The organism is Bradyrhizobium sp. Leaf396 (assembly GCF_001424605.1).
Taxonomy (GTDB): domain Bacteria; phylum Pseudomonadota; class Alphaproteobacteria; order Rhizobiales; family Xanthobacteraceae; genus Bradyrhizobium; species Bradyrhizobium japonicum_C.
Genome location: NZ_LMQJ01000024.1, coordinates 1 through 56,820 on the forward strand (window position 1 = coordinate 1; position 56,820 = coordinate 56,820).

A 56,820-nucleotide genomic window follows, 5' to 3' on the forward strand; every position below is an offset into this window, starting at 1 on the left:
AACGCCGATGTTGCCGCCACAGCCAAGATGTCTTTCCAACCGTCGTAGTCAAGCACTGGTCTTTCCAACCGTCGTAGTCAAGCACTGACGTCACTTGCGGTGGGGCGTGATCGGGATCGTCGTCCTCTACGCCATCTGGATCCTGCATCTGCTGCTATTTCGGGGTGACGGCTTTGCCGAATGGATCGGGCTCCTGGTCGTGGTGCAGAACATCTTCACTTCACTGTTCAACTCGCATCTGTTCGACTTCCACGAGGGCTGGATGTACGTCATCGGCGTCGGCGTCGCAGGGGGCATGGTGATCCGGGCACAACAGGCCGAGGCGAAGGTGGGGGAAGTCGGTTCCTGAGCGGTCGCGCTTCTGGCAAGTTTTGTCCGGATGGGCTATCAGCGCGGTCAGGTTGCATCTAACTGGGTTTTCATCGGTCGTCGGATGACGCGTCTTTCGCATCTCACCTTGCGCAATTTCCTGATCGCGCTCCACGACCTGCTGGCGACCACGGCGGCGCTTTTTGCCGCCATCTATTTGCGATTCGAGGGGGGCGACGGCTTCTTCGACCGCTTGCCGCTGCTGTTCCAGATCCTGCCCTATTTTCTCGCCTTCGGCGTCGTCGTGTTCTTCGTCTTCAATCTGACCACGACGAAATGGCGCTTCATCTCGCTGCCTGACGCGCTGAACATCATCCGCGTCGCGACCGTGCTGACGGTCGCCCTGCTCGTGCTCGACTATATCTTCGTCGCTCCCAACGTCCGCGGCGCCTTCTTCCTCGGCAAGGTGACGATCGTCCTCTACTGGTTTCTCGAGATTTTCTTTCTCAGTGCGCTGCGCATGGCCTATCGATACTTCCGCTATACGCGGGTGCGCCGTCATGCGCGCAGCGACGAAGCCGCCCCGACGCTGCTGATCGGCCGCGCCGCGGATGCCGAGGTGCTGCTGCGCGGCATCGAGAGCGGGGCGATCAAGCGCATCTGGCCGGTTGGCGTGCTATCGCCGTCGAGCTCCGATCGCGGCCAGTTTATCCGCAACGTGCCAGTCCTGGGCGGCGTCGACGACGTCGAGGACGTCATCGCCGACTTCGCCAAGCGCAACAAGCCGATCGCGCGGCTCGTCATGACGCCGTCGGCATTCGAGCCGGACGCGCATCCGGAATCGATCCTGATGCGGGCGCGCAAATTGGGTGTGATCGTCAATCGGATGCCCTCGCTCGAGAGCGGCGACACGCCGCGGCTTACGGCGGTCGCCGTCGAGGACCTCCTGCTGCGGCCTAGCGAGAAGATCGATTATGCGCGCCTGGAAGCGCTCATCAACGGCAAGGCGGTAATTGTCACCGGCGGCGGCGGCTCGATCGGTTCGGAGATCTGCGAGCGCGTCGTGGCGTTCGGCGCCGCGCGGCTCCTGATCGTGGAGAACTCGGAGCCGGCGCTCTACGCGATCACGGAATCGCTTGCCGCGCGGGAGGCGGCTGCCGAGGTCGAAGGGCGGATCGCCGACATTCGCGACCGCGAGCGCATCATGCGCCTGATGGCGGAGTTCAAGCCGGACATCGTGTTCCACGCCGCGGCGCTCAAGCACGTCCCGATCCTCGAACGCGACTGGAGCGAAGGCGTCAAGACCAACATCTTCGGCTCGATCAACGTGGCGGATGCCGCCGTTGCGGCCGGTGCCGAGGCGATGGTGATGATCTCGACCGACAAGGCGATCGAGCCGGTGTCGATGCTCGGCCTGACCAAGCGCTTTGCAGAGATGTACTGTCAGGCGCTGGATCACGACCTCGCAGCCGGAGTGCGCGGGGCCAAGCCGCCGATGCGGTTGATCTCGGTCCGGTTCGGCAACGTGCTGGCCTCGAACGGCTCGGTGGTGCCGAAGTTCAAGGCCCAGATCGAGGCCGGCGGACCGGTGACCGTGACCCATCCCGACATGGTCCGCTACTTCATGACCATCCGCGAGGCCTGCGATCTCGTCATCACCGCGGCCACGCATGCGCTCGGAACGCAGCGTCCCGACGTCTCGGTCTACGTCCTCAACATGGGACAGCCGGTGAAGATCGTCGATCTCGCCGAGCGCATGATCCGTCTGTCCGGACTGCAACCCGGCTACGACATCGAGATCGTGTTCACCGGCATGCGGGCGGGCGAACGGCTGCACGAGATCCTGTTCGCCTCGGAAGAGCCGACCCGGGAAATCGGCGTTGCCGGAATCATGGCCGCCCAGCCGAACGAACCGCCGATGCAGACGCTGCGCAAGTGGATCGCGGCGCTGGAGCAGGCGATCGCGCGCGACGATCGCGCCACCATCAGAACCATCCTGAAGGATGCGGTGCCCGAATTCGGGTCAACCGCGGCAGGAAAGGTGCTTTCCGCCTGGAGATCGATGCAGACGCTGCGCAAGTGGATCGCGCGATGCAGACGCTGCGCAAGTGGATCGCGGCGCTGGAGCAGGCGATCGCGCGCGACGATCGCGCCACCATCAGAACCATCCTGAAGGATGCGGTGCCCGAATTCGGGTCAACCGCGGCCTGACCATGCAACCCCGAGGCAAGATCGTCGTCGCGAGCCAGCATTACCCGCCTGACCCGAGCACCACAGCGGCGATCATGGCCGAGATCGCCTGCCGCCTGTCGGCGGAGCACGAGGTCGTCGTTCTCTCGGGCTCGCCGGGTGCATTGCCGGCCGCGCAGACCGGCCCCGGCAAGCCGCGCGTCGTCGCGATCAGGAACCGGATGGCGGGCAAGGCGGCGCTGGTGCGGCGCGGCGCTTCCGAGCTCCTGTTCGCGGGCCGCACGTTCTTCGCATTGGTGCGGGAATTGAGGCGAGGGGACGTGGTGCTCACGGTCACTGCGCCGTTCATGCTGCCCTATGCGGTGGCGGCGGCAGCAAGGGTCAAGGGCGCGCGCTCGGCGTTGATCATGCACGACCTCTTTCCCGACGTGCTGGTGATGGCGGGTCTGTTGAAACCAGGCTCGGTCGTCACGCGGACGATGCGCGCCGCCAACAGCCTGATGTTCCGCGCGCTCAACGCCGTCATCACCATAGGGCGAGATGCGGAGCGGCCGCTGCTCAGCTATTCCGGGATGAGGCGCAGCAAGATTCGTTTCATCCCGAACTGGGCGACGCTCGCGCCCGCGCCGCGGCCCGTCAGCGCGGACAATCCATTCCGCAAGTCGATTCCGGCGCGCTTCATCGTGGGGCTATCGGGCAATCTCGGCTTCACCCATGATCCGGACGTCGTGTTCGAGGCGGCGCGGCTCCTGCAGGAGGAGGCGGACATTCACTTCCTGCTGTCCGGCTGGGGCATCGGTTTCGAGCGGCTGAAGCAGTTGCAGGCGACGGCGAACCTCTCCAATGTCTCCTTCGTCGGGCGTGTCGAGGATTCCGAGCTCGAAGCGTTTCTCGCTTCCGCCGATGTCTGGATCATTCCGTACCGGAAGGACGTGGCGGGAGTGTCCGTGCCGAGCCGGTTCTACAATCTGCTGGCGGTGGGGCGCCCCGTGGTGCTGGTGTCCGAGCCGGAGGCCGAGGCCGCCTTGACGGTCGCGGAGAGCAGGCTCGGCTGGGTCGTGCCGCCAGGCCGTGCCGATCGGCTCGCCGAAGCGATCCGCGCCGCGTTCCGTTCCGACGACGCCACCATCGCGGTGCGCGCGGTGAAGGCGGCATCGCGTTTCGACAAGACGACGGCGATGAACGCCTATGCCGAGCTGATCGGCGAATTGTTGCGCAACCCGAACCTTTCGGAGCAGGGATGAACGAGCGTCAACCGGTCGTGCTGGTGACGGGAGCGAGCGGCTTCGTCGGTCGTCATCTCGTGCCGGCGCTGGCTCATGCCGGATGGTCGGTCCGCCGTGCGGTCCGGAGCCCGGAAGGCGCCGGCGACGAGGTCGTGATCAAATCGATCGGCCCCGAGACCGACTGGCAGGCCGCGCTGGAAGGCGTCGAGGCCGTCATCCATCTCGCCGCGCGCGTGCATCACAAGCACGAGGAGCACGCGGTCCAGCTGTACCGCAACGTCAACATCGCCGGAACGCTGCATCTGGCGCGCTCGGCGGCGACGGCCGGCGTGCGCCAGTTCATCTTCATCAGCACCGCTCTCGTTCACGGCCGCAGCAATGAGGGCCGTGCGCCGTTCAGCGAGAACGAGGTTCTGACGCCGCGCGGCCTCTACGGCATGTCCAAGGCCGCGGCCGAGGCTGGCCTGAGGACGCTGGCGCGCGACACCGATATGAAGATCACTGTGCTCAGGCCGCCGCTGGTCTATGGCACCGGAGCCAAGGGCAATTTCGCCCTGCTGACCCGTGCGATAAGCGCGGGGCTGCTGCTGCCCTTTGCGGCGATCAACAACCAGCGCGCCTTTCTGGCCGTGCAGAACCTGTCGTCGTTTATCCTGCACCGGCTCAGCCATCCCGATCCAGCGAGCAACTTCGAGATATTCCTGGTGGCCGATACCGAACAGGTCTCGACGCCCGAATTCATCAGGCGCCTGGCTACAGCGTCCGGAAAGAACGCGCGTCTGTTCGGCATGTCGCCGCGCCTGCTGTCGACGCTGCTCAATGTGATGGGTCGGCAGGACACGCAGGACAGCCTGATTGGCTCGCTCGAGCTCAACATCTCCAAGGCGCTGGCGACCGGCTGGCAGCCACAGATCTCCATCGACGAGGGGCTGCGGCACGCGCTTTCGGATCAGGACGCCTGAGCCCGCGAGAACCGCTGCAGCACGAGGGCGACCGCGCCCGCGCCTCCGAACAAGGCAACGATCGTGATCGTGATCGAGCCGGCGCGAACCGTGATGATGGCAAGGATTGCCAGAACGAGGTTGAGCGCGAATGTCTCCCCGACCACCCGCTCGACCGTGAACCCGTTGTCGATTGCACGCTGATAGAAGTGTGTGCGGTGTGCCGACCAGAACGGTTCGTGCCTGATGATGCGGCGAAACAGCGTAATGGTGGAGTCTGCGAGGTAATAGGCCGGCAATAGCAGCGCCGGGGCCGGCTGCCCCCGGAAGGCCAGCTCCAGCAGGCACCAGCCGAGCAAAAGGCCGATCGGCAGACTGCCGACGTCGCCCAGGAAGACCTTTGCAACGGGACGGTTGAACGGCGCAAAGCCCAGCATGGCGCCGCATAGCGCGGTGGCGATCAGCACCGCCGGCCAAGAGAGATCCCCGAGCACTCCCAGCAGCAGCAGCGCAGCGGTGACCGGCACGACTTCCGCCACCGTCATCAGGTCGAGCCCGTCCATGAAGTTGACGAGATTCACGAACCAGACGCCGGCCAGGACGATGAGGCCGCGCTCCAGCCCGAGCGGCAGAGCCGGCACGATGCGCGCGCTCTCGGGCGTTGTGAACACCACTGCGCCGACGCAGGCTGCCTGCAGCACCAGCCGCACGAGCACGGGCAGCGATACGATGTCGTCGGCAAAGCCGACCAGCGCGATCACGATGGTCGCAGCGACCAGCGCCGGCGGGATCGCGACATTGGCCGAGGCGCTCCAGATCCAGGCGACGAGGAGAGTCGCGGCAATCACCGCGATGCCAGCGCCCTGCGGGGTCGGGATGCGATGCGAGGACCGCGCATTTGGCCGTGCCAGCGCGTAGCGCTGGAGCAGGGGGCGGCTGATCCAGGTGACGAGCGCCGAGATCAGTGCGGCGATCGCGGCGGCAAGCAGCAGTGGGGCGCCGGCGAGCGCATCGGCTGCGGAGCTCACTCCGGCACTCCGATAGGGGCAGATCCTTGCGCGGCTTTCTCCGCGCTGAGGATCCAGACCAGGCCGCCGACAGCGCCGACCATGAAGAACACGGCACCGAACAGCAGCGAGACGTTGACGCCCTCGTTGGCGGAAAGTCCCGCGAAGCCGAACGCCAGGCTCATCGTGGCTTCACGCACGCCCCAGCCGGCGATCGAGATCGGCATCATGGTGATCAGCATCACCGGCGGCACCAGCAAAAAGACGTCGCTGAAGCGGACCGGGGCCGCAATCGACTGCACGACACACCAGGCGATCACGACGGCCAGCACGTGGACGAGGACCGACAGGATCGCGATGATCGGCCCGCGGGTGCGGCTGAAGATCACGCGATTGGCGATGACGGCGCAGGCGTGAATGTGATGCGTGGCCCACCAGGTCTTCAGCCAACGCCATTTCAGCGCGCCGAAAATCAGGAAGCCGACGCCGCCCGCGAGCGCCAGGAGGTCGATCAGCAGCAGTGCCGAGCGCCCGTGCGGATCGGTGATGAGAGTGTAGCTCCAGGGCAGGCTTGCGACGATCAGGATCGCGAGCGCGATCAGGCCGATGGCGCGGTCGACGAAGATCGAGTAGGTCGCCGCACGCCAGCCGGCCCCTGCGCGTGCGACCAGCCACAGCCGGACCGCATCGCCGCCGATTGCCGACGGCAGGGTCTGGTTGAAAAACGAGCCGATCACGTTGTAACGCATCGCGCGGCCGAGCTCGAGCGGCGCTCCGCAGGCGGCGCTGATCTCGCGCCAGCGCAGCACGCCGACGAAGATCTGCAGGAACGTGATCGCGATCGCCACGCCGATCCAGAACAGGCTGGTGATGGTGAAGCGCGAAAACAGTTCGGATAGATCGACCTTGCGCAGCGCCAGATACAGCAGCGCCACGGAAATCACGATTTTGGCCGTCGACAGCAGGATTCGGCGCATCTCGCCCGCATGAGGGTTTGCGAAGAATTGAGGCAACCCGACGCGAGGCGCCGAATTCGGCCGCTTTGGTATGGTCTTGGCGCCGATCTTGCAATAGCCGTCGTGTAAGGACGCCATGAGGCCGCTTATGGATGCGGCCAGCCTATTGCGACCCTGTCAAAGTGGCGGCTAAACAGGGGCCGCTAGCGATCCCAGGGAACAGGATGACGGATCAGGCAATTTTGGTCACCGGCGCGGCCGGTTTCATCGGCTTCCACGTCGCCCGCCAGCTCCTCGGCGAGGGCCGGCCTGTCGTCGGGCTTGACAATCTCAACAGCTATTATGATCCGGCGCTGAAGAAGGCGCGCCTCGAGCTGCTCAAGGGCGACTCCCGCTTCTCTTTCGTCCAGGCCGATCTCGCCGACCGCGAGACGATGGCGACCCTGTTTGCGCAACATCGTTTTGCCAAAGTCGTGCATCTGGCGGCGCAGGCCGGCGTGCGCTACTCGATCGAGCAACCGCAGGCTTACGCCGATTCCAATCTCGTCGGCTTTCTCAATGTGCTTGAGGGCTGCCGCAACAACGGCTGTCGTCATCTCGTCTACGCCTCGTCATCCTCCGTTTACGGCGCCAACACAAAACTGCCATTTGCGGTCGCGGACCGCACCGATCATCCCGTGAGCCTCTATGCGGCAACCAAGAAGGCGAACGAGGTGATGGCGCAGTCCTACAGCCATCTCTATCGCCTGCCGGTCACCGGGCTGCGCTTCTTCACCATTTACGGCCCGTGGGGCCGGCCCGACATGGCGATGTTTCTTTTCGTTAACGCCATCATGGCGGGCAAGCCGATCCGGCTGTTTAACCATGGCAAGATGCGCCGCGATTTCACCTATATCGACGATGCGACGCGTGTCGTATCGAAGCTGATCGATCTCGTCCCCGCGAATGATGCGGCTGCCGCAAATGCGCCGTCAAAGCTCTACAATGTCGGCAATCACCGCCCGGAGGAACTGATGCATGTCATCGGTCTTCTGGAGCGGGAGCTGGGCCGGACGGCGATCAAAGAATTGCTGCCGATGCAGCCGGGAGATGTGCTGGAAACGTTCGCGGATGTCGAGGATTTGATGCGCGATACCGGCTTTGCACCGTCAACGCCGATCGAGCATGGGGTCCATAATTTCGTCACCTGGTATCGGGACTACTTCAAGGTTTGAGATCACGATGGACAAACGCATAATCCCCCTGATCATGTGCGGCGGTGCCGGCACTCGGCTGTGGCCCGCCTCGCGCGAGGTGCGCCCGAAGCAATTCCTGCCGCTGTTCGGCACGCGCTCGACGTTCCAGGACACACTGCTGCGCGTGTCCGATCCGCAGCTGTTCGATCGTCCTATTGTCATCACCAATGCGTCCTATCGCTTCATGGTGCTGGAGCAACTCGCCGAGATCGGCATCGAGGCGGACGTGATCCTCGAGCCGATGCGGCGCGATTCCGGCCCCGCGATCGCCGCCGGCGCGGTGTTCGCGCAGAACCGCGCCAGTGAAGCGATCGTGCTCGCGCTCGCCGCTGACCACGTGGTGCAGGACAATGCCGCCTTCGTCGCGGCCTGCCGCGAGGGACTTGCGGCGGCGAATGCCGGGCGCATCGTCACCTTCGGCGTCAAGCCGGAGCGGCCGGCGACCGAATATGGCTACATCAATCCGGGGGAGGTGATCTCGGGCGAGGTGCATGCCGTTGCGCGCTTCGTCGAGAAGCCGGATGCGGTGAAGGCATCCGACTACGTCAATTCGGGTTATCTCTGGAACAGCGGCAACTTCATGTTCCCGGCCGCCCTGCTGCTCGATGAATATCGCAAGGTCGATGCTGCGAGCGTCGAGGCCATCACCAACGCCGTCAACCATGCCGGCCGCGATCTCGGCTTCGTGACGCTGGAGCCCGAGGCATTCGCCGCGGCAAAGGCGATCTCGATCGATTATGCGGTGATGGAGAAGACCTCGCGCGCAGCCGTGGTGCCGGTGTCCTGCGGCTGGTCCGACGTCGGCTCCTGGCACGCGGTGTGGGAGCTGTCGGAGAAGGACGCGCTGGGCAATGCTGCGCATGGCACCGCCGTGTTCGAGGACTCCCGCAACTGCAACGTCACGACGGATTCCGCGCTGGTCGCGCTCGAGGGCGTGGACGATCTCGTCGTGGTCGCGACCGCCGATGCGATCCTGGTCTCGCGCCAGAAGGATGCCAATGGTCTGAAGCGCCTGGTGACGAAGCTGAAGGCGGTCGCACCCAAGGTCACCGAGGAGCATCTCAAGGTGCACCGGCCCTGGGGCAGCTACCAGTCCGTGGACAATGGCGAGCGTCACCAGGTCAAGCGCATCGTGGTGAAGCCGGGCGGACGGCTGTCGCTGCAGAAGCATCACCATCGCGCCGAGCACTGGATCGTGGTGCGCGGTACCGCCCAGGTCACGGTCAACGAGACCGTGAAGACCGTGCACGAGAACGAGTCCATCTATATTCCGATGGGCGCCGTCCACCGGATGGAGAACCCCGGCAAGATCCAGCTGGAATTGATCGAGGTCCAGACCGGCTCTTATCTCGGGGAAGACGACATCATCCGGATTGAAGACGACTACCAAAGGTCGTAACCAGCAAACTCCGACTCATGCGACCCGGGCCGGAAGGGCGGTATCCCTTTCGGCTTAAGGCCCGGGGAACGTGTAACTTTTTGAATCAAATCGTGTCCGGGCCGCCAGCGCGCCATTCGCCACATATGTGACGCCCGTGCTAGAAGCGCGCCGGGGATTTGGGTTGAATCGGGGTTTGCTCAGATGAGTTCCAGGGGATCTGCACCGGTAAAGGCCGCCTTGCGCGTCGGCGTCATTGGTGCCGGCGTGATGGGCAGCAACCACGCGCGCGTGCTCAGCGGGCTTCCCGGCGTCACACTCGTCGGTGTCGTCGACCCCTCGCCGGCGCATCGTGCGCGGGCCATGGAACTTGCCAATTGCGAGAGCTTCGAGACGCTCGACCAGCTCGTCGCCGAAGGCGTCGATGCCGTCACCATCGCAGCGCCCACCCATCTGCATCACGAGGTCGCGCTCGCCTGCATCGCCAAGAACATCCATGTCCTGGTCGAGAAGCCGATCGCTTCGACGGTGGACGAGGGGCACGAGATCGTCGCTGCCGCGCAAAAAGCCGGTGTCACGCTGATGATCGGGCACGTCGAGCGCTTCAATCCGGCGGTCGCTGCCGTCAAGCAGGCGATCGCGGGCGAGGATATCCTCTCCATCGCGATCACGCGGGTCGGCCCGTTCCCGCCGCGCATGTCCAATGTCGGCGTCGTCATCGACCTTGCCGTGCACGACATCGATCTGATCCGCTGGTTCACCGAATCCGACATCGTCGAGGTGCAGCCGCAATTGTCGAGCGCGGTGGCCGAGCGCGAGGATATCGCGCTGTTGCAGTTCCGCACCGCCAACGGCGTGCTGGCCCACATCAACACCAACTGGCTGACGCCGTTCAAGGCGCGCAGCGTCACGGTCGCGACCCGCGGCAAATACGTGATGGGCGATCTCTTGACGCGCCAGGTCACCGAGTGCTTCGGCTTCAAGCCCGATGGCAGCTACTCGATGCGGCATCTGCCTGTCGGCCACGACGAGCCGCTGCGTGCCGAGCTGATCGCGTTCCTGAAGGCGGTGCGCCATGGCGAGACGCCGGCTGTGACGGGCGATGAAGGCGTTGCCAGCCTCGCGATCGCCACCCAGTGCCTGGAGACGCCCTCGCGTCCCGCAGCCACGTCGCCGGCTCGCAAGGCTGCTCGCCGCGTCGCCGGCTGATTCCTTCCATGTCGTCCGCTCAAACGTCACAAGGTGCCATGAACCAGCATCTGCGTTCCGAACCTATTCCCTTCATCGACGTCGCCTCGCAGCGGCGCCGGCTCGGCGCCTCGCTCGATGCAGCGGTGAAGCGCGTGATGGACCATTGCCAGTTCGTCAACGGGCCTGAGGTCTTCGAGCTGGAGAAGCAGCTGGCGGCGTATTGCGGCGCCAAGCACGTCATCGCCTGCGCCAGCGGCACCGACGCAATCCTGATGGTGATGATGGCGAAGAATTTCGGCCCCGGCGATGCCGTGCTGTGTCCGTCCTTCACCTTCATCGCGACAGCATCGCCGGTGGCGCGGACCGGCGCGACGCCTGTCTATGTCGACGTCGACGAGGCGACCTTCAACATGAGCCCGGAGTCGCTGAAGCGCGGCATCACGACAGCCCGCAAGGCGGGCCTGAAGCCCGTCGCGGTGATTCCGGTCGACCTGTTCGGCCAGCCGGCCGATCATGATGCCATCGCGGAGATCGCCAAGGCCGAGGGCCTGTTCGTGCTCGACGACGCGGCGCAAGGCTTCGGCGCGAGCTACAAGGGCCGCAAGCTCGGCACGTTCGGGCATGCCACTGCCACCAGCTTCTTCCCCGCAAAACCGCTCGGCTGCTTCGGCGATGGCGGCGCGATCTTCACCGATGAGGACGAACTCGCCGCCACCTTGCGCAGCATCCGCGTGCACGGGCAGGGCGTCGACAAATACGACAACGTGCGTCTCGGCCTGACCGGCCGGCTCGACACCATGCAGGCCGCGATCCTGATCGAGAAGCTGAAGATCTTCGATGACGAGATCGCCGCCCGCAACGAGGTCGCGGAGCGCTACGCGCGCGGGCTGTCCAATGTCGTCACTGTCCCGCGCCTCGCGCCCGGCAACACCTCGGTCTGGGCGCAGTACACCATCCGCCTGCCCAAAGGCACCGACCGCGACGGCTTCGCGGCCGCGCTGAAGGCCCAGGGCGTGCCGACCGCGATCTATTACGGCAAGTCGATGCATCAGCAGACCGCCTACAAGCACTATCCGGTCGCCGAGGGCGGCTTGCCGGGTTGCGAGAGCCTGTCGCAGGACGTCATCAGCCTGCCGATGCACGCCTATCTGACCGAAGCCGACCAGGAGCGGGTGATCGCCGCCGTCCGCGGCGCGCTCGCGGGGTGATTTGCCTCTCGCCTCTCCCGAAGGGAGAGGTCGGATCGCATCGAAGATGCGATCCGGGTGAGGGGTTACAAACTCACTGAATGCCGCAGCCCCTCACCCGGATTGCCGCGCAATCCGACCTCTCCCCGTCGGGGAGAGGTGGACACCGAGCAAGCCGCTTTTTTGATCTCAAGGTCTTTCAAAGCCTTATCGGCGGCCCGATAAGCCTCTAGAAGAGTCCGCATGCTCGGACGCATCTTTACGGTCGGTGGTTACACGCTGCTCTCGCGGCTGACGGGGTTTGTCCGCGACATCATGCTCGCGGCAATCCTCGGCGCCGGGCCGGTGGCCGACGCCTTTTTCGTGGCGCTGCGGCTGCCCAATCATTTCCGTGCGATCTTCGCCGAGGGTGCCTTCAACGCCGCCTGGGTGCCGGCCTATGCCCACGTCCATGGCGAGAAGGGGGAGGCGGCAGCAAGCCTGTTCGCCGACCGCATCTTCACGCTGCTCCTGGCCTCGCAGGTGGTGCTGTTGGTCGTTGCCTGGCTGTTCATGCCACAGGCCATGAGCATCCTGGCGCCCGGCTTTTCCGAGGACGCCGCGCAGCGCAAGCTCGCGATCGAGCTCACCCGGATCACCTTTCCCTATTTACTGCTGATCACGCTGGTGACGCTCTACGGCGGCATGCTCAACGTCATGCAGCGCTTTGCCAGCGCCGCGGCTGCCTCGATCTTCCTCAATGTCGCGATGATGATGACGCTGGCGCTGGCCGCCTGGTTTCCGACCGCGGGCCATGCGGCGGCCTGGGGCGTGCTCATCTCCGGCTTCCTGCAATATTTCCTGCTCGCCGGCGATCTCGCCCGCCATGGCGGCCTGCCGCGCTTTGCGCCCTTGAGGCTCGACGAAGACATCCGCGACTTCTTCAAGGCGCTGGGACCGGCGACGCTGGGCTCGATGGGCACCCAGGTCGCGCTGTTCGCCGACACCATCATCGCGACCTTCCTGCCCGCCGGCGCGCTGTCCGCGCTCTATTATGCCGACCGGCTCAACCAGCTCCCGATCGGCGTGATCGGCATCGCCATCGGCACGGTGCTTTTGCCGGAGATGTCGCGACGGATCACGGCGAACGACGATGACGGCGCGATGAAGGCGCAGCGCCGCGCCTTCGATTTCACGCTGCTCTTCTCGATCCCGTTCGTCGCGGCCTTCCTCACCGTGCCCGACGAGATCATGCGCGCGCTGTTCGCCCGCGGCGCCTTCTCGCAAGCCGATGCGGTCGCGGCCGGCGGCACGCTCGCGGCCTATGCCATTGGCCTGATCCCGTTCGTGCTGATCCGCAGCGCTGTCGCGACCTTCTATGCCCGCAAGGATACCGCAACGCCGGTCCGGGCGTCGCTGACCGGCATCGCCGTCAATGTCGCACTGAAGGTCGCCTTGATGGGATCGCTCGCGCAGATCGGCCTTGCGCTCGCCACCGCCGTCGGGGTCTGGACCAATCTCTTGCTGGTGCTCTTCTTCGCAGTGCGGCGAGGTTTCCTCGTGCTGGATCGCGGCTGGCTGCTGTCGCTCGGAAAATTCCTGCTGACCGGATTAGTCCTGGCTGCCGCGTTCTGGTTGATCGCGCATTTTAGCGGTCCGTTATTGGGCTCGATACACTTCCGCGATGAGCTGACGCTGGTTGTGCTCGCCGTCGGCGGCGCCATCATTTACGCGATTGCGGTCCTCGCGCTGTTCGGCCGCAATTGGGTGATCTCGCTGGTCCGTGGCTAGTTTTTGTTGCCAACCCGTTTGCCTTGCCAGTTTTTCCACGGCAATATGGCCCACAAAACAACCATGAGAACGGGAACAGAAAATGGCGGCTCCCATCAAGTTCGGCGTTGGCCAAAGCGTGCTGCGCAAGGAGGATGACGCGCTCATCCGCGGCAAGGGCCGCTACACCGATGATTTTGCGCCGCAGGCCGCGCTTCGCTGCCTGGTGCTGCGCTCGCCGCATGCGCATGCCACATACACCATCGATGCGAGCCGCGCACGCAGCTTGCCGGGCGTCGCGCTGATCCTGACCGCCGAGGACGTCAAGGATCTCGGCAACCTGCCGTGCCTGTTCAATCTCGAGACCGATCCGTTCACCGGCCCGCCTTACCCGATCCTGGCCAAGGACGAGGTGCGCCATGTCGGCGATGCCGTCGCCTTCGTGGTCGCCGAGACCATCGACCAGGCCCGTGACGCCATCGAGGCGATCGACGTCAAATGGTCGCCGCTGCCGGCAGTGACCGGCGTCGTCAACGCGGTGAAGAAGGGCGCGCCGCAGGTCTGGCCGGACAAGCCGGGCAACGTGCTGTTCGACGTCTCGATCGGCGACAAGGCGGCGACGGAAGCTGCCTTCGCCAAGGCGCATGCGGTGGCCGAGATCTCGATCGTCAATCCGCGCGTCGTCGCAAGCTTCCTGGAGACGCGCGCGGCGGTGTGCGAATACGACGCCAAGCGTGACCATCTGACGCTGACGGTCGGCAGCCAGGGCAGCCATCGGCTGCGCGACATCCTCTGCCAGAACGTGCTCAACATCCCCACCGACAAGATGCGGGTGATCTGCCCCGACGTGGGCGGCGGTTTTGGCACGAAACTGTTTCCGTACCGGGAATACGCCCTGATGGCGGTCGCGGCGCGGCAGCTGAAGAAGGCGGTGAAGTGGGCGGCCGATCGCACCGAGCATTTCATGGGCGATGCGCAGGGCCGCGACAACGTCACCACAGCCAAGATGGCGCTGGCCGAGGACGGCAAGTTCCTGGCGATGGACTGCGACCTGATGGGCGACATGGGCGCGTATCTGTCGACCTTCGGGCCCTACATCCCGCATGGGGGCGCCGGCATGCTGCCGGGGCTTTACGACATTCAGGCATTCCACTGCCGGGTGCGCACTATCTTCACCAACAGCGTGCCGGTCGATGCCTATCGCGGCGCGGGCCGGCCGGAGGCCGCCTACGTGATCGAACGTCTGGTTGATGCCTGCGCGCGAAAGCTCGACATGACGCCGGACGCGATCCGCCGCAAGAACTTCATCCAGCCGAAGGCTCTGCCGTACAAGACCGCGACCGGCAAGGTCTACGATTCCGGCGATTTCGCCGCGCATCTGAAGCGCGCGATGGAGATCGCCGAGTGGAAGGAGTTTCCCAAGCGCGCGAAACTCGCCAAGAAGCATGGCCTGATCCGCGGCATCGGCCTTGCGAGCTATGTCGAGGTGTGTGGCACCATGGGCGAGGAGACCGCGAATGTGCGGCTCGATCCCAATGGCGACGTCACCGTGCTGATCGGCACGCAGTCGAGCGGGCAGGGTCACCAGACCGCCTATGCGCAGATCGTCGCCGAGCAGTTCGGCGTTGCGCCCGAGCGCGTCCATATCCACCAGGGCGACACCGACGAGATCGCGACCGGTCTCGGGACCGGCGGCTCCGCTTCGATCCCCTCGGGCGGCGTCAGCGTCGAACGCGCCACGCGCGAACTCGGTTCGAGGCTGAAGGAGATTGCGGCGCAGGCGCTGGAAGCGAGCGCCGGCGACCTCGAAATCTCCGAAGGCGTGATCCGCATCGCCGGTACCGACCGCTCAATCTCCTTCGCCGATCTCGCCAAGCGGCCCGGCGTGGATCCGTCGAAGCTCAACGGCAGCGCGACGTTCGCCAGCGCCGACGGCACCTATCCCAACGGCACCCATGTCGCGGAAGTCGAGATCGATCCGGCCACCGGCATCATCAAGATCGTCAACTATGTGATCGTCGACGACTTCGGCAAGACGCTCAATCCGCTGCTTCTGGCCGGACAGGTGCATGGCGGCGCCATGCAGGGCATCGGTCAGGCGCTGATGGAGCAGGTGGTGTATGGCGCCACAGACGGCCAGCTCATCACCGCAACCTTCATGGACTACGCGCTGCCGCGCGCGGCGGACGGGCCGGCTTTCGTGTTCGAGACCAACAACATCCCCTGCAAGACCAATCCGATGGGCGTGAAGGGGGCAGGCGAAGCCGGGGCGATCGGCTCCTGTCCGGCCGTCGTCAACGCCATCATCGATGCGCTGTGGCGCGAATACAAGATCGACCACATCGACATGCCGGCCACTCCGGAGCGGGTGTGGATCGCAATCCACGAGCACCATCGCCGTCACAGCCTGTGATCCCCAATCAAACGCGGAAAGTTCGGGACACCATATTCGACAGCGATCCAATGCGTGACGATCCGCCGCCGCGCTTTGGATGGAATGAAATCTGCCGGGCGGTGTTAGTCCATTGAGGGGTCGGCACGATCCTGCATCAGGAGAAGGGATGTTTCGAATGAAGCGAGTGTTGGTCGTTGGGGGCGCGCTGTTGCTCGGCATGGGCGCCGTTTGGGCGCAACAGGACTCCGTCAAGGAGGTCCAAAGCCTGATGAAGGGCAACGGCAAGAACGCCGGGGCGATGTCGGCGATGGTCAAGGGCGAGAAGCCCTACGACCAGGCCACCGTGGACAGCGCGCTCGCGCAGTTCGAGGATACCGCCAAGAAGCTGCCGAACCTGTTTCCGGCCAGCGCCAAGGGCGTGAAGCTCGATGGCGATTACTCGACCTCGCCCAAGGTCTGGGAGGACAGGGCCGGCTTCGATGCGAAAATCGCGAGTTTTGCCAAGGTCGTCGGCGAAGCCAAGACCAAGATCAAGGACCTCGATTCGCTCAAGGCAACGATGCCTGCCATCGGCAGGGAATGCGGCGGCTGCCACGAGACCTACCGCATCAAGAACGGCTGAGGCGGGAAGCTTTGTAGCCCGGATGGAGCGCAAGCGAAATCCGGGGGGCCATCCGAGTTGATAGTTCGTCCCGGATTGCGCTCCGCTCCATCCGGGCTACTGGGATCAGCCGGCTATCGGAATCGAGAAGGGCGGTTGCGAAAGCAGCCGCTCTTTTTCCGTCTGCAAGGTCTGACGGACCGCCGTCCGAGCAGTTATCTTCGCAGCAACGGCCGTGGCGTTGATGCGAGTCGGCACGCCTCCTTCCCGACTGCCTCGTGACGTCAGGAGTTCCAACCCGCGGCGATCACCTCCATCAGGACAAGCGAGACAGGCCATGGCGAAACCGTTCCCCTCGAAGACCCACATCGGCAACCATATGCTGCATCCTGAGACCTTGATGCTGACCTATGGCTATGATCCGCAATTGTCGGAAGGCGCCATCAAGCCGCCGGTATTCCTGACCTCCACCTTCGTGTTCAAGACGGCCGAGGATGGCCAGGATTTCTTCGACTACGTCGCGGGCCGCCGCGAGCCGCCCGAAGGCATGGGCGCGGGCCTCGTCTATTCGCGCTTCAATCATCCAAACAGCGAAATCGTCGAGGACAGGCTCGCGATCTACGAGCGGACCGAGAGTTGTGCGCTGTTCTCCTCCGGCATGGCGGCCATCGCAACCACGATCCTGGCGTTCGTTCGCCCCGGCGACGTCATCCTGCACTCGCAGCCGCTCTATGGCGGAACGGAAACCCTGTTGACGAACACGCTTGCGCGCCTGTCGATCGGCGCCGTCGGTTTTGCCGACGGTATCGACGAGGCGGCAGTCAAGCAGGCGTCGGAGGACGCCATGGGCAAGGGGCGGGTTTCTATGATCCTGATCGAGACGCCCGCCAATCCCACCAACGGCCTCGTGGACATCGCAATGATCCGCCGCGTCGCCGACGCGATCGGAAAGGCGCAGGGACACACACCGATCATCGCCTGCGACAATACGCTGCTCGGACCGGTGTTTCAGCGGCCGATCGAGCACGGCGCAGATCTCTCACTGTACTCGTTGACCAAATATGTCGGCGGTCATTCCGACCTGATCGCGGGTGCAGCGCTCGGCTCGAAGGCGATCATGAAGGGCGTCAAGGCGCTGCGGGGCGCGATCGGCACGCAGCTCGATCCGCATTCCTGCTGGATGATCAACCGCTCGCTCGAGACGCTGAGCCTGCGGATGGAGAAGGCCAACGTCAATGCACGCCTCGTGGCGGACTTCCTGCGCGAGCACCCGAAGGTGGCAAAGGTCCATTACCTCGGTCATCACGAGGAGGGTTCGCCGGCCGGACGTGTATTCACGAGACAATGCCTGGGGGCGGGATCCACCTTCTCCTTCGACATCGCCGGCGGCAAGGAAGCGGCAGTCAAATTCCTCAATGCGTTGCAGATCCTCAAACTGGCGGTGAGCCTTGGCGGAACCGAATCGCTGGCGAGCCTGCCTGCGACTATGACCCATTCCGGCGTTCCCGCCGACATCCGCCGCAAAATCGGCGTTCTGGATTCCACGATCCGGCTGTCGATCGGCATCGAGAACGCATCGGACCTGATCGCAGATCTCACACAGGCGCTGAACGCCGCTTGAGCGCAATCGAACGCGCTCAGAGGGCGGTGTCGTTCGTGACATTCTCCGCGCCGAACCCGTTCGGACCGCCTTCCAAGAGACCGTATTTCAGTCTATTCCCGTTCCCGGCCAGGGCGAGCTGAGTTCTTCGCGCTGGAGCCACGACGAGATCGGAATAAGTGCGCCCGCAACGAGTGAACGAGCCGCATGTTGCAACGAACAATTCTGGTGGTGCTCCTCGCTGCGATTGCCGCTGCCGGCGTCTATTGGTGGCTCAGCGCGCCGGTGGTTGCGGCCGCGAGCGCCACGCCCTCGCGCACGCCTGATCTCGCCAATGGCGAGGTGATGTTCAACGCCGGTGGCTGCGCGTCCTGCCACGCCGTTCCCAATCAGCCCGACCGTCTGAGGCTCGGCGGGGGCGTTGCGATCAAGTCGCCGTTCGGAACGTTCCACGCGCCGAACATCTCGCCGGATCCGAACGACGGCATCGGCAAATGGACGGAGGCGGATTTCGTCAACGCGGTGATGTATGGCGTCTCGCCGTCCGGGCAGCACTACTTTCCATCGTTTCCCTACACGTCCTATCAGCACGCCAGGCGCGAGGACGTGCTGGATCTCTTTGCCTATCTGAAAACGCTGCCGGCGGTTGCGGGCAAGGTGCGCGACCACGACCTCGGCTTTCCCTTTCACATCCGCCGCAATGTCGGGATCTGGAAACGCCTGTTCATGGACGACAGGCCATTCGTTGCCGACGGTAGCAAGTCGCCGCAATGGAATCGCGGCGCCTATCTCGTCAACAGCTTTGGCCATTGCGCCGAGTGCCACAGCCCGCGCAATGCGCTGGGCGGCATCATCGCAAGCCAGCGCTTTGCCGGCGGTCCTAATCCTGAAGGCGAGGGATGGGTGCCGAACATCACCCAGAAGCGCCTTGGCGAGTGGAGCGTGAAGGACCTCGCCTATTTCCTGAAGACCGGCGAACTGCCGGATGGCGACAGCGTCGGCGGTTCGATGACGCGTGTGATCAAGAATACCTCGCAATTGCCGGAGGCGGACCTGGCGGCGATGGCGGAGTATCTCAAGTCGCTGTCGCCGGCGGAGGGGCCGCCCCGGCCGGCACGCAAGGAGGGGAGCTAGGGCGGCAGCGCTAGCCGGTACCGAACGCCTTGAACGTGATGATGGTGAGGGTGTCCTGGATGCCCGGCAGCACCTGCACCTTCTCGTTGACGAAATGACCGATGTCGGTGTCCTTGTCGACGTAGAACTTCACCAGGAGGTCGTACTGGCCGGCCGTGGAGTAGATCTCGGAGGCGATCTCGGCCTCGGCAAGCGCATTGGCCACCGTATAAGACTGGCCGAGCTTGCACTTGATCTGAACGAAGAAGGGAACCATCGCGAGCACTCCGAAAGCCTACCTGGCGGCCAATAGGCCAAACCCGGCCGGATTTAGCAAGCGGCGGGCCGACGGCACAAGCCGCCAGATGCGAGCTCGAGCTTGGCTAGGTGGCAACGGCTGCCACGACCAATGCGTCCCTGAGCCGCTGGGCAAGCTCGACCTTGCGGTAGGGCTTGGTCAGCACGATCGCTTGCGCCTGCGCGCGGCCCTGCTCGACCAGGGTCTCCAGCGCGTAGCCGGAGGTGAAAAGGACCGGCAGACCGGGACGAACCCGCCGCGCCTGATCGGCGAGCTCCCAGCCGCTCATGCCACCGGGCATCACGATGTCAGTGAACAGCAGGTCGATGCTGGGATCGCTCCGCAGTTGCTGCAGGGCATCCTTGCCGTTGACCGCGGCAACGACGCGATATCCGAGAGCTTCCACCCTGCGAATGACGGAGGAGCGGACGAACGGATCGTCCTCGACGATCAGGATCGTCTCGTAGCCTCGCGGCGCCGTGTCCTCGCCTTCGGGAAGATCGACGTGTGATTGTCCGGTGCTGGCGCGAGGCAGGTAGATCCTGACCGTAGTCCCGAGGCCCGCCTCGCTGTAGATCGAGACATGGCCGCCTGATTGCTTTGCGAAGCCGTAGACCATGCTGAGGCCGAGGCCCGAGCCCTTGCCGACCTCCTTGGTGGTGAAGAACGGCTCGAAGGCGCGTTCGATGACATCGGGCGTCATGCCTTCGCCGTCGTCGGCGACCGAGATCAAAGCGTAGCTGCCGGGTACGACTTCGGGATGGAGGGCACGGTAATCGTCGTCGATCGCAGCCAACTCCGTGCTCAGCGTCAGATGTCCCCCTGATGGCATGGCATCCTGCGCGTTGAGCGCGAGATTCAGCACGGCGGATTCGAGCTGGCTGCGGTCGGCAAAGGCGAGGACCGTGCCGTGTCCGGAGGTCGTCCTGATCTCGATGTTTTCGCGCAACGTTCGCTTGAGCAGCTTGAACATGGAATCGAGCAGGCTCCGGCAGTCAATCGATTGAGGCTGGAGCAGCTGGCGGCGGCTGAATGCGAGCAGCCGCTGCGTCAGCTCGGCGCCGCGCTCCCCTGACTGGCAGATGTCGTCGGCAAAGCGCCGCAGCTCCGGCCGCTCCTTGAGCTGCTCGCCGAGGTGCTCGGCATTGCCGATGATCACGGTCAGGAGATTGTTGAAGTCGTGCGCGATACCGCCGGAGAGCTGGCCGACCGTCTCCATCTTCTGCGCCTGCTGAAGCTGCTGCTCGGTCAGCTTGCGCGCGGTCAGGTCGTGGACGATGCCGACGAAGATCAGTTCGCCGTCCTGCCTGGCCTGGCCCACCGAGAGGTCCATCGGAAAGGTCGAGCCATCCTTACGCCGGGCGATGGCCTCGCCGCCGGTCGCGAAATGTCTCGCGCGGCTGTCGGGCGTTGCTTCCGCCTCTGGCATCAGCATGGAGACGTTCCGGTTCATCACCTCGTCGGCGCGGTAGCCGAACAAGCGCTCGCAGGCCGGATTGAACAGCAGGATACGGTCATGCGCATCGAACAGGATGACACCGTCAACCGCGGTCTCCACGATCGCGGTGAGGCGCGCGACACTGGCGCGCAGCGCGCGTTGGGCGTCGCTGACTTGCTGAAGCAGGAGCGCGGCGTCGCGGCTCTTGATCTCCTCTTCCTCGAGCGCCGCCTTGACCTGCCGAAGCTCGAACGGTGATGGAATGGTCAGGACCCTCGGCAGCAGTGGCCAGAGCGCGGCGGCGGTGAAGACCGACGCGACCGCCGTGGCCGCCTTGACCATGCCCTCGACGCCATAGACCGGAACCCAGAGCGTGTAGATCGACAGCACATGGCTGAGGCCGCAAGCCATGATGAAGATCGCGAACGCCCAGTAGACCCAGCCGAACTTGAGGTCCCGGCGCTTGATGACCAGTATCGCGAGGGCAAACGGAATCGAGAAATAGGCAGCGGCAATGCAGGCGTCGGAAACGACGTGGAGCCAGATCAACTCCGGGTCCCACAGCAGGCAGATGCCGTGCGGCGACAGCATGGACGAGTCGAGGAGACGTTCGAAAAAGGCCCACATCGTTCCACCCCAAGTTCCTGTTTCAGGTGGCTTGCGGGCCGGAGCGGCGCGCAATCGGCGTCACTCGACGGTTCCACCACCTGACGTCTCACGCAATCGGCGAAGCACGCTAAGGTTTGAGACTATACCAAGGGCCCGGCGCGATGCATTTTCAAGCCCGCATCATTGCGGGCGCCGCGCTGTGCCCGACTGATCCGCTGGGTGGCATCGCCCTCGCGAATCACGACGGCGGGCGGCTTGGCGTGGCTTGCTGGCGTTCCACGGTCGCGCTAGGACAGGCCATGGCGATGTCCTCCAGCATGTGTATCCGGCCATGACGACCCCGGTCGCCCTCACTATCGCCGGCTCGGATTCGAGCGGCGGCGCCGGCATCCAGGCCGACCTCAAGACATTTGCCGCGCTCGGCGTTTACGGCGCCTCCGTGATTACCGCGCTGACGGCACAGAACACGCGCGGCGTGAGCGGGATTCACGCGGTTCCCGCCGACTTCGTCACCGCGCAGATCGACGCCGTGTTCGCCGACCTCGAGATTGGCGCGGTGAAGATCGGCATGGTGGCCCAGGTCGCCAGCATCGACGCCATCGCCGCCGCGCTGTCGCGCTTGGCGCCGCGGCACGTCGTGCTCGATCCCGTCATGGTGGCGACCTCCGGCGACCGCCTGCTCGCCGCCGAGGCCGTCGATGCCCTGCGCACGGGACTGATACCCTTGGCCTCGGTGATCACGCCGAACCTGCCGGAAGCCGCGGCGCTGCTCGACGAGGTTGTTGCAACGAGCGAAGCCGAGATCGAAAGCCAGGGCCGTCGCCTGCTGGCGCTCGGCTGCCGCGCCGTTCTGATCAAGGGCGGGCACGGCGAGGGCGCCGAGAGCATCGACTATCTGGTCGATGCGAACAACACCATCGCGCTGGCGGCCCCCCGGGTCGCCACCCGCAATACCCATGGCACCGGATGCTCACTGTCGTCGGCCATCGCGGCAGGTCTCGCCAAGGGCGAAGATCTCGAGCGTGCCGTGCGCAATGCCAAGTCCTGGATCAGCGCCGCGATCGAGGCCGCCGACCGCTTCAGCGTCGGTCATGGCCACGGGCCGGTCCACCATTTCCACAGGTTCTACTGACGCGGGCCGTCCGAATGGGGACGGGGGGTGCGCGGCCGCAGTTTCACCGGCACCCGGTGCCCTCCATGGGCGCCCGCTGCGACCCCATGTCGCCTGATTGTCGCATGCGACTGATATTCGCGGGGAGGGCGAGGCGGAACTTGATTCGAATCTGAGGGGCCTCGAGGGTTCACCGGTCATCCCCCTGTCACGGGACATTGTTACAGGCTGGCGCATGGGAAGTTACGATGTGAGTGACGAAAGCCAGGAGCGGCGCTTTCGCACGTTGTTCATCTCCGACGTCCATCTCGGAGCCCGCGGTTCTCAAGCCGATCTTCTGCTTGATTTCCTTCGCTACCACGATGCCGACACGATCTACCTCGTCGGCGACATCGTCGACGGCTGGGCGCTGAAATCGAGCTGGCACTGGCCGCAATCGCACAACGACCTGGTCCAGAAGCTGTTGCGCAAGGCGCGCAAGGGCGCCAAGGTCATCTACATTCCCGGCAATCACGACGAGTTCCTGCGCAACTATTACGGCACGCATTTCGGCGGCATCGACGTGGTCGAGAACACGGTGCACACCGGCGTGGACGGCAAGCGCTATCTCGTCATCCACGGCGACATCTTCGATCTGGTGGTGCAGAACGCGCGCTGGCTCGCTCATCTCGGCGACAGGGCCTACGACTTCGCGATCCAGATGAATCGCCTGGTCAACTTCTTCCGCCGCCTGTTCGGCGTGCCTTATTGGTCGCTGTCGCAATGGGCCAAGCAGAAGGTCAAGAACGCCGTCAACTATATCGGCGCGTTCGAGCAGGCGCTCGCGGCTGAAGCACGCCGCTACGACGCCGACGGCGTGATCTGCGGCCACATCCACTACGCCGTGATCCGCGACGAGGCCGGCATTCGCTACATGAATTGCGGCGACTGGGTCGAGAGCTGCACGGCCCTGGTGGAGCATGACGACGGCCATTTCGAGATCATCACCTGGGCGGATCATTTGCAGAGGCCGGCAGTCGTCCCGCAGGTCGCGGCGAGAGCCGCATGACAAGGACCACATGATGCGCATCCTGGTCGCGACCGACGCCTGGCACCCTCAAGTCAACGGTGTCGTTCGGACGCTGACCAAGCTGGCCGACGCCGCCAGAGGCCTCGACGTCGACTTCACGTTCCTGACGCCGCAATCGTTCCGCACCTTCGCGATGCCGAGCTATCGCGACGTGCGCCTCGCGATGCCACGCCCGGCCCGGATCGCAAAGCTGATCGAGGAGGCGCGCCCCGACAGCATTCACATTGCGACGGAAGGGCCGATCGGACTGATGGTCCGCCGCTATTGCCGCCAGCGCAAGCTGCCGTTCACGACCAGCTTCCATACCCGCTTCCCCGAATATGTCCGTGCCCGCGTGCCCGTGCCTGGCTCGCTGATCTGGCGTGCGCTGCGCCGCTTCCACGAGCCCAGCCGTGCCGTGATGGCGGCAACGCCGGCACTGGCGCGCGAACTCAGCGAGCGTGGGTTCGAGAATGTCGTGCTGTGGCCGCGCGGTGTCGACACCGGCTTGTTCCATCCCCGCGCCGTCGATCTCTGTCTGCCGGCACCGGTGTTTCTCTCGGTCGGCCGGGTGGCTGTGGAGAAGAACCTCGAGGCCTTCCTCGACCTCGACCTGCCCGGAACCAAGGTCGTCGTTGGCGACGGCCCGGCGCGCGGCTCGCTGGAAGAAGCCTATCCCGACGCGATCTTCCTCGGCGAGAAGCACGGCGAGGACCTCGCGGATATCTATGCGGCCGCCGACGTGTTCGTGTTCCCAAGCAAGACCGATACATTCGGCCTGGTGCTGCTGGAGGCGCTCGCCAGCGGCCTGCCGGTTGCGGCCTTCCCGGTGAAGGGGCCCCGCGACGTGATCGGCGATGCGCCGGTCGGCGCGCTCGATCACGATCTGCGCAATGCATGCTTTGCCGCGCTCGAGATCTCCCGGCAGGACTGCGTCGAGTTCGCCGCCAAGTACACCTGGGAGGTCTCTGCGCGGGTCTTCATCGACAGCATTCAGGCCGTCGGGGCGGTGCTGCCGGGCCGGAGCGACGCGGAACGGCCGCGTTTCGTCGCCTAGATCAGGAAGGAACCTCGCGCGGAGGTGTCTTGCCCGGCCTTCATGGGCCGCGATAACATTCCACCATGACCGAACAGCTCCTCCCCATCGGCCCTGCCGATATCGACGCCGCAGCGCGCGTGATCGCGCCTTATGCCATCCGCACCCCGCTGTTGTCCTTTCCCGTGCTCAACGAGCGCGTCGGCGCAAAAGTGTTCCTGAAGCCGGAGATGCTTCAGCGCACCGGCTCGTTCAAGTTCCGCGGTGCCTTCAACAAGGTGTTCTCGATCCCGCACGACAAGCGCGCCGGCGGCGTCGTTGCGTTCTCCTCCGGCAATCACGCCCAGGGCGTGGCGGCCGCGGCAAAGATCCTCGAGATGCAGGCCACCATCGTGATGCCGGCGGATGCGCCGCTGTCGAAGCGCGAGCGCACCAAGTCCTACGGCGCCGAGGTCGTGCTGTACGATCGCGACCGCGACGATCGCGAGGCGATCTCACGCGGTATCGCCGAGAAGCGCGGTGCGACGCTGGTCAAGCCCTATGACGATCCCTTCGTGATCGCAGGGCAGGGTACAGCCGGCCGCGAGATCGCGGAAGACATGGCAGCCCTCGGCCTCAGCCCCGACATCGTGGTGGCGCCGGCCTCCGGCGGCGGCCTGATCGCGGGCGTCGCCACCGCCGTCAAGGCCCGCTATCCGCAAGCCGAGATCGTAGTGGCCGAACCTGAATCCTTCGATGACCACGGTATTTCGTTGACCGCGGGCCACCGCGAGCCGCATCCCCCGGCGGGCCGCACCATCTGCGATGCGTTGATGGCACTGATGCCCGGTGAGATGACGTTCGCGATCAACAGCAAGCTGCTCGCGCGTGGCGTCACTGCATCGGACAAGGAAGTCGGTGCTGCCGTTGCGTTCGCCTATCGCGAGCTCAAGCTGGTCGTCGAGCCCGGCGGTGCCGTCGGCCTTGCCGCGCTGCTCGCCGGACGTCTCGACGTCTCAGGCAAGAACGTCGTCATCGTGCTCTCCGGCGGCAATGTCGACGCCGATCTGTTCGCCGAGCTGGTGGCCTAGTCGTCGCCCGGACTTGTGAAGGATCCGGGCCTGCGCCTGTCGGCGCTTCCCGGACTGAAGGCGTGTAAGGGCTGATATGAGAAAGGGGCAGAGCGTCACCGCTCTGCCCTTCGTTTGTTGGTTCGAACTATCCGCTTGCTTGGTGCGACCTCTCCCGCTTGCGGGAGAGGTCGGCACGCAGCGCCGGGAGAGGGCTTTTCCTCTTGGGGTTGTCCCGTTGCGGAAAGACCCTCTCCCCAACTCTCCCCCGCAAGCGGGGGAGGGAGCGCACCTTCTTCATCGCAGCAATCAGCGCATGAAGCCGCCGCGGCGGTTGCTGCCGCCACTCATGCTCGGCGCCTGGTTCATCGACTGGCGGAAGTTGTTGTTGCTGCTGACCATGCGGCTCGGCATCGTGTTGAGCTGCGGACGGTTGTTCAGCACCTGCACCTTGCTCACCGGATTGTTGTTGGGCTTCACGATGCCGGTGTTGCCATTGTTGATGCGGATCGGGTGGTTCTGCGTCCGAACGGGCCTCACATCGATCTTCGTGCCACCCTTGCCGCCATGCACCGGCATGGTCGCGATCTTGCCCGGCGAGCCGTTCGTCGTGCCGTTGGCATTGCCGGTTTTGTTGCCGCCGTGCGGATTGTTGGTCGCGGGCAGCGTCAAGATCTTACCAATGCCGACCTTGCCGTTGGTCGTGTTGGTCGGTGCAGGGAGCGTGACGATCTTGCCTGGGGTCTGCGTCGGCGCGCCGTTGTGCTGGTTGGGCTGGTTGTTGCCCGAGGGCAGCCCGACGATCGGGCCGCCATTGCCGGGCTTGGCGATGACGCTGCCGTCGACCGGCTTCTGCACCAGCGGCAGGTTGCCACCCATCTGCGCGCCGCCATTGCCCTGCTGCATCAGCGGCATGTATTTGGGCTGGCCCAGATTGCCGATCTTGAAGGTCGGGGCAATGCTCTGGGGAGCCAGGAACTTGGTCGCCTGCATCAGGGGGATCTGCTTCGGCTGCGCCTGCAGCTTCAGCGCGATCTGTGCATAGGGGCTGTTGCCATAGCTGTCATAGAAGCTCTTATAGGCGACCGGCGAATTGGCGAGCACCGCCTTGTGCCAGGCCTGCGAGATCAGGATATTGTTGAGCAGCCAGCGGACGTGGTCGCACAGCGGGTCGTGCGGGTACATCCTGATGAACTCCTGATAATATTCCGGCCGGCCTTCGGACACGACGTAGTCATAGGCCTGGCGGGTCGAGCGGCTCGGCAGATTGGACGCCATCTGCACCACCGGCGCCTTCACCGGCGCACGATTGGCGGCAACGGCGGTGTCGCCGAAGAAGGTGAAGTCGGAGGTCAGCGACGAACTCTCCCACGGGATCTGCGCACCGCTGGTCGTCTGGTTCACCTGCAGCCGCACACGCTTGAACAGCTGCTCAATCGGCACGTTGGGCTCGCGTGCGACGTTCAGGAACGCCTGCGTGTACGGGCTGTGGCCGCCCGTGCCGTCGAGCGCTTCTGCGCCCGGGGCAGTCGAGTAGCCGACGATCGAGCCGTTCGGCGCATCGACGATGGCCAGGCCGCGGCCGGCATCGTTGACCTCAGGGAAGGGATTGTTGCGGCATGCATCGAGAATGACGATGCGCATCCGGCTCGGGATCGTCTCCAGCGTCGACATCACGTCGACGAGGCGCACCGAATTGTTGACGAGATCGGTGGGGTTGGACACTTTCGCGTCCACGGGGACGAGGTAATTCTCGCCGGCGAGCTGCACGCCGTGACCGGCGTAATAGACCATCGCCACCGTGTTCGGACCTCGCGATGCGACCTTGGCGGAGAAATCCTGGACGACGCGCAGCATGTCGTTCTGGGTCAGGTCGGTCGCTGCGACCACTTCGAAGCCGGCCGAGTTCAGGAACTGGGCCATCGATTGGGCGTCGTCGTCGGGGTTCGCAAGCTGCGGCGCGTTCTGGTAGTTCGCATTGCCGATGACCAAGGCGACCCGCTGCTCCGGGCCCTGCACCGCGGTGGGAGCCGGCTGGACCGGGGCGACTTGCGCGGAAACAGGCCCCCAGGCGAAGCCGAACAGGCTCCCCATCAGGCTAACCGTCGTCAGGAAAAGCTTTAGGCGGAACATGGCGTGCTCCTTTGGCACTCATCTCGATGCGAGATTGGTTGCGAGCAAGCCTGGCTGCGTTCGAGTCTATCGTCCGTGATCCCTATCACCATGCTGGCATGCGTGATCTAAATCACGCCGGGAACCTGCTATGGTGAACGACCGATTGGGAGGTGAGTTCGTCACATGCTGAAATCGATCGATCCGGTCCTCACGCCCGACCTCCTTTGGCTGCTCGCCGCCATGGGCCACGGCGACGATCTCGCGGTCGTCGACGCCAACCATCCTGCGGCCCGCATCGCGCAGAGCACATCGTCGCAGCGCCTGATCCAGTTGCCGGGCCTGCAGATGGAGACGGCTGTCCGGGCCATCATGACACTCTTTCCGCTCGACGATTTCGATCCCGATCCGGTCCGCGTGATGATGCCAGTCGATGACCCCGAGCGCGTGCCCGAGGTGCAGCGCGCGGTGCTGGCCGAGATCGAACGTGGGGCCGGACGCGCCGTCGCGCCCGGCAAGCTCTCACGCACGGATTTCTATCGCGCGGCGGCTGCGGCCTTCGGCGTGGTGCAGGTGGGAGACAGCAGGGGCTACGGCTGCTTCCTGATCAGGAAGGGAGTCATCAGCTAGCGCGGCGCATCAGCTCCGAAGGCCAGCCGATTCGGACCAATAGGCCGTCAGGGCCGTTGATGCCCACTTCGTACATGCCCCATTCGCGGTGGCGCAGCACGCCGCCCGGACGGATGATCAGATCTTCGACGCGTGCGGCGATCGCCTCGACGTCTGGCGTGCGAATGAAAATGCCGAAAGGATTATGCTGCGGCACTCGCCATGGGCCGTCGCCAGCTTGCGTGAGATGCACCTCGCATCCCCAGCCGCTCATGATGACATAGCCGGCGTCGCCGCCGGTGCGTGCGAAGCCAAGGCGCTCCCAGAACGGAATCGCCGCGGGAAGATCGTTGTTCGGAATGATCGCGAAGGCGCCGACGCGCGGGAGCTCAGACATGGGTTCATTCCACTTGCAGACGTCCTCACAGCTCGTGCTGTGCCTTGCCAGCCTATCGAGACAGGTCCTTGAGCAGAAGCGGCGAAAGGCCTCGCACTCGAATTTGGGTGGCCTTCTCTCAACCGCCTGTCTATTCTCGATCCATGTCTCGCCCTTTGTGTCTATTCGTTGCTGTCATCCTGTCGTTGCTGCCGGCCGTTGCGCCCGCGGAGCCCGCGCAAAAGCGCCCCAAGCCGGTCTGGAAGGGCTACGGCTTCCTGCCGGGCTATCGCCAGCCGCTGAGCAACAGCATTCCGCTCTACAAACAGAAGGACGCGATGCGGCGCATGTCGCGCGCCGACCGGCGTCACTGGTACATCGACCCGGTTCCGCAATATTACCGATGGAACGGCGAGTGGCATTATTTCGGCCGGCCAGGCTTCAACGGCGGACGCTACAATGGCGGCAGTTTCGGTCCGTGCTGGACGCGAACGCCGATTGGACCGATCTGGAATTGCGGATGATCGGGTAGCGCGCTGCGGCGGATCCGTCGAGAGCGGACGTCCGTTACGAGAAGAACGCGATCTTCTCGGCCTGGGTCATGCGGCGGATCGGGGCGAGCGGGTCGTTGGCTGGCGCGCGGGGTTTTTGCAGAATGCCGCTGGCGAGGATGGTGGCGCCGAGCGACGGTTCGGGCAAAGACGCTGGCAGCGGCGAGGGCATCGGCAGCGTCGCGGTCGGTGCTGCGGCGAATGACGCCGCCGCCGCCATGGCCGGGGCCGGCTGCTCCATCTCGGCCGCGGCCTCCGCAATGGCGTCGGTCAGGCGCGCGAGCGATTTCATCGCGATCGGCGCGTCCGCGGGCTCCTCCGCGGCTGCTGCGACGACTGGCTCTGGCGCGATCGGCTCCGGCAGTGCGGCGGCAACGGGTGTTGCAACCTCCGCCGCAATCGGTTCCGGCGTTGGCGCGACCATCTCGACCGGTTCGATGATCTCGTCGAAGTCAGGATCGGGCGCGGCCATCTCCAGCGCGATGGCGTCGAGGATGGCTTCGTCCTCGGCTTCCGCTGCCGCGTCGAATGCGACCGCGTCGATTGCCTCCGTCAAGACGGCCGGCGGTTCAATCGCCGGCTCTTCAAGCGAGGCGTCCTCAAGCGCGGCACCGTCGGGAGCGACGTTGTCCATAGCGGCTCTTGCAAGACCGAGCTGGCTTTCGGCGACGATCTCCGGCGCGACGGCCGCGTCCGTTGCCTGATCGGCAACGGCGGCAGTTTCCGCGACGCCAGCTGCTTCGACGTCGGGAGCTGCTGCGATCTCCTCCTGCATCTCCGTAAAAGCCACGGGAGCTTCGCTGGCCATCGCCACAGGGGCCGTCTCGACAGGCGCGCTTTCTGCGATGGATGACGGCGGCTCCTGCTCCGGAGCCCGCGCAGAAGATGCGGCCTGCGGCGTAGCGTCGCCGCCAAGCTGCTCGACCCGATCCCTCAGCAGATCGAAGGCCGCCTTGAGCTCGAGGCGGGGATCGATGGTCGACAGCTGGCCGCAGGCAGCCTCGATCGAGGCGAGCTGCGAATCAATGAGATCGCAGATCCGCCCGTCGGCGCCGATCTCGCGCCAGCGCCAGGAGATCTCCTTGATGATGCGCACGCCGCGCGGTATCGGCGCGAGGCTGGCCTCGATCGCCGCGGGATTGGACGCCGCGATCGCGATCGTCTCAGCCTCGCCGATCGCGCGGCGTATCTCGACCAGCGCCTCGGGCAGGCGGTCCTCGACGACGGGTTGGCGCTGTGCCGCCAGGGTTTCCTCGATCTTCGCGACCGCATCGAGCACCATGCGCGTGTCGGCATTGCGGTTGCGCTTGGCATATTCGCCAAGGAACCAGCGGCCGCGCGCGGTCTCCATGAAGGCTTCGCGGATCGCGTCGTAATCCTGCTCGTTCGGCTCGGCCGCGCGGGCAGACATGGGCGAGAGGGCGAATGCTTCGTTGGCCATGACAATCTCGTCGCGCAAATCACCGCGCGTTACTGTAACGATCACCACGATATCGACCGAATCGCAATTGGTTTGATGCAGTCCGAATCACAAATCCCCATCGCGGCAGTGCAGAAGCGGCGATTCGCCGTGAGCCTCGCGGTGTTCTATTCGGCCTTCTTTGCGGTTCTCGGCACGCATATGCCGTTCTTTCCGGTATGGCTGAAGGCGATCGGCATCGACGCGGCCTGGATCGGACTCATCAACGCGCTGCCGGCGATCACGCGCTTCACCACGCTGCCGCAGGTCACGGCCTTCGCCGAAAAGCGACATGCCATCCGCGCCGGCATCATGGTGTCGGTGCTGGCGACGGCGGTCGGGTTTTCGGTCGTAGGCCTGCAGCAGCAGCCGCTGGCGCTGTTCCTGATCTACGCGCTGACCTGCATGATGTGGACGCCGACGATGCCGCTGACCGATGCCTATGCGTTGCGCGGTGTTGCGCGCTACGGGCTCGACTACGGACCCCTGCGGCTATGGGGCTCGGCGGCGTTCGCGGCGGGATCGCTCGCCTGCGGCTATCTTGTCGACCTCATCGCACCGCGCGACCTGATCTGGGTCATCGTCGCCTGGGCCGTCGTCGCGGTTCTCGCCAGCCTGTTGCTTCAGCCGCTCGACGATCCCGGGCGGCGGGCGCCGGAGAGGCACGCCGGCAAGGCGCTGCTGCGCGATGCCGCCTTCTGGGCCGTGATCGCATCGGCGGCGTTGATCCAGAGCAGCCACATCGCCTTCTACACCTTCTCGGCGATCAACTGGCAGCTTCAGGGTCTCAGCGGACTGACCATCGCGACCCTGTGGACGCTGGGCGTGTTGGCCGAGATCGTCGTGTTCGCGCTGTCGCCGCGCTTCTCGCTGCAGCCGTCCACGCTGATGGCGGTCGGCGGTTTGAGCGCCGTTGTGCGCTGGATCGTCACCGCCAGCGAGCCGCCGCTCGCGCTGCTCGCGATCGCCCAACTCGGCCACGGCTTCAGCTTCGGCATGACCATCCTCGGCACCATGAGTCTCCTGGTGCAGCGTGTACCCTCGCATCAGATCGCACGCGGGCAGGGCTATTACGCCGCGTGCAACGGGCTGCTCGGAGCGGCGACCTCGATCGCGTCAGGCGCGATCTACGCGCACATCGGCGACAGCGTCTATTACGTCATGGCCGCGATGGCCGCAGCCGGGGCGCTTCTGATCTGGTCGGCGCGGCACCGGCTCAAGGCTCAGCCCCACAGCGAGGCATCCGGCGGGTAGACCAGGCTGCCGTCATAACGCAGCCCGTGATCGCGGTCGCGCGCCAGCAGCAGGGGACCGTCGAGATCGACGAAGCGCGCATGCGGCGTCACCAGCATCGCAGGCGCCATCGACAACGAGGTCGCAACCATGCAGCCGATCATGATCTCGAAGCCGAGCGCGCGCGCCGCATCGGCCATGGCCAGCGCCTCGGTGAGGCCGCCGGTCTTGTCGAGCTTGATGTTCACGGCGTCATAGCGCTCGCGCAACGGCGCCAGCGAAGAGCGGTCATGCACGCTCTCGTCGGCGCAGACCGCGAGCGGGCGCTTGATCCGCGCCAGTGCCTCGTCCTTGCCGGATGGCAGCGGCTGCTCCACCAGGGTCACTCCGGCTTCGGCGCAGGCGGCGAGGTTGCGCTCCAGATTGGTCTCGCTCCAGGCCTCGTTGGCATCGACAATCAGCTCCGATTCGGGGGCGGCCTTGCGCACCGCCGCGATTCGCTCAGGATCGCCGTCGCCGCCGAGCTTGATCTTGAGCAGCGGCCGATGCGCCGCTTGGGCGGTCGCGGCGGCCATGGCCTCGGGGGTGCCCAACGAGATCGTGTAGGCGGTGGTGCGCTCGCGGGGCTCCGGGCGGCCGAGCAGGTTCCAGGCTCGCAGGCCGGCCGACTTGGCTTCAAGGTCGATCAGGGCGCAATCCAATGCGTTGCGGGCCGCTCCGGCGGGCATGGCAGCCTGGAGGGCCTCCCGCGTCAGCCCGCCCGCGACCGCCTGCTGCATGGCCTGGATGGCGGCCAGCGTCGCCTCGGGCGTCTCGCCGTAGCGGGGATAGGGCACACACTCGCCGCGGCCCGTCAGGCGGTCCTGGCTCACCTCCGCCACCACCGTCACGGCTTCGGTTTTGGCGCCCCGGCTGATGGTGAAGCTGCCCGCGATCGGGAAGCGCTCGATTCGCACCGCCAGACCATGAAATTTCGTGGAAGTCATTTTGAACTCTGGCGAAATCTGAACCTGCTAGTTACCTGTAGCAACTAACATTAACCACTTGGGGATACCTTCTCTGGGTAAGGGCGCGTGCGCAACCATCTGATTTCCTCCGCCCCGGTACGGGAGCGGACATTTTGAGCAGCGATCCGAAGCTGGAACGGATTGCCAAGGGCAACGCACTGGCACTTTGCGCGACCGGAACCTGGACGGCGAGCTTCGCGCCCGTCCTGGAGCGCATGGTGGCGGACGCCGAGAAGCTCGCAGGCACCCCGCAAAGCATTTTCATCGACGTCTCGGAGGTCGCCAAGCTCGACACCTTCGGCGCCTGGCTGATCGAGCGGCTGCGCCGCAGCCTGACCCAAGGTGCCGTCGAGGCGCAGATTGCCGGCCTCTCGGCCAATTATTCCAGCCTCGTCGACGAAGTGCGGCGCGTCCGGGCGACCCCCGTGGTCGACAGCAGCCCGATCACCATCAGCGGCATGCTGGAGCAGATCGGCCGGACGGTGGCCGGCATCGCCGGGACCGTGGCGGGCCTGGTCGACATGCTCGGCGCGGTGCTCGCGGCGGGCTTTCGCGTCCTGGTCCACCCTCGCTCGTTCCGTCTGACCTCGACCGTGCACCACATGGAGCAGGTTTGCTGGCGCGCGGTGCCGATCATCGTGCTGATCACCTTCCTGATCGGCTGCATCATCGCGCAACAAGGCATTTTCCATTTCCGCCGCTTCGGCGCAGACATCTTCGTCGTCGACATGCTCGGTGTGCTGGTGTTGCGCGAGATCGGCGTGCTCCTCGTCGCCATCATGGTCGCCGGACGCTCGGGCAGCGCCTACACCGCCGAGCTCGGCTCGATGAAGATGCGGGAGGAGATCGATGCACTGCGCACCATGGGCTTCGATCCGATCGAGGTCCTGGTGCTGCCGCGCATGATGGCCCTCGTGCTGGCGCTGCCGATCCTCGCCTTCCTCGGCGCGATGGCCGCGCTCTATGGCGGCGGTCTGGTGGCCTGGCTCTATGGCGGCGTCCAGCCGGAAGCCTTCCTGCTGCGCCTGCGCGATGCCATCTCGATCGACCATTTCATCGTCGGCATCGTCAAGGCGCCGGTCATGGCTGCCGTGATCGGCATCGTCGCCTGCGTCGAAGGGCTCGCCGTGCAGGGCAGCGCGGAATCGCTCGGTCAGCACACGACGGCGTCGGTTGTGAAAGGCATCTTCTTCGTCATCGTCATGGACGGCATCTTCGCCATTTTCTTCGCCTCGATCGGGATGTGACCATGGTCGGGGAAATCCAGGATCCCATCATCCGCGTCCGCGGCATCACCGTGCAGTTCGGCGAAACGCGCGTGCTCGACGGGCTCAATCTCGACGTCAAGCGCGGCGAGATATTGGGCTTCGTCGGCCCCTCCGGTGCGGGCAAGTCGGTGCTGACGCGCACCATCATCGGCCTCGTGCCGAAGGTCGCAGGCTCCATCGAGGTGTTCGGCGTCGACCTCGATTCCTCCAGCACATCGCAGCGCCGCAACGTCGAGCGGCGCTGGGGCGTGCTGTTTCAGCAGGGCGCGCTGTTCTCCTCGCTGACGGTCAGGCAGAACATCCAGTTTCCGATGCGCGAATATTTGCGCGTCTCGCAGCGGCTGATGGACGAGATCACCATGGCCAAGCTCGCCATGGTCGGTCTCAAGCCTGAAGTCGCCGAGCGTTTCCCCTCGGAACTTTCCGGCGGCATGATCAAGCGCGTCGCGCTGGCGCGCGCGCTGTCGCTCGATCCGGATCTCGTCTTCCTGGACGAGCCGACCTCGGGCCTCGATCCGATCGGCGCCGGCGATTTCGACGAGCTGGTCCGGACCCTCCAGCGCACTTTGGGGCTGACGGTTTTCATGGTAACGCACGATCTCGACAGCCTTTACACAGCATGTGATCGCATCGCCGTTTTAGGGAACGGTAAGATCATTGCGGCAGGGTCGATCGCCGACATGCAGGCCTCGCAGCATCCCTGGCTGAGGCAGTATTTCCATGGCAAGCGCGCCCGCGCGGTCATGAGTTGAGTAGCCGGAGCACCTGATGGAAACGCGGGCGAATTACATCTTGATCGGGTCGTTCACGCTGGCGGTGATCGCCGCGGCGATCGGCTTCGTGCTGTGGTTCCAGTCGCTGCACACCACCAAGCAGCGCAGTCCGCTGCGCGTCGTGTTCGAGGGGCCCGCGGCCGGCCTGCGCAACGGCGGAAGCGTCAATTTCAATGGTATCAGGGTCGGCGAGGTGGTCTCGGTGAAGCTGGACAACCCGCGGCGGGTTGTCGCACTCGCCATGATCGAGAACAACGCCCCGATCCGCAAGGACACGCTGGTCGGCCTCGAATTCCAGGGCCTGACAGGCGTCGCCGCGATCTCGCTCAAGGGCGGCGACGAGGCCGCGCCCCCACCGCCGCTCGATCAGGACGGCATCCCGATGCTCACCGCCGATCCCAACAAGCTTCAGGACGTCACCGAGGCGATCCGCGGCACGCTGCAGAACATCAACAAGATCGTCGCCGACAACCAGGAGTCGGTGAAGAACTCGCTGAAGAATCTCGAGACCTTCACCAACTCGCTCGCCCGCAACTCCGAGAAGATCGACGGCGTGATGGCCAAGGTCGACGGCGTGATGCTCAAGGCCGACAACCTCATGCTCGGCCTCAACACGCTGGCCGGCGGCAAGGACGGCGGCGAGCTGTTCCAGGCCGTGAAATCGATCCGCGAACTCGCCGAAGATTTCGACAAGCGCTCGGGCGCGCTGATGGCCGACGGCCGCCGCACCCTCGGCGACATCAGCCGGGCCGTGAACAATTTCGACCGTAACCCGACCCGAGTCCTGTTCGGCGCCAGCAACTCGTCGCAGCCGGCTCCGCCGCCCGAGCCGCCGAAGCCCGTGCCGAGGCGGTAGTGGTTCGGCGAATGGTGAGTAGCGAATAGGTTGCTCTCACGACAATCCCCAAACGAAAACGGAGGCCGAGCGGCCTCCGTTCCACTGGTTGCTCGCGCTCGGTGCTACCCCAGCCGTCCGGCCGCATGCGCAAGCAGCGTGTACACCAGCCCCGTCTCCGAGATCAGGTGAGTGCGCAGCTCCTGCGGACCGCGGCCGTCGCGGGCGACTTCATCGAGCAGCCGCTCGAACTCGACCACGTAGCGGTCGACCGTGCCCTTGAAGTTGCGGTCGGCGCGGTACTTGCGGGCGACCTCGTCGAAGGCCTTCTGGCCGGCGGGCGTGTACAGGCGCTTGGTGAAGGCCTTGTTCTCGCCGCGCTGGTAGCGATCCCACATCTCGGCGGCGAGGTTGCGGTCCATCAGCCGGCCGATGTCGAGCGACAGCGATTCCAGCGGATTGCCGCCACCCTGCGGTGCCTGCGGCTGCGGTGCGGGTGCAGCGCGGCCGCGCGGGGCCTCACGTCCGGCCGGGGCGCCCTGGTGGGCGTCCGTACGGTTGAGCAGGTCCGATAGCCAGCCGTCGCGGCCCTGATCGTTGCTGGCGGGCGCCACCGGCGGCGCTTCGGTGCGGCGGGGCGCCGGCATGCCGAGGTCCGGCGGCGGCAGCGTCGAGGCGCTGCCGGTGTCGCGCGTGCGGGTCTCGGGCGGCCGGCCGCCGACAGCGGCCAGCACCGGCTCCTCCTGGCGATGGACGCCGGCACGGCCAGCGGTGGTGACGTCGAGGCCGCGGCCGTGCTGAGCCACGATGCGGTTGAGCTCGGCGAGCGCCTCGATCTGGTCGACGATCACCTTGCGCATCTGCGCCGTGCTCTCGGCGGCCTCCTGCGGCATCTCGAGCACGCCGCGGCGCAGCTCATTGCGGGTGGCTTCGAGCTCGTTGTGCATCTCGAGGGCCATCTGCTTCATGCTGGCGACCAGATTGGTGAACTTCTCGGTCGACTGCTTGAACATCGCATCCGCCTCGTCCGTGGTCTGGCGGTAGATGTCGTGCATGGTCTCGATGGTCTGCCGGTGCTCCTCCTCGGACGCCGCGCGCACCGCCTCGAACTGGCGGGTGATCGCGGCAGAGCCTGCGCCGGCCGTCTCCGCGACGACGCGGGCGATGTCGCGGGCGCGCTCTTCGGCCGCCGCCAGCGATTCATCGAGCAGGCCGGTGAAGCGCGACAGCCGCTGGTCGAGGTCGGCCGTTCGCAGGTCGATGGTGGTGACGAGCGATTCCAGCGCCTGCTTGCGTTCGGCGAGCGAGGCGGTGGTGTTCTTGTTGCTCTGCTCGACGACCTGGGCGGCCTCGACCAGCGCCTGGCCGTGCTTGTCGAACTGGGTCGACAGCTCGCCGAGATCCTGCAGCGCCTTCGTGGTCTTGCTGTTGAAGACGTTGAGCTGCTCTTCCAGGTTCTGCGTCGCAGCGCCATTGCGCGAGGTGACGTCGTTCATCGCCGAGACGAAGTCGGCGACGCGCGTCACCAGCGCCCGCTCGAGCGAGTTGAGGTTGTCGTGCGCACCGGTCAGCACCTCCTGGAGCAGGATGTTGCCTTCGCGCAGGCGCTCGAACAGGGCCACCGTGTCGGTGCGCAAGATCTTGCTGGTCTCCTGCATCTCCGTGACGGCCGCGATCGAAACCTGGCGCGACTGGTCGATCGCGGACCGCGAGGCCTGCTCGAGGTCCTTGAGCGACTTGCCGACCGCGGTCGTGGCGATCTCGCTCGCCGCATTGATGGTGCGGGCGACTTCCGAGCCGTTGCCCATCATGGTCTGCGAGAAGGCCTGGCCGCGCGTCTCGATCGACTTCAGCGCGTCGGAGGTGACGCGGTCGATGTCGAGCGTGAGCTGGCTGGCCTTCGAGCCGATCGCGTCCACCAGCGCGCCGCGCTTGGCGTCGATCATGTTCGACAGGCGATCGGCCTGCTGCGTCACATAGGTGACGATCTCGTCGGTCTTGCCGGTCATGGCCTGGCCGAAGCTGGAGCTGGCGGCGAGCACCGACCGCTCGACGTCGGCCGAGCTCGACTTGACGCGCGAGCTCGCCTCGTTGGAGGCGGAGATCAGCGCGTTCTGGGCGTTGAGCGCGCTGGTCTGGATGTCGTTGGTCGCGTTGGCGGTGGCCGCGCTCAGCGTGCGCTCGATCTCGGTCGAGATCGAACGGATCTGGCTCGCGGCGTCGGCCGAGGTCGAGGTCAGCGAGATCTGCGCCTCGCGCGCGCTGTTGAGGATGGTCGAGGCGGTGTCGGCGCCGACCGCGGTCAACGTGCGCTCGATGTCCGTCGTCAGCGACTTGATCTGGGTCGCCGCATCGGTCGAGGCGGAGACGAGCGAGGTTTGGGCCTCGCGAACGCCGCTGGTGAGCGCCTCGATGGTGGCGCCGCCGGCGGTTGCCAGCGCGCGCTGCATCTCGGCCGCGAGCGAACGGACCTGGTTGGTCTGTTCGGCCGAGACCGCGAGCAGGGTGCTCTGGGCGTCGCGGGCGCTGCTGGTGATCGTCTCGGCGGTCGACTGACCGACTTGCGAGAGCGAACGATGCACCTCGGCCGCCAGCGACTTGACCTGGCTCGCCGCGTCCGACGACGCCGTGACCAGCGTGCTCTGGGCTTCGCGGGCGCCGCTCATGATGGTCTCGGCCGTCGAGGTGCCCGCCATCGTGAGCGAGCGCTGCACGTCCGAGGACAGCGCCTTGATCTGGTTGGCAGTCTCGGTCGAAGCCGCGATCAAGGCGCTCTGCGCATCGCGGGCCCCTGCGGTGATCGATTCCGCCGTAGCGGTGCCGGCCATCGACAGCGAACGCTGCACGTCGGCGGTGAGCGTCTTCACCTGGTTGGCCGCATCCGACGACGCCGTGACGAGGGTGGTCTGCACCTCGCGGGCGCCGGCCAGGATCGAGGCCGCGGTGGCGGAGCCAGCCGCCGACAGCGTGCGTTCGACGTCGGCCGCGAGTCCCTTGATCTGGCTGGAGGCCTCGCCCGATGCCGCGACCAGCGTCGACTGCGCTTCGCGGGCGCTGGTCAGGATCGAGTTCGCCGCGCCTGTGCCCACCGCAGTCAGCGCCTGCTCGACCTCGGCCGAGGTCATCTTGAGCTGGGCGTTGACGTCGGAGGAGACTGTCAGCAGCGACTGCTGGGCGGTGCGCGCGCCGGTCTGGATCGTCTCGCTGGTGTTGACGACGAGGTTGGTGAGCGAGCGCTCGGCGTCCTCGACATGCGAGCGGATCGCGGTCGAGATCATCTCGGCGCGGGACATCATGTCCTCGCTGGCCTGGCGTCCGCTGCTCTCGATGCGGCCGGCGACGGCCTCGACGCGCGAGCCGAGCAGGTCCTCGAACTGCGCCACGCGCACGTCGATGTCGCTGGCGACCGAGCCGACCTTGGTCTCGATGGCCTGCTGGATCTCCTGGAAGCGCGCGGTGACCGTGTCGGTCAGATGCATGCTGCGGCCGTCGATGATCTCGGTGACGCCGGTGATGCGGCGGTCGACCGCCTCGATCGCCTGCGCGGTGCCGTCGGTGAGGGTCGAGGTGAGGAGGGTCAGACGCGTGTCGATCGACTGTACGGCCTGCGAGGCGCCGTTCGTGACCGCGGTGGTCAGGTAGGTGAGGCGGGAGTCGATCGATTCGAGCGCCTGGGTCGCGCCGCCGGTGAGCGTCGTCGTGAGATGCGTCAGGCGGGTATCGATCGACTGGATGGTCTGCGACGCACCGTCGGTGAGCGAGCTCGTGAGGAGGTTGAGGCGCGCATCGATGGTTTCGATGGCCTGCGATGCGCCGCCGGTGAGCGTCGTCGTCAGGTGGGTCAGGCGGGAGTCGATCGACTGGATCGCCTGTGCGGCACCGTCGGTCAACGATGTCGCCAGAGTGTTGATGCGCCCGTCGATGGTTTCGGTCATGGACTTCGCGCGGGTGTCGAACGAGTGCTCGATCGCGGCGACGCGGCCGACGAGTTGCTCGTCGAAGGTCCTGATGTGGCCTTCGATCGTGCCGTCGAGGCTGGCGATCTTGCCGTTCAGCGAGGCGTCGAGGTTGCTGACGCGTTCGCCGATCGTGGTCTCGAACTGCACGAGGCGCTGGTCGAGCACCGCGGTTATCTCGCCGCCGTTGGAGGTGAAGCGGCTGTCGAAATTGTCGACATAGGTCTTGAGCGTCTCGGCGATGTCCTGCGTGCGCTGGCCCATGCGCTCGACGATCTCGCCGCCGAAGGTCTTCACGGTGCGGTCGAACTCGGAGATGTGGCGCGTGATCAGCGCGCCCAGCGTGCCGGAGTCGCGGGCGAACTTCTCGACCAGCTCGGTGCCCTGGTTCCGCACCAGCTCGTCAAAGGCACTCATCTGCAGCGACAGCGAATCGTGGGCTGTCTCTGTCTGGCTGACGACCTTGGCGACCAGAGCGTTGACGGTGGCGTCGAGCGCTTCGCTGGCCTTGTCGCCGCTCGTCATGATCTGGCCGGCGAGGCGGTTGCCGGCATCGTCGATCTTGGCCGAGATGTCGTTGGAACGCAGCTCGAGCTCCAGCAGCAGCGAGTCCGACGAGTTCTTCAGGGAATCGTGCACCTGCTCGGTGCGCTCGGAGATGCCGTCGACGATAGCGGCGGAACGCTGCTCGAATTCGCCGGTGATGCGGTCGATGCGCTCGTTCAGCATCTCATGGACGCGGTCGGCGAGATCGACGAACTCGTCGTGGACGTGACCGGTTTTGAAGTTGAGGCTGGTGGTCAGCCGCTCGCTCGCATCGAGTACGGCGCGCGTGGTCTCGTTGCTGGCTTCCTCCAGGCGGTCGAGCAGGTCGCCGCCGCGTTCGCCGAGAGCCAGGATCATGTTGTCGCCGGCATTGCTCAGCGCCTGCGTGATGTGGGCACCGCGCTCTTCCAGTGCGCCGGTGATGGACTTGGCGACCTCGTCGACGCGCGAGGCGATCGCGTCCGAGATTAGCGCGATGTCGTGGCGCAGGTCGATCTGGACGCCGGAGATGGCGCTGCGGACCTGCTCGGCCTGGCCGACCAGGTTGTCGCGCTGATGGGCGATGTCCTGAAGCAGGGCGCGAATGCGCACCTCGTTGTCGGAATAGGCGCGTTCGAGCGCGGCGACCTCGTTGGCAACCAGCGTCTCGAGCTCGCCTGCGCGCGCAATCGCGCGCTCGATGCCGTCACCCATCGCGGCGACCTCGCGGCGGATGGCCTGGCCGACGGTGACCATGGAATCGGAGGCCGAGCCTTCCGGCTCGGAGAAGCGGATCGCGACCTGCGCCATCGCCTGCGCGATCATGCGCATTTCCTGTCCGCGCCAGACGAGGCTGGCGAGGAAGTAGAACAGCATGATCGGCGCGAGCACCATCGCAATCAGGCCGGCAATGACGAGGACCCCGCCGCTCTGGCCCATGGCGGTCTGGATCGACGGCAGGAAGCCGATGGTCAGCGCGGCGCAGGCGGCGAGCCAGACGCCGGCGAAGATGGTGGCGAAGGTGTAGACACTGCGGGCAGGACGGCCCTTCTGAAGCGCCTGGAGCAGCTGGCCGATGGTCTCGCGGTCGTCATTCGCGGGGCGGCGCGATGAGAGCGGCTCCTCGACTGCATCGAACACGGTCGACCGCTCGTTGGCGGCCGGTCGCGGCTCGAAGCTCGGTTCATCGAAAACCGGAGGCACGGGCGGTACAGCAGGCGCCGCTTCGTTGCGCATGGTGGCGTTGCGGCTGGTATCGGCAGCCGTGTCACTGATGTTCAGGGCTTCCTGGATCGCAGAAAGCGCAACTTCTGTGGGGTCTTTGACCTTTTTCGGAGTGTTCGCCATGTTCAGTCCGAGCCCTCGTTACTTGTACGCGTCCCCCCGCGAGCCCTGCGCGCCGCGCAAGCCCACAGACCGGATCATGCCGCTTACGCGGATCTCCGAGCCGTCCCCACCCGGACGGCTTGTCCGCCAATTTCCGCAACATCCTATTGGCAGAGCGTCGCGAATGAAATGCCTGCGATTAAGACAATCTTAATCATCGTTAACAGGAGCGCTGCGTAACGCCTTAGCAATAAATGAAATTCTCCACCGAACTCGATTGATTGCGGCAACTTTTCGTCAATAACCGGGCGGATGTGCGTCAAGCAGCCCAAACACTTCATTAACCATTTTCATGCTTGGGTCAGGGGAACCTGACCGCCGGACCGGCGGGTGCGCAACGCCGGGGCCCGCGATGACTCCTGAACTGCAACGGATGGATTGGATGCCGTCGCCCCCGCTTGCACCGATCGAAAGCCCGCTTGACCTCGATCACCTCTCCCGGATGACGCTCGGGGACACCGAGCTGGAACAGGAAGTGCTGGCGATGTTCGCCGAGCAGGCGGTTCGTCTGCTCGCGGCGATGACGTCGGTGCCGGCCGAGACCGGCGCGCTCGCGCACAAGCTGAAGGGTTCGGCGCGAGGGATCGGCGCCTTCGCGGTGGCCGATGCCGCAGCCAGCCTGGAGACCGCGGTCCGCACCGGGCACGGGCGGCCCCATGCCCTCGCCGCCCTGAAAGAGGCGGTGACGGAGGCTCGCGCCGCCATCGAGGCGATCCTGAAGCCGTAAGCCGATACGGTCAGCGCCGGGTTCTAGTCTTTTGTTTTGACGGGGGTTCTTCCCGCAAAGCGGGATTGATTTCGGATCAAAACGCTATGGCGCCGGGCTTATCGACCCGTTATAGGACAGCCGGACCCTCCTTCATTCCCAGTACCGCTGCAGCACGAGCACACATGGCCAAGATTCACTTTGTCGACCACAAGGGCGAAACCCGCACGGTGGAAATCGAGAACGGCGCAACCGTGATGGAAGCCGCGATCCGCAACAGCATTCCCGGCATCGAGGCCGAATGCGGCGGCGCCTGTGCCTGCGCGACCTGCCATGTGTATGTCGACGAAGCCTGGCGCGAGAAGGTCGGCAGCCCCACGCCGATGGAAGAGGACATGCTCGATTTCGGCTTCGACGTGCGTCCGAATTCTCGCCTGTCCTGCCAGATCAAGGTCTCCGACGAACTCGACGGGCTCGTGGTCGCGACGCCGGAACGGCAGGCCTGATCGTCCCTATTTGCGCTAGATGCTCGGCGGCGCGACCTCGATGCCGCGCTTGTGCCACGGTCTGAGCTTCTCGATCACCTCTGCCGTCAGCGGCGTCGGCCGCCGCGTCGCTTCGTCGATCATGACGCCGACCGATGTCGCCGATGCGATGCATTTTCCTTCCGAGAACACGACCTGCTCGAAGGTGACTGATGTCCTTCCGAGCTTCACCACGCCGAGGCCAAGCTCGATCGTGTTGGGCCAATGCAGCTCGGCGCGGAAATGGATGTCGAGGCGCACCATGATCCACGCGAGGCCCGGCGGGGTCAGGCCGTATTCAGGGAGCTTCATCAGCGTGACGCGCCCGGTCTCGAAATAGGTTGCGTAGACCGCGTTGTTGACGTGCTGGTTGGGATCGAGATCGCCGAAGCGGACGTTGTCGCTGAGGCGGTAGGGATAGTCCTCCAGGCGCGGCGTCGTATCGAGGCGGCTTGGTGCGTTCACCGATTGATCTCCGTCATATCGCATCCCGTTACAGCTCAGTTATCCTGCGCCGGCAAGTGGGGGTGGCTGCGGGGCGCTCCCGCTTTTATGCCTTCCCTGATCCACCCCCGTTGGCTAGACAGGCAGGGTCACCTCTGCCCGGCGGGCGCCGTCCAACCGATAACGACAGACAAAGAGACGACATGAGCGACGCGATCAAAACCGATGTGCTGATTATTGGTGCCGGCCCCTGCGGTCTGTTCGCCGCCTTCGAGCTCGGCCTTCTCGACATGAAGGCGCATTTCGTCGACATCCTCGACAAGGTCGGCGGCCAGTGTGCCGAGCTCTATCCGGAAAAGCCGATCTACGACATCCCCGGCATTCCGCAGGTTTCGGGCCAGGGCCTCACCGACGCGCTGATGGAGCAGATCAAGCCGTTTCACCCGACCTTCCATCTCGGCGAGATGGTCGAGACCGTGGAGAAGATCGGCGATCCTGCGTTCCGCTGCACCACCGATGCCGGCAAGGTGTTCGAATGCAAGGTCGTGGTGATCGCGGCCGGCGGCGGCTCCTTCCAGCCCAAGCGTCCGCCGGTGCCGGGCATCGAGGCCTATGAGGGCACGTCGGTGCACTACGCGGTGCGCAAGATGGAGACGTTCCGCGACAAGAACGTGCTGATCGTCGGCGGTGGCGATTCCGCGCTGGACTGGACTCTCAATCTGCATCCGATTGCCAAGCGCATCACGCTGCTGCATCGTCGCGACGAGTTTCGCGCCGCACCCCACAGCGTCGAGCAGATGCGAGCGCTGGTCGCCGGCGGAAAGATGGATCTGCGGCTCGGCCAGGTCACCGCGCTCTCGGGCGCTGACGGCAAGCTCACCGGCGCGACCGTCAAGGGGAACGACAACAGCATCACCGAGATTGCCTGCGATACCATGCTGCCGTTCTTCGGGCTGACCATGAAGCTCGGCCCGGTCGCGAACTGGGGCATTGCGCTGGAGAACAATCTGGTGCCGGTCGAAACATCCGCCTTCGAGACCAACGTGCCAGGCATCTTCGCGATCGGCGACATCAATACCTACCCCGGCAAGATCAAGTTGATCCTGTGCGGCTTCCACGAGGGCGCGCTGATGTCGCAAAAAGCCCATCGCTACGTCTATCCGGAGAAGCGGCTCGTGTTCCAATACACGACGTCGTCCTCCAGCCTCCAAAAGAAGCTTGGTGTCAACTGACGGAACGGACCGGGGCGGCGATGCCCCATGTTTCTGGTGCTGGAACCGTTCGCGAAATCGCCGTAGTCTGCGGCCATTCCAATTGTAGGCTCGGCCAGCTTTTTGGCTCGGCAAAGTCTTGGCTCAGCAAAGTCTTGGCTCTGCGAAGTCTTGGCCCGGCAAGGTGATTGGCTCAGCAAGGTGATGACAATGCGGACACTCGTTTTCAGCTTTCGGCTGCTCTCCTTCCTCGCGCTCGCATTTCCGCTCGCGGCGGTGACACCGTCCGCAGCGCAGACGGCCGAGCCCACCGCGGCGGGCCTGTGGCAGAAGGTCGAAGACGGCAAGACTGTCGGATGGTTCCTCTTCGTCGACCGTAACGGCGTCTTCGAAGGCGTGATCGCGAAGACCTTCCCGCGGCCAACCGACGATCCGAACGAGGTCTGCTCCAAGTGCACCGACGATCGCAAGAATGCGCCAGTGCTGGGCATCTCCTTCGTCCGCAACATGAAGCGTGAAGGATTGAAGTACGAAGGCGGCAACGTGCTCAATCCGCGCGACGGCCAGATCTGGAAGGCCAACATGAAGGTCAGCCCCGACGGCCAGACCCTGACCCTGCGCGGCTATCTCGGCATTTCGCTGCTCGGCAAGGACGAGACCTGGACGCGCCTGCCGGATGCCTACATCGCGCAGGTGGATCCTGCCATCGTCGCAAAATATCTTCCGGCGCAGGCGGCGGCTGCAAAGCAACCGTCCCCCGCGCCCAAGAAGGGCGGCGCGATGATGGCGCCGGCGCCCAAGCAGTAAACGACACCTTTCGCGGTCCCTCATCAGATCCAAACCCTGGGCGATGAGTTTGTATCGTCGAAAACGAACAGGCGCCGCAGGGCAGGGAAGCACGGTGTCGACGGCCGTCCGCGTGTGCAGCTTGACGCCGGCCAGCATGGTGTAGACGTGCGTCGGTCCGAGTGGCGCGGAGGGCCTAACCCGGACCGAGAGGACGAGGCTCAGCGAGCCTTGCTGTCAGAACCTGCGCTCGCAAGCCGCTTCGCGCGCGGCGACAGCACCGCGACCTGCGCTGGAGAGGCAGGCATGCCGGCGACGATCATCGTGGGACTTGCCGACTGCTCCTCCACGCCGGCGCCGCCGAGCACCTGCACCTGGGTCGCCGTGATCGGAAACGAGGTCACTTCGTAAGAGGGAAGCTCGGTCGCGAAGGCGCCGGCCGAGCTCGCAATCATGGCGCCGGCGACGGCAATCATCGAGAGAACACGCATTGGAAATCTCCGTGGACAATGTCAATCCGAGGTTTGGTCGCCTCGATGCCGGAACAGGTTCGCTCGTGCGCGAACATTCCTGTGTCCGTGAGCGAACCTATTTGATTGCGTGATGGGACCGGACGAAACGATGACGAAGTTCTCCGCGTCAATGTTTCCGGACGGTTTCGCGAAGACTCAGGTCACCGGCGCCGGATTGAACAGCGTGAGATCGTTGTGGATGCCCCAGCGATCCGACCACGGCTTGGTGCGGCCGGAGGCGACATCGAGGATCAGGCGGAACAGGTCCCAGCCGCATTCCTCGATGGTCTTCTCGCCGGTGGCAATGCTGCCGGCGTCAAAGTCGATCAGGTCCTTCCAGCGGCGGGCGAGCTCACTGCGGGTTGCCACCTTGATCACGGGCGCGGCCGCAAGCCCATAAGGCGTGCCGCGGCCCGTGGTGAACACCTGCAGCGTCATGCCGGAGGCGAGTTGGAGCGTGCCGCAGATGAAGTCGGAGGCCGGCGTTGCCGCAAACAGCATGCCCTTCTGCGTTGCCTTCTCGCCGGGCGAGAGCACGCCGGCGATCGCGGATGATCCGGACTTCACGATCGAGCCCAATGACTTTTCGACGATGTTGGCGAGGCCGCCCTTCTTGTTGCCGGGCGTGGTGTTGGCGCTGCGGTCGGCGCCGCCACGGGCCAGGTAGGAATCGTACCAGGCCATCTCGCGCACCAGTGCGCGGCCGACGTCCTCGTTGATGGCGCGCCGCGTGAGCAGTTGGATGGCGTCTCGCACCTCAGTCACTTCCGAGAACATCACGGTGGCACCGGCTCGCACCAGGAGATCCGCGGCGAAGCCGACGGCGGGGTTTGCAGTCACGCCGGAAAACGCGTCGCTGCCGCCACATTGCAGCCCGATGACGAGATCGGAAGCGGGGCAGGTCTCGCGCTTGCGGGCGTTGAGCACCTTCAGCCGCGCCTCGGCCTGGGTCATGATCGCTTCGACGATCGCGCCAAAGCCGTCGAAGGCCTCGTCCTGCATGCGCACGATGGCATCGCTGACACCTTCGGGCACCAGCCGTTCGGGGGCGAGCTTCTCGCAGCCGAGACCGACGACCAGAATCTCGCCGCCGAAATTCGGATTCAGCGCGAGGTTCTGCAAAGTGCGGATCGGCACCACAGCGTCAGGCGCAGCGATGGCGACGCCGCAGCCATAGGCGTGCGTCAGCGGCACGACGTCGTCGACGCCAGGGTATTTCGGCAGCAGCTCGGCGCGGATGCGTTTGACCGCATATTCCATCGTGCCCTTGACGCATTGCACCGAGGAGGAGATGCCGAGGATGTTCTTGGTGCCGACCGAGCCGTCCGGATTGCGATAACCCTCGAAGGTGAAGCCTTCCAACGGCGGCAGCGGCGCAGGGACGGCGGTCGAGATTTCGAGCTTGTCGAGGGCAGGGGCCTCCGGCATGCGGATGCGCGCTTCATCGACCCATTCGCCGGCCAGGATCGGCGACAGCGCGTAACCGATGATTTCGCCATAGCGGACGATCGGCGCGCCTTCCGCAATATCGACCAAAGCAGCCTTGTGCCCCTGCGGCACGAAGGCGCGCAGCGTCAGCCCGCACGCAAAGCGCGAGCCGGCGGGAAGCCCGAAATCGTTGACCACGATCGCGACATTGTCGCGCTCGTTCAGCCTGATGTAGCGGGGCTGCTCTTTCGCTGCGACGTCCTGGTCCATCTGCGCTTGTCTCAAGAACGGAAGAAGCCGTGTTTTCGTTTACCTCTCCCCGGAGGGGATCGGTCGCGCCGGAGGCGCGGGTGAGGGGCAGCGGCTTGCAGGAGAGGGCGTAACCCGATCGATGTGCGATCCGACCTCTCCCAGAGGGAGAGGTCGGCACCTCCGCCGCTGCGTGAAGATCGCTCGTCAGCCCGGAAACGTATAAGCCGTCTTCACCGTGGTATAGAACTCGCGGGCGTAGGAGCCCTGCTCGCGGGCGCCGTAGCTCGAACCCTTCCGGCCGCCGAACGGCACGTGATAATCGACGCCGGCGGTCGGCAGGTTGACCATCACCATGCCTGACTCGCTGTTGCGCTTGTAGTGCGAGGCGTATTTCAGGCTGGTGGTGCAGATGCCGGAGGCGAGGCCGAACTCGGTGTCGTTGGAGATCGCGAGCGCCTCCTCGTAGTTCTTGGCACGGATGACGGCCGCGACCGGGCCAAAGATCTCCTCGCGCGCGATGCGCATGTTGTTGTTGGCCTCGGTGAACAGGGCCGGCTGGAGGTAGTGGCCGGGGTTGTCGCGCTTGAGCAGCTCGCCGCCGAAGGCGAGCCTGGCGCCCTCGTCCTGGCCGATCTTGATGTAGCGGAGGTCCTGGTCGAGCTGGTTCTGGTCCACCACGGGGCCGATATGCACGCCGGCCTTGAGCGCGTCGTCGACCGACAGGCTGTTGAGGCGCTCGGCGACCGCCGCGACGAAGCGGTCGTGGATGCCTTCGGTGACGATGAGGCGCGAGGAGGCGGTGCAGCGCTGGCCGGTGGAGAAATAGGCGCCGTTGACGGCGACCTCGACGGCGGTCTTGAGGTCGGCGTCGTCGAGCACGACCAGCGGATTCTTGCCGCCCATCTCGAGCTGAAATTTCTTCATGGGGTTCGAGAGCACGCAGGCCTGCGCGATCTTGCGCCCGGTTTGCACCGAGCCGGTGAAGGAGATCGCGGCGACGTCCGGATGCTCGAGCAAGGTCTGGCCGACCACCGAGCCGGAGCCGACGACGAGGTTGAACACGCCGGCTGGAATGCCGGAGCGGGTGATGATCTCGGACAAAGCATGTGCCGAGCCGGGCACCAGCTCGGCCGGCTTGAACACGACGGTGTTGCCGTAGCAGAGCGCCGGCGCGATCTTCCAGGCGGGGATCGCGATCGGGAAATTCCAGGGTGTGATCATGCCGACGACGCCAACCGGCTCGCGGGTGAGCTCAACGTCGATGCCGGGACGAACCGAGGCGCCCTTCTCGCCGATCAGCCGCAGCGCCTCGCCGGCGAAGAACGCAAAGATCTGGCCGGCGCGACCGACCTCGCCGATACCTTCCGGCAAGGTCTTGCCTTCCTCTCGGGCGAGGAGCCGGCCGAGCTCTTCCTTGCGCGAGAGGATCTCGATTGAGATCTTGTTCAGCGCGTCATAGCGCTCCTGCGGCGTGGAACGCGACCAGGCGGGAAAGGCGGCCTTGGCGGCGGCTATCGCCTTCTCGGTCTGCGCCTTGTCCGCCTTGGCATATTCCCCGACGAGATCGTTGGTGTTGGAGGGATTGATGTTCCTGGTGATGCCGGAACCGTCGACCCATTCGCCGCCGATGAAGTTCTTCAGGATCGCTGTCATCTTCTTTCCTCCTTGTTCAAGGGGCATGATCGTATCGGAAAACCGGTGTCCGCGCTCCGGGATCGCGCCTGAAGTTTTCTAACGCACGAGGCCCGGACGTTTGATCGGGTCCTGTATGGCCATAGCCCCATCCCGGACGCGAAGTCCATGCTTCTTGTGGAATTCGTGCGCGGCCTCGATGGCTGCGCGTCGACATTGATGCCGAGCCGTGATTCAGGGGCGCCTATCGGCCGGATGAAGTTCTTCCGCCGTCATGGACAGGGGAGCGCTCGATGCACGTCCAGGCCAAAGCCCCATGTCAGCCGAGGCGAGTGGAGCATCGAGATCACCCCCGATGCAAAGACGGCGACTGGTGAGCCGCCGTTGAGTTGCCTGGCCGAGCTAGCGCCGGAGCCTTCAGGAGGAATGTTGGAGCGTCATGATTTTCTCAATCGAGTCCTAGGGGCGGGCGCCGCGAACTGTCCAGGTTCAAGGAAGCATCGATCGATGTCGCTCTTGGATTGATCGCACCGACGGTATGGCGCGAGCCCGCGCTCGACCCTATTGCTGCGTGCCCGGCAGCAGCTGCGGCAGGAATCCGCGCGTCACGCTTGGCGGCACCGCGTCCAGCCCGAGCACCGCGCTCGCGGCCGGCAGCGCGGCATCCGCCATTGCAGCATGTCCTTCGGCGCTCGGATGCACGGCGCCGCCATAGACGGCGGAGAGCACGCCCCAGGTCGCGTCGTGAATGTCGGTCGGCTGGCTCGCTGCCGGCAAGCCCTGCGGATAGGTCATTGCGGCAAAATAACTGTCGTTCGCATCGCGGATCCAGCGCGCGCGCGGCAGGTAGGCGCGGTATTCCGAGGCGCCGCGCCCGCAAAGCATCGGCTGGCTCGCCGCGCTCACGATATCGGGATTGAAGCTCTGGCCGTTCTCGGCAAAGCAGGTCCGGTCGAATTCGGGATCATTGCCCGAATGGGCGCAGAAGCCGTGATCGGCGAACGCGGCCTGGTGCGCATCGACGAAGGTCATGCGGTCGGCTTCGGGATCGCGGCAGAGCGCGCCCCGGCTGCAGGTGGCGAGCCCCTTCAGCTGCGGCAGGAATTCCGTATCGACGAAGGTCGAGACACGGGCGAGCCGCTGCGGATCGGCATTGAACGATGGATGAATGTCGAAGCCGGCACGGCCGCCGCGGCAGGGCACGCCGCCGTCGGCGAGCGCAGGATTGGCGTAGGAGACATAGACCACGCGCGAGAGGTCGCCGCCGACGAGCGGCTTGAGCGCCTCGCGCAGCCTGGCGAATTTCTGCGGCAGTTCGCGCACCAGCGCATCGCGGGAATCATCGACGGTCGCCATCACGCCGGAGCGGCGGAACAGCGCGCGCTCCGTCGCGGTATCGACGATGACGTCGGCGACGAGGCCGGAGAAGTAGACGTCGTTGGCGCCGACCGACAGCAGCACGAGATCGAGCGTGCGGTCGGGCTGGCGTTTCTTTGCCGCGGCGAGCGCTTCGCGCAGCTCGGCGACCTGGGCGTTCACGCTGGTGTTGCACACGCCGGTCTTGCCGGGCGCGCATTCGCGGGCGCGCTGCGAGCCCAGCAGCCCATCGCTGATGCTGGCGCCGGTGCAGGCGAGTGGCAGGAAGGTCACCGCGATGTGCGTATAGCGCAGGGCGAGCGCCAGCGCGGTGCGCGCCTGGTAGCTGTAGAGCGAGCGGTGGCAAGGCGCGTTGAACCAGAGCGCGCTGTAGCGTTGCCAGTTGGCCAGCGTATCCGGCGCCTCGCAGGCGCGGCCGCCCTTGAAGCCCTGGCGGCTCGGCCGGTAATACTGCGCGCCGGCGGTGCCGAGATAGGAGCGGAAGCAGAAGCCTTCGTCCGCCAGCGCCAGTGGCCGGTCTGGGTTGCCTTCTCCGGAGGCGATGCTGTCCCCGAGGCCGGCGATGAAGATGTCGCGGACCTGAATCTCGGTCTGGATGCGCTGGGTCGGATCGGAGCCCGAGGAGACGTCGACCGTCGCGACGGTCTGCTTGCCGTAGCGGACGCGCAGATTGATCGGCTCGGCGCAGTCGAAGGTCGATTGTTGCGGCCCGTCGCCGTCGTCGAACGACCATGCACAGGTGGCGCCGACCGGCACCGCACCCGTGAGGCGCACGGTGACCGGATGATCGATCGGTGTGATGTAGTTCTCTTTGACGTTGTCGCGGGTGCAAGGCTGGTTGACCCGGCCCTGGAGGTCGATGCAGAGGCGGTTGACCGCGTTGCGGGCCCAGCCGCGGCCTTCGCTCTGCAGCTCCAGCGATTGCTCGGCGGCGAGAATGCTGCGGTCACGCGCGTTCTCGACGTGGAGCAGGAAGTCGCGCTCCTCGCGGAACAGCCGGAAGCGGTTGCGCACCTCCCAATTGATCTGCATGGCACCGGCGTCCTGCGCGGCGGCGCGACCGGGCGGCAAACACGTCAGAATTCCAGAAAGCAGCAGGGCGCCTGCGGAGAAAGTGCGAAGGGATACAGGGATCATGGCCCGGGTCTTCAACGGCAAAGTTGAGGCGGAAATAAGAGAGGATTGCTCCGCCGCCTGCAACCTTTGTCTGACGGGCCCAGGAAAAGGGGCCTATCGCTTGCCGGCCCGCCGCAGCGTCCGCTCGCGCTCCATCGCGGCCACCTGCTTGGGCAGATTGGCCTGGGCGCAGGCCTCCGCCAGGCGCCGCCGCTCCTGCCAGGGGGCGACCACGTTCATCCAGAGCTCGCGCGTGCCCATGATCGAGATGGCGAGGCCGAACGGGACGACGAAATAGAGGATGCGGAACACCAGGAGCGTCGCCAGAAGCTCCTCTCGACCGAATTGGGGCAGCGCCACCAGCATGGCCGCATCGAAGACGCCGATCGAGCCGGGCGCATGGCTGGCAAAGCCGATCAGGGTCGCCAGAATGAACACGACCGCAAGCGACATGAAGTCGATCGGCGGATTGGCCGGCATCAACAGGTACATGGCCATGGCGCAGAAGCCGAGATCGACCACGCCGATCAGGATCTGCACCAATGTCAGCGATGCCGACGGCAGCACCACCTTCCAGCCCTTCTGGCCGAGTTCGCGGCGCTTCTCGCCCATGCACAGCCAGACCAGATAGGCGCCGATCGAGGCGAGGCCACCGAGCGCGATCAGGCGGTTGATCGAGGCGGGGAGCTGATCCATCGAGGAGGCGGCATCCGGATGGATGGCCATGCCGATCGAGAGCACGAAGATGTTACCGAGCCAGAAGGTCAGGCCCGACAGAAAGCAGATTTTCGCGACGTCGATCGCGTTCAGCCCGTAGTCCGAATAGATCCGGAAACGGATCGCGCCGCCGGTGAATACCGTGGCGCCGATGTTGTGGCCGATCGAATAGGACGTGAAGCTGGAGAGCGCCGCGATGCGATAGGGCACATGCTTCTTGCCGATCGTTCGCAAGGCGAAATAGTCGTAGAAGGTCAGCGTGCAGAATGCGAAGAAGACGCAGATCGCCGCCAGCCCGATATTGCCGCGGGGAATCTCGGTCAACGCCGTCAGGATGACCGCGGTATCGATGCCCTTGAGGGTTCGCACCAGCGTGGTGATCGCGAAGGCGATGATCAGGATGCTCGCGGCAATGCCGAGCCGTCGCCAGCCAATCCATCTCTTGAAGCCGCGTTGCAGCGCGGTCAGCAGTCCGTGCATTCATCCTCCCGGCGGGGGCAAAGACCGACCGGACCAGGTATTGGCCAATCGGGTTCGATCACGGCCAAAGGCAGGCATCGATCGCTAGGCATGATCCAGCTCATTTAAGGCAAAAACAGCAGCTTGTGCAGCCCTTGACAGCAACAGGTTCTGCGTTCGAGCGGCCACTTTTGTCATATGCGGTTCATATCCGACCCGCGTTAAGCATATGAGTCGCGAAACATTCGCTGCCCTCGCGCATCCGGTGTGCCGACACGATTTCAAATCCTCGCGCCGTCCGCCTTGTTCCAGCGCAAGCGCTGCCGGCGTTTTTTGGAACGTCGATGCTCCGTACTCGTTGGGCTCGATCAGCAATCGAACATGGCGAAATAAGCGGCTTTCTCCTGCAAGCCCGCGCCGTCGTGTTCCCGAAACCCGAGAGGATCGGAACGATGGGACTGTTCACAAAAGACATCAAGACCATGAACGACCTGTTCGTGCATCAGCTCCAGGACATCTATTACGCCGAGCAGCAGCTCACCAAGGCGCTGCCAAAGATGGCAAGCAAGGCCACCGATCCGCAGCTGAAACAGGGCTTTTTGACGCACCTTGAAGAAACCAGGCAGCACGTCGCGCGCCTCGAGGAAGTGTTCAAGATGCACGGCGTCGCGGCGAAGGCGGTCGACTGCCCGGCCATTGACGGCATCATCGAGGAAGCGGACGAGACCGCCGGCGAAGTTGCGGACAAGGCGGTGCTCGATGCAGCGCTGATCAATGCAGCTCAGGCCGCCGAACACTACGAGATCGTCCGCTACGGCAGCCTGATCGCCTGGGCCAAGCAGCTCGGCCGCAGCGACTGCGCAGCAGTGCTTGCCAAGACGCTCGAGGAGGAAAAGGCGACCGACAAGAAGCTGACGACTCTCGCCGAGAGCAAGGTCAATTTGCGCGCGGCGAGCTAGCTACCAAGGTATGTCGCCGACCGACGCCGCGCGCACGCGCGGCGTCTTCTTTTGATGCGCGTCACTCGGCTGGGATCAGCGTGGCCGCATGGGTCGGCGCAGCCCGTCAGCGCGTCGCAACGCGAAGTGCGCGCCGCAGAAAGCCATCACGGCGCCGAGGCACAGCGCAGCAAGCCCGGCGAGCACCCCTGAGACGGTCGGGATCGGGCTCGGCGCCGAAGCGGCCTGGCCGGCGCCCGCGAGCAGCAGCACGCCGACGGCGATCAGGAATTGCCGCATCCGTTGCGGGATCTGTCCGGAGACCGCGCTCTGCATCAATGACGCCGTGAAATAGCCGCCGGAAATGCCGACCGTGGCGATCAGCCACCAGGCGATCGCCGCGCCTGCGGGTATGAACTCTCGTGTGTCGCCGCGCCAGAGGCCGCCGAGATCGAGCCCATAGCGTGCGCCCAGCATGTGGACCGCGAGCGCGAGCAACACTCCGGAGATCATTGCGGCACCGAGAATCAGGCGGCGCGGGAAAAAGGTCGTCTCAGCCATGCCTCGCTTGTAGGATGGGCGAGGGCGACCGCGCAAGGCGATCGCGGACGGGACTGATGCCAGATGCTGGGTTCTGAGGCCGCGCCGGCCACGAGCTACGCCTACAAGGCGTCGCTGATCGGCTCGGCGCACCGCTTCGAACTGACTGAGGAGGGACTGTCCTGGCACATCGCCGGGCGCCAGGGCTTGTGGCGCTACGACGAGATCTCTGCGATTCGGCTGTCGTTCCGCCCGGTCTCAATGCAGCAGCACCGTTTTCGCGCCGATGTCACCCACGCCAGCGGCCGCCGCATCGCGATCCTGTCGACGAGTTGGCAGACTGCGGCGCTGATGTCGACGCAGGACAGCGGATTTCGCGCATTCATCGTCGAATTGCATGCGCGGATGGCGAAAGCGGGCAGCCGCGCGGTTCTGACCGCCGGCCTTGGCCGCATCACCCATGCGGCGGTGCTGGCATGCCTCGCGGTGCTGACTGTTGCGATGGCGGGCCTGTTGATCCGCGCCCTCGTGATCGGCGAGTTCGCCGGCGCGCTGTTCATTCTCGGCTTTGCCGCGCTGTTCGCCTGGCAGGTCGGCGGCTTCGTCCGGCGCAACCAGCCGCGCTCCTATACCCTGGCGAGGTTGCCGCAGGCGCTGCTGCCGTAGATATGCAATCGGCCGCAATCAAACGTGAGTTCGCCTTCCTGCGCCCCTGTCGCATCGTGCAGCCATGCCTTCCATGGATCCCACCACCCGCCCGCTTGCTGCGGACGAGATCGCCGAAATCAATCGCAGGCACCTGATCGAGACGCCGCTGGTGCCGGCCGACCTGCTGTTCGTGTTCGGTACCCGGGAGGACGACATGTTGCGGGCCGACACTGCGGCGCGCCTGTGGCGAGAGGGCTATTTCCGCTGGTCGATTGTTAGCGGCGGGGTGACGCCGGGCTCGGAGCAATCCGAATGTACGCTGATCAAGACGGCGATGGTCAACGCAGGCGTTCCGGCGGAACTTGTCCTCGAAGAGCATCGCGCGATGAACACCGGAGAGAACGTGATCTTCTCGCTCCCGATCATCGATGCGGCGCTCGGCCTTGCCAACATTCGCAACGTGATCTGCCTCGGCAACACCTGGACCGCGCGGCGCTACCCTATGACGTTGCACCGGCACTGGCCGGAGGTGGAGAAAATGCTGCTCACCGTTGACAGCTTTGCGACCCCTCGCGCCCTCTGGCACACCGATGCGGAATTTCGCCGCCGCATGCTGCACGAATGGGACAAGATCGAGCCGTACAAGGCGAAAGGCTTCATCGCGGAATGGCCGGAGGCGTGACCGGCGCGAGGGTCCGCGAGCTACTCCGTCGAGTCGAAATCCTCTTCCTTGGTGCCGAGCAGCGAGGCGATGGTGCGCAGGCCGGAATCGAGCTGCTCGGGCGAGGGCGGGGCAAGGGCGAGCCGCACCGCGTTGGGTGCATGGCCATGCGCGATCGCGAAAGTGGAGGACGGCGTCAGCGCGATGCCGCGCCGTGCTGCTGCGGCGACGAAGGTCTGGGAGCGCCAATGCGGTGGCAGCGTCAGCCACAAATGGTATGAGCGCGTGTCGGCGGCGAGCTGATAGCCGGCGAGCAGCCTGGAGGCAGTCTGCTGGCGCCGCGCGGCGTCGATGCGTTTCAGCCGCGTCAGCTCGGCAACGGTGCCGTCGGCCATCAGCCGCTGTCCGGCCGCCAGAGCGTGGCCGGAGGCGATCCAGCCCCCGGTGCGGATTGCGCTCATCACGCTTTCGCGCAAGTGAGCCGGCGCGACCAGGATGCCGAGGGCAAGCCCGGGCGCGACCTTCTTGGACAGGCTGTCGATCACGATGCAGCGCTCGGGGTCGAGGGCAGCCAAAGGCGTGTCGTCGGCCAGGAAGCCGTAGACGGCGTCCTCGATGATGGTGAGATCGAGCTTCTCGGCGACGCGCATGATGTCGGCGCGCCGCGTCGCATTCATGGTGACGCCGAGCGGGTTCTGGATGATGGGCTGGAGATACAGCGCCGACAGATGTGCCTCGCGATGCGCCTTCTGGATGGCGTCGGGACGCGCGCCGAAGCCGTCCATCGGAATCGGCACCAGCGTCACGCCGAGACGCGCGGCGATGCTCTTGACGTAGGGATAGGTCAGCGCCTCGACGCCGCAGCGGCCGCCGGTGGGAACGAGCGCCGCAAGCGCGGCCGCGAGCGATTGCTTGCCGTTGGCGGTGAAGAAGACCTGCTCGGGCTGAGGCGTGAAATCCTTGCGCGCGAGATAGGCGGCGGCGGCAGTGCGTGCGCTCCTGGTGCCGGTGCTGGTCGACACGCGCAGCGCGGATTCGAGCGCATCGACGCGCTCGAGCCCCGCAAGACTTTTGGCGATCATCGCCCATTGCTGCGGCAATAGCGGATAATT

The 56,820-nt window shown here is 65.3% G+C and carries 45 protein-coding genes and 2 pseudogenes (1 of these 47 only partly in view); 30 read left to right on the plus strand and 17 right to left on the minus strand.

Features of this window, described 5'->3' with window-relative positions:
* Window positions 1–94: 94 nt before the first annotated feature.
* From ASG57_RS22165 to ASG57_RS22180, 4 genes and pseudogenes are all read left to right on the plus strand, one after another.
* A pseudogene (locus ASG57_RS22165) lies at window positions 95–349 on the plus strand (O-antigen ligase family protein); the annotation flags it as partial.
* Window positions 350–433: 84 nt separating this feature from the next.
* Window positions 434–2,344: pseudogene (locus ASG57_RS22170) on the plus strand (SDR family NAD(P)-dependent oxidoreductase); the annotation flags it as partial.
* A 178-nt stretch (window positions 2,345–2,522) separates the two neighbouring features.
* A complete protein-coding gene (locus tag ASG57_RS22175; RefSeq protein WP_057197503.1) occupies window positions 2,523–3,743 on the plus strand; it encodes a glycosyltransferase family 4 protein in 1,221 nt (406 codons plus the stop codon).
* The gene (locus ASG57_RS22180) at window positions 3,740–4,687 is read left to right on the plus strand and encodes an NAD-dependent epimerase/dehydratase family protein (protein ID WP_057197505.1); all 948 of its coding nucleotides are present in this window, start codon (window positions 3,740–3,742) and stop codon (window positions 4,685–4,687) included. Before ASG57_RS22175 ends, ASG57_RS22180 begins: the two co-directional genes overlap by 4 nt.
* Here ASG57_RS22180 and ASG57_RS22185 read toward each other — a convergent pair.
* The gene (locus tag ASG57_RS22185) at window positions 4,675–5,694 is read right to left on the minus strand and encodes an MraY family glycosyltransferase (RefSeq protein WP_057197507.1); all 1,020 of its coding nucleotides are present in this window, start codon (window positions 5,692–5,694) and stop codon (window positions 4,675–4,677) included. The two genes, ASG57_RS22180 and ASG57_RS22185, sit on opposite strands and share 13 nt — an antisense overlap.
* Window positions 5,691–6,650: a lysylphosphatidylglycerol synthase transmembrane domain-containing protein gene (locus ASG57_RS22190; RefSeq protein ID WP_024342906.1), complete on the minus strand. Its 960-nt coding sequence runs from the start codon at window positions 6,648–6,650 to the stop codon at window positions 5,691–5,693. Before ASG57_RS22190 ends, ASG57_RS22185 begins: the two co-directional genes overlap by 4 nt.
* Window positions 6,651–6,853: 203 nt before the next feature.
* Here ASG57_RS22190 and ASG57_RS22195 point away from each other — a divergent pair, with 203 nt between their 5' ends.
* The 9 genes from ASG57_RS22195 (at window position 6,854) to ASG57_RS22235 (ending at window position 19,099) form a co-directional block, all read left to right on the plus strand.
* On the plus strand, window positions 6,854–7,843 hold the full coding sequence (locus tag ASG57_RS22195; RefSeq protein ID WP_057197509.1) for an SDR family NAD(P)-dependent oxidoreductase: 990 nt from the start codon (window positions 6,854–6,856) through the stop codon (window positions 7,841–7,843).
* A 7-nt stretch (window positions 7,844–7,850) separates the two neighbouring features.
* On the plus strand, window positions 7,851–9,263 hold the full coding sequence (locus ASG57_RS22200; protein WP_024342908.1) for a mannose-1-phosphate guanylyltransferase/mannose-6-phosphate isomerase: 1,413 nt from the start codon (window positions 7,851–7,853) through the stop codon (window positions 9,261–9,263).
* 183 nt (window positions 9,264–9,446) lie between these two features.
* Window positions 9,447–10,451 carry a Gfo/Idh/MocA family protein gene (locus ASG57_RS22205; protein ID WP_057197511.1) on the plus strand — a complete coding sequence of 335 codons (1,005 nt, stop codon included), beginning with the start codon at window positions 9,447–9,449 and terminating at the stop codon, window positions 10,449–10,451.
* Window positions 10,452–10,489: 38 nt separating this feature from the next.
* Entirely contained in the window at window positions 10,490–11,641 is a 1,152-nt protein-coding gene (locus tag ASG57_RS22210; RefSeq protein ID WP_057197513.1) for a DegT/DnrJ/EryC1/StrS family aminotransferase, read from the plus strand.
* A 222-nt stretch (window positions 11,642–11,863) separates the two neighbouring features.
* The gene (murJ, locus tag ASG57_RS22215) at window positions 11,864–13,390 is read left to right on the plus strand and encodes a murein biosynthesis integral membrane protein MurJ (protein WP_057197514.1); all 1,527 of its coding nucleotides are present in this window, start codon (window positions 11,864–11,866) and stop codon (window positions 13,388–13,390) included.
* An 82-nt stretch (window positions 13,391–13,472) separates the two neighbouring features.
* Window positions 13,473–15,782 (plus strand): xanthine dehydrogenase family protein molybdopterin-binding subunit, encoded by a 2,310-nt coding sequence (locus tag ASG57_RS22220; RefSeq protein ID WP_057197516.1) that lies wholly within the window; start codon window positions 13,473–13,475, stop codon window positions 15,780–15,782.
* A 157-nt stretch (window positions 15,783–15,939) separates the two neighbouring features.
* Window positions 15,940–16,386 carry a c-type cytochrome gene (locus tag ASG57_RS22225; RefSeq protein WP_057197518.1) on the plus strand — a complete coding sequence of 149 codons (447 nt, stop codon included), beginning with the start codon at window positions 15,940–15,942 and terminating at the stop codon, window positions 16,384–16,386.
* A 316-nt stretch (window positions 16,387–16,702) separates the two neighbouring features.
* Window positions 16,703–17,986 carry a cystathionine gamma-synthase family protein gene (locus tag ASG57_RS22230; protein WP_024342914.1) on the plus strand — a complete coding sequence of 428 codons (1,284 nt, stop codon included), beginning with the start codon at window positions 16,703–16,705 and terminating at the stop codon, window positions 17,984–17,986.
* A 186-nt stretch (window positions 17,987–18,172) separates the two neighbouring features.
* Entirely contained in the window at window positions 18,173–19,099 is a 927-nt protein-coding gene (locus ASG57_RS22235; RefSeq protein ID WP_057197520.1) for a c-type cytochrome, read from the plus strand.
* A gap of 10 nt (window positions 19,100–19,109) precedes the next feature.
* Here the strand turns inward: ASG57_RS22235 and ASG57_RS22240 are convergent, their stop codons facing one another.
* Window positions 19,110–19,355 (minus strand): Lrp/AsnC ligand binding domain-containing protein, encoded by a 246-nt coding sequence (locus ASG57_RS22240; RefSeq protein WP_018642903.1) that lies wholly within the window; start codon window positions 19,353–19,355, stop codon window positions 19,110–19,112.
* A 106-nt stretch (window positions 19,356–19,461) separates the two neighbouring features.
* Window positions 19,462–21,441 carry a PAS domain S-box protein gene (locus ASG57_RS22245; protein WP_057197522.1) on the minus strand — a complete coding sequence of 660 codons (1,980 nt, stop codon included), beginning with the start codon at window positions 21,439–21,441 and terminating at the stop codon, window positions 19,462–19,464.
* Between the two features lie 313 nt (window positions 21,442–21,754).
* Between ASG57_RS22245 and thiD the strand changes: the two genes are divergently transcribed.
* From thiD to ASG57_RS22265, 4 genes are all read left to right on the plus strand, one after another.
* Window positions 21,755–22,555, plus strand: coding sequence for a bifunctional hydroxymethylpyrimidine kinase/phosphomethylpyrimidine kinase (gene thiD, locus ASG57_RS22250; RefSeq protein WP_024342917.1), 801 nt, complete (start codon window positions 21,755–21,757; stop codon window positions 22,553–22,555).
* Between the two features lie 214 nt (window positions 22,556–22,769).
* Complete coding sequence (locus ASG57_RS22255; protein ID WP_024342918.1) at window positions 22,770–23,582, plus strand: UDP-2,3-diacylglucosamine diphosphatase; 813 nt, start codon at window positions 22,770–22,772, stop codon at window positions 23,580–23,582.
* A 13-nt stretch (window positions 23,583–23,595) separates the two neighbouring features.
* Window positions 23,596–24,639 carry a glycosyltransferase family 4 protein gene (locus tag ASG57_RS22260; protein WP_057197535.1) on the plus strand — a complete coding sequence of 348 codons (1,044 nt, stop codon included), beginning with the start codon at window positions 23,596–23,598 and terminating at the stop codon, window positions 24,637–24,639.
* 65 nt (window positions 24,640–24,704) lie between these two features.
* Window positions 24,705–25,688 carry a threonine/serine dehydratase family protein gene (locus tag ASG57_RS22265; RefSeq protein WP_057197524.1) on the plus strand — a complete coding sequence of 328 codons (984 nt, stop codon included), beginning with the start codon at window positions 24,705–24,707 and terminating at the stop codon, window positions 25,686–25,688.
* A gap of 288 nt (window positions 25,689–25,976) precedes the next feature.
* Here ASG57_RS22265 and ASG57_RS22270 read toward each other — a convergent pair whose 3' ends face one another.
* On the minus strand, window positions 25,977–27,800 hold the full coding sequence (locus ASG57_RS22270) for a caspase family protein (protein WP_057197526.1): 1,824 nt from the start codon (window positions 27,798–27,800) through the stop codon (window positions 25,977–25,979).
* A 165-nt stretch (window positions 27,801–27,965) separates the two neighbouring features.
* Here ASG57_RS22270 and ASG57_RS22275 point away from each other — a divergent pair, with 165 nt between their 5' ends.
* Window positions 27,966–28,409 (plus strand): RbsD/FucU family protein, encoded by a 444-nt coding sequence (locus tag ASG57_RS22275; protein ID WP_024342922.1) that lies wholly within the window; start codon window positions 27,966–27,968, stop codon window positions 28,407–28,409.
* On the opposite strand, the gene ASG57_RS22280 is transcribed toward ASG57_RS22275, so the two are convergent.
* Window positions 28,402–28,785: a VOC family protein gene (locus tag ASG57_RS22280; RefSeq protein ID WP_024342923.1), complete on the minus strand. Its 384-nt coding sequence runs from the start codon at window positions 28,783–28,785 to the stop codon at window positions 28,402–28,404. The genes ASG57_RS22275 and ASG57_RS22280 overlap by 8 nt on opposite strands.
* A gap of 143 nt (window positions 28,786–28,928) precedes the next feature.
* On the opposite strand from ASG57_RS22280, the gene ASG57_RS22285 reads away from it, so the two are divergent.
* Window positions 28,929–29,288: a hypothetical protein gene (locus ASG57_RS22285; protein WP_028146112.1), complete on the plus strand. Its 360-nt coding sequence runs from the start codon at window positions 28,929–28,931 to the stop codon at window positions 29,286–29,288.
* A 43-nt stretch (window positions 29,289–29,331) separates the two neighbouring features.
* Here the strand turns inward: ASG57_RS22285 and ASG57_RS22290 are convergent, their stop codons facing one another.
* Window positions 29,332–30,756 (minus strand): hypothetical protein, encoded by a 1,425-nt coding sequence (locus ASG57_RS22290; protein ID WP_057197528.1) that lies wholly within the window; start codon window positions 30,754–30,756, stop codon window positions 29,332–29,334.
* A 75-nt stretch (window positions 30,757–30,831) separates the two neighbouring features.
* Here ASG57_RS22290 and ASG57_RS22295 point away from each other — a divergent pair, with 75 nt between their 5' ends.
* Complete coding sequence (locus ASG57_RS22295; RefSeq protein WP_024342926.1) at window positions 30,832–32,028, plus strand: MFS transporter; 1,197 nt, start codon at window positions 30,832–30,834, stop codon at window positions 32,026–32,028.
* Here ASG57_RS22295 and dgcA read toward each other — a convergent pair.
* Complete coding sequence (gene dgcA / locus ASG57_RS22300; RefSeq protein ID WP_024342927.1) at window positions 31,998–32,993, minus strand: N-acetyl-D-Glu racemase DgcA; 996 nt, start codon at window positions 32,991–32,993, stop codon at window positions 31,998–32,000. The two genes, ASG57_RS22295 and dgcA, sit on opposite strands and share 31 nt — an antisense overlap.
* Before the next feature lie 134 nt (window positions 32,994–33,127).
* Here dgcA and ASG57_RS22305 point away from each other — a divergent pair, with 134 nt between their 5' ends.
* From ASG57_RS22305 to ASG57_RS22315, 3 genes are read left to right on the plus strand one after another with little or no spacing between them, the layout of a single operon-like run.
* Window positions 33,128–34,261, plus strand: a complete 1,134-nt coding sequence (locus ASG57_RS22305) for an MlaE family ABC transporter permease (protein WP_024342928.1) — start codon at window positions 33,128–33,130, stop codon at window positions 34,259–34,261.
* A gap of 2 nt (window positions 34,262–34,263) precedes the next feature.
* On the plus strand, window positions 34,264–35,034 hold the full coding sequence (locus ASG57_RS22310; protein ID WP_024342929.1) for an ABC transporter ATP-binding protein: 771 nt from the start codon (window positions 34,264–34,266) through the stop codon (window positions 35,032–35,034).
* Window positions 35,035–35,050: 16 nt separating this feature from the next.
* Window positions 35,051–35,911: an MlaD family protein gene (locus tag ASG57_RS22315; RefSeq protein WP_024342930.1), complete on the plus strand. Its 861-nt coding sequence runs from the start codon at window positions 35,051–35,053 to the stop codon at window positions 35,909–35,911.
* Between the two features lie 104 nt (window positions 35,912–36,015).
* On the opposite strand, the gene ASG57_RS22320 is transcribed toward ASG57_RS22315, so the two are convergent.
* Window positions 36,016–41,718, minus strand: coding sequence for an apolipoprotein A-IV repeat region-like domain-containing protein (locus ASG57_RS22320; protein ID WP_024342931.1), 5,703 nt, complete (start codon window positions 41,716–41,718; stop codon window positions 36,016–36,018).
* A 391-nt stretch (window positions 41,719–42,109) separates the two neighbouring features.
* Here ASG57_RS22320 and ASG57_RS22325 point away from each other — a divergent pair, with 391 nt between their 5' ends.
* Both ASG57_RS22325 and ASG57_RS22330 read left to right on the plus strand, forming a co-directional pair.
* A complete protein-coding gene (locus tag ASG57_RS22325) occupies window positions 42,110–42,484 on the plus strand; it encodes an Hpt domain-containing protein (RefSeq protein ID WP_024342932.1) in 375 nt (124 codons plus the stop codon).
* Between the two features lie 164 nt (window positions 42,485–42,648).
* Window positions 42,649–42,969, plus strand: a complete 321-nt coding sequence (locus ASG57_RS22330; RefSeq protein ID WP_008143731.1) for a 2Fe-2S iron-sulfur cluster-binding protein — start codon at window positions 42,649–42,651, stop codon at window positions 42,967–42,969.
* Between the two features lie 15 nt (window positions 42,970–42,984).
* On the opposite strand, the gene ASG57_RS22335 is transcribed toward ASG57_RS22330, so the two are convergent.
* Entirely contained in the window at window positions 42,985–43,452 is a 468-nt protein-coding gene (locus tag ASG57_RS22335; protein ID WP_024342933.1) for an acyl-CoA thioesterase, read from the minus strand.
* 182 nt (window positions 43,453–43,634) lie between these two features.
* Between ASG57_RS22335 and ASG57_RS22340 the strand changes: the two genes are divergently transcribed.
* On the plus strand, window positions 43,635–44,663 hold the full coding sequence (locus ASG57_RS22340; RefSeq protein WP_024342934.1) for an NAD(P)/FAD-dependent oxidoreductase: 1,029 nt from the start codon (window positions 43,635–43,637) through the stop codon (window positions 44,661–44,663).
* Between the two features lie 189 nt (window positions 44,664–44,852).
* Entirely contained in the window at window positions 44,853–45,449 is a 597-nt protein-coding gene (locus ASG57_RS22345) for a DUF2147 domain-containing protein (protein ID WP_024342935.1), read from the plus strand.
* A 200-nt stretch (window positions 45,450–45,649) separates the two neighbouring features.
* On the opposite strand, the gene ASG57_RS22350 is transcribed toward ASG57_RS22345, so the two are convergent.
* The 5 genes from ASG57_RS22350 to ASG57_RS22370 all read right to left on the minus strand — a co-directional run bounded on the left by ASG57_RS22350 (window position 45,650) and on the right by ASG57_RS22370 (window position 52,942).
* Complete coding sequence (locus tag ASG57_RS22350; RefSeq protein ID WP_024342936.1) at window positions 45,650–45,919, minus strand: hypothetical protein; 270 nt, start codon at window positions 45,917–45,919, stop codon at window positions 45,650–45,652.
* Window positions 45,920–46,096: 177 nt separating this feature from the next.
* A complete protein-coding gene (gene garD / locus ASG57_RS22355) occupies window positions 46,097–47,638 on the minus strand; it encodes a galactarate dehydratase (protein WP_024342937.1) in 1,542 nt (513 codons plus the stop codon).
* Window positions 47,639–47,824: 186 nt separating this feature from the next.
* Window positions 47,825–49,273: an aldehyde dehydrogenase family protein gene (locus ASG57_RS22360; RefSeq protein WP_024342938.1), complete on the minus strand. Its 1,449-nt coding sequence runs from the start codon at window positions 49,271–49,273 to the stop codon at window positions 47,825–47,827.
* Window positions 49,274–49,813: 540 nt separating this feature from the next.
* Window positions 49,814–51,766: an SGNH/GDSL hydrolase family protein gene (locus ASG57_RS22365; RefSeq protein ID WP_024342939.1), complete on the minus strand. Its 1,953-nt coding sequence runs from the start codon at window positions 51,764–51,766 to the stop codon at window positions 49,814–49,816.
* 93 nt (window positions 51,767–51,859) lie between these two features.
* Window positions 51,860–52,942 carry a lysylphosphatidylglycerol synthase transmembrane domain-containing protein gene (locus ASG57_RS22370; RefSeq protein WP_024342940.1) on the minus strand — a complete coding sequence of 361 codons (1,083 nt, stop codon included), beginning with the start codon at window positions 52,940–52,942 and terminating at the stop codon, window positions 51,860–51,862.
* 431 nt (window positions 52,943–53,373) lie between these two features.
* Between ASG57_RS22370 and ASG57_RS22375 the strand changes: the two genes are divergently transcribed.
* On the plus strand, window positions 53,374–53,880 hold the full coding sequence (locus ASG57_RS22375) for a YciE/YciF ferroxidase family protein (protein ID WP_024342941.1): 507 nt from the start codon (window positions 53,374–53,376) through the stop codon (window positions 53,878–53,880).
* Window positions 53,881–53,955: 75 nt separating this feature from the next.
* Here the strand turns inward: ASG57_RS22375 and ASG57_RS22380 are convergent, their stop codons facing one another.
* The gene (locus tag ASG57_RS22380; protein WP_024342942.1) at window positions 53,956–54,420 is read right to left on the minus strand and encodes a hypothetical protein; all 465 of its coding nucleotides are present in this window, start codon (window positions 54,418–54,420) and stop codon (window positions 53,956–53,958) included.
* A 63-nt stretch (window positions 54,421–54,483) separates the two neighbouring features.
* Between ASG57_RS22380 and ASG57_RS22385 the strand changes: the two genes are divergently transcribed.
* Together ASG57_RS22385 and ASG57_RS22390 are read left to right on the plus strand one after the other, a co-directional pair.
* Window positions 54,484–55,065 carry a hypothetical protein gene (locus ASG57_RS22385; RefSeq protein WP_024342943.1) on the plus strand — a complete coding sequence of 194 codons (582 nt, stop codon included), beginning with the start codon at window positions 54,484–54,486 and terminating at the stop codon, window positions 55,063–55,065.
* A gap of 73 nt (window positions 55,066–55,138) precedes the next feature.
* Window positions 55,139–55,729: a YdcF family protein gene (locus ASG57_RS22390; protein ID WP_028146111.1), complete on the plus strand. Its 591-nt coding sequence runs from the start codon at window positions 55,139–55,141 to the stop codon at window positions 55,727–55,729.
* Window positions 55,730–55,749: 20 nt separating this feature from the next.
* On the opposite strand, the gene ASG57_RS22395 is transcribed toward ASG57_RS22390, so the two are convergent.
* Window positions 55,750–56,820, minus strand: the 3' portion of a protein-coding gene (locus ASG57_RS22395) for an aminotransferase-like domain-containing protein (RefSeq protein WP_024342945.1). Its footprint extends 273 nt past the window's final position; only the last 1,071 of its 1,344 coding nucleotides appear in the window; its start codon lies beyond the right edge, outside the window; its stop codon occupies window positions 55,750–55,752.

Excerpts from the sequence above, each read along its gene's own strand:
- ASG57_RS22175 (WP_057197503.1), top strand. The coding sequence starts at position 2,523 with ATGCAACCCCGAGGCAAGATCGTCGTCGCGAGCCAGCATTACCCGCCT.
- ASG57_RS22180 (WP_057197505.1), top strand. The coding sequence starts at position 3,740 with ATGAACGAGCGTCAACCGGTCGTGCTGGTGACGGGAGCGAGCGGCTTC.
- ASG57_RS22190 (WP_024342906.1), bottom strand. The coding sequence starts at position 6,650 with ATGCGCCGAATCCTGCTGTCGACGGCCAAAATCGTGATTTCCGTGGCG.
- ASG57_RS22195 (WP_057197509.1), top strand. The coding sequence starts at position 6,854 with ATGACGGATCAGGCAATTTTGGTCACCGGCGCGGCCGGTTTCATCGGC.
- ASG57_RS22200 (WP_024342908.1), top strand. The coding sequence starts at position 7,851 with ATGGACAAACGCATAATCCCCCTGATCATGTGCGGCGGTGCCGGCACT.
- ASG57_RS22205 (WP_057197511.1), top strand. The coding sequence starts at position 9,447 with ATGAGTTCCAGGGGATCTGCACCGGTAAAGGCCGCCTTGCGCGTCGGC.
- ASG57_RS22210 (WP_057197513.1), top strand. The coding sequence starts at position 10,490 with ATGAACCAGCATCTGCGTTCCGAACCTATTCCCTTCATCGACGTCGCC.
- murJ (WP_057197514.1), top strand. The coding sequence starts at position 11,864 with ATGCTCGGACGCATCTTTACGGTCGGTGGTTACACGCTGCTCTCGCGG.
- ASG57_RS22220 (WP_057197516.1), top strand. The coding sequence starts at position 13,473 with ATGGCGGCTCCCATCAAGTTCGGCGTTGGCCAAAGCGTGCTGCGCAAG.
- ASG57_RS22225 (WP_057197518.1), top strand. The coding sequence starts at position 15,940 with ATGAAGCGAGTGTTGGTCGTTGGGGGCGCGCTGTTGCTCGGCATGGGC.
- ASG57_RS22230 (WP_024342914.1), top strand. The coding sequence starts at position 16,703 with ATGGCGAAACCGTTCCCCTCGAAGACCCACATCGGCAACCATATGCTG.
- ASG57_RS22235 (WP_057197520.1), top strand. The coding sequence starts at position 18,173 with ATGTTGCAACGAACAATTCTGGTGGTGCTCCTCGCTGCGATTGCCGCT.
- ASG57_RS22240 (WP_018642903.1), bottom strand. The coding sequence starts at position 19,355 with ATGGTTCCCTTCTTCGTTCAGATCAAGTGCAAGCTCGGCCAGTCTTAT.
- ASG57_RS22245 (WP_057197522.1), bottom strand. The coding sequence starts at position 21,441 with ATGTGGGCCTTTTTCGAACGTCTCCTCGACTCGTCCATGCTGTCGCCG.
- thiD (WP_024342917.1), top strand. The coding sequence starts at position 21,755 with ATGACGACCCCGGTCGCCCTCACTATCGCCGGCTCGGATTCGAGCGGC.
- ASG57_RS22255 (WP_024342918.1), top strand. The coding sequence starts at position 22,770 with ATGGGAAGTTACGATGTGAGTGACGAAAGCCAGGAGCGGCGCTTTCGC.
- ASG57_RS22260 (WP_057197535.1), top strand. The coding sequence starts at position 23,596 with ATGCGCATCCTGGTCGCGACCGACGCCTGGCACCCTCAAGTCAACGGT.
- ASG57_RS22265 (WP_057197524.1), top strand. The coding sequence starts at position 24,705 with ATGACCGAACAGCTCCTCCCCATCGGCCCTGCCGATATCGACGCCGCA.
- ASG57_RS22270 (WP_057197526.1), bottom strand. The coding sequence starts at position 27,800 with ATGTTCCGCCTAAAGCTTTTCCTGACGACGGTTAGCCTGATGGGGAGC.
- ASG57_RS22275 (WP_024342922.1), top strand. The coding sequence starts at position 27,966 with ATGCTGAAATCGATCGATCCGGTCCTCACGCCCGACCTCCTTTGGCTG.
- ASG57_RS22280 (WP_024342923.1), bottom strand. The coding sequence starts at position 28,785 with ATGTCTGAGCTCCCGCGCGTCGGCGCCTTCGCGATCATTCCGAACAAC.
- ASG57_RS22285 (WP_028146112.1), top strand. The coding sequence starts at position 28,929 with ATGTCTCGCCCTTTGTGTCTATTCGTTGCTGTCATCCTGTCGTTGCTG.
- ASG57_RS22290 (WP_057197528.1), bottom strand. The coding sequence starts at position 30,756 with ATGGCCAACGAAGCATTCGCCCTCTCGCCCATGTCTGCCCGCGCGGCC.
- ASG57_RS22295 (WP_024342926.1), top strand. The coding sequence starts at position 30,832 with ATGCAGTCCGAATCACAAATCCCCATCGCGGCAGTGCAGAAGCGGCGA.
- dgcA (WP_024342927.1), bottom strand. The coding sequence starts at position 32,993 with ATGACTTCCACGAAATTTCATGGTCTGGCGGTGCGAATCGAGCGCTTC.
- ASG57_RS22310 (WP_024342929.1), top strand. The coding sequence starts at position 34,264 with ATGGTCGGGGAAATCCAGGATCCCATCATCCGCGTCCGCGGCATCACC.
- ASG57_RS22315 (WP_024342930.1), top strand. The coding sequence starts at position 35,051 with ATGGAAACGCGGGCGAATTACATCTTGATCGGGTCGTTCACGCTGGCG.
- ASG57_RS22320 (WP_024342931.1), bottom strand. The coding sequence starts at position 41,718 with ATGGCGAACACTCCGAAAAAGGTCAAAGACCCCACAGAAGTTGCGCTT.
- ASG57_RS22325 (WP_024342932.1), top strand. The coding sequence starts at position 42,110 with ATGACTCCTGAACTGCAACGGATGGATTGGATGCCGTCGCCCCCGCTT.
- ASG57_RS22330 (WP_008143731.1), top strand. The coding sequence starts at position 42,649 with ATGGCCAAGATTCACTTTGTCGACCACAAGGGCGAAACCCGCACGGTG.
- ASG57_RS22340 (WP_024342934.1), top strand. The coding sequence starts at position 43,635 with ATGAGCGACGCGATCAAAACCGATGTGCTGATTATTGGTGCCGGCCCC.
- ASG57_RS22345 (WP_024342935.1), top strand. The coding sequence starts at position 44,853 with ATGCGGACACTCGTTTTCAGCTTTCGGCTGCTCTCCTTCCTCGCGCTC.
- ASG57_RS22350 (WP_024342936.1), bottom strand. The coding sequence starts at position 45,919 with ATGCGTGTTCTCTCGATGATTGCCGTCGCCGGCGCCATGATTGCGAGC.
- garD (WP_024342937.1), bottom strand. The coding sequence starts at position 47,638 with ATGGACCAGGACGTCGCAGCGAAAGAGCAGCCCCGCTACATCAGGCTG.
- ASG57_RS22360 (WP_024342938.1), bottom strand. The coding sequence starts at position 49,273 with ATGACAGCGATCCTGAAGAACTTCATCGGCGGCGAATGGGTCGACGGT.
- ASG57_RS22365 (WP_024342939.1), bottom strand. The coding sequence starts at position 51,766 with ATGATCCCTGTATCCCTTCGCACTTTCTCCGCAGGCGCCCTGCTGCTT.
- ASG57_RS22370 (WP_024342940.1), bottom strand. The coding sequence starts at position 52,942 with ATGCACGGACTGCTGACCGCGCTGCAACGCGGCTTCAAGAGATGGATT.
- ASG57_RS22375 (WP_024342941.1), top strand. The coding sequence starts at position 53,374 with ATGGGACTGTTCACAAAAGACATCAAGACCATGAACGACCTGTTCGTG.
- ASG57_RS22380 (WP_024342942.1), bottom strand. The coding sequence starts at position 54,420 with ATGGCTGAGACGACCTTTTTCCCGCGCCGCCTGATTCTCGGTGCCGCA.
- ASG57_RS22385 (WP_024342943.1), top strand. The coding sequence starts at position 54,484 with ATGCTGGGTTCTGAGGCCGCGCCGGCCACGAGCTACGCCTACAAGGCG.
- ASG57_RS22390 (WP_028146111.1), top strand. The coding sequence starts at position 55,139 with ATGGATCCCACCACCCGCCCGCTTGCTGCGGACGAGATCGCCGAAATC.